Annotated in this window: 57 protein-coding genes and 1 tRNA gene (2 of these 58 only partly in view); 23 read left to right on the forward strand and 35 right to left on the reverse strand. The window is 60.6% G+C overall.

The features are described 5' to 3' along the window. The 4 genes from FHX15_RS05115 to FHX15_RS05130 form a co-directional block, all read right to left on the reverse strand. Positions 1-1108, reverse strand: partial view of a phosphopentomutase gene (locus FHX15_RS05115; protein WP_184394302.1) — the 5' portion only. 113 nt of this gene lie to the left of the window's left edge; the window shows 1108 of its 1221 coding nt (coding positions 1-1108); the start codon lies at positions 1106-1108; the stop codon falls past the left edge of the window. Between the two features lie 155 nt (positions 1109-1263). Continuing rightward, positions 1264-1845 carry a TadE/TadG family type IV pilus assembly protein gene (locus tag FHX15_RS05120; RefSeq protein WP_184394304.1) on the reverse strand — a complete coding sequence of 194 codons (582 nt, stop codon included), beginning with the start codon at positions 1843-1845 and terminating at the stop codon, positions 1264-1266. Then, positions 1845-2477, reverse strand: coding sequence for a TadE/TadG family type IV pilus assembly protein (locus FHX15_RS05125; protein ID WP_184394306.1), 633 nt, complete (start codon positions 2475-2477; stop codon positions 1845-1847). Before FHX15_RS05125 ends, FHX15_RS05120 begins: the two co-directional genes overlap by 1 nt. Positions 2478-2590: 113 nt before the next feature. Further along, positions 2591-2992, reverse strand: coding sequence for a pilus assembly protein N-terminal domain-containing protein (locus tag FHX15_RS05130; RefSeq protein WP_184394307.1), 402 nt, complete (start codon positions 2990-2992; stop codon positions 2591-2593). A gap of 391 nt (positions 2993-3383) precedes the next feature. Between FHX15_RS05130 and FHX15_RS05135 the strand changes: the two genes are divergently transcribed. The 10 genes from FHX15_RS05135 (at position 3384) to FHX15_RS05180 (ending at position 12950) form a co-directional block, all read left to right on the forward strand. Next, on the forward strand, positions 3384-3569 hold the full coding sequence (locus tag FHX15_RS05135; protein ID WP_184394309.1) for a Flp family type IVb pilin: 186 nt from the start codon (positions 3384-3386) through the stop codon (positions 3567-3569). A gap of 121 nt (positions 3570-3690) precedes the next feature. Next, the gene (locus FHX15_RS05140) at positions 3691-4203 is read left to right on the forward strand and encodes a prepilin peptidase (protein WP_184394311.1); all 513 of its coding nucleotides are present in this window, start codon (positions 3691-3693) and stop codon (positions 4201-4203) included. Positions 4204-4313: 110 nt separating this feature from the next. Beyond that, on the forward strand, positions 4314-5129 hold the full coding sequence (gene cpaB / locus FHX15_RS05145; RefSeq protein WP_184394312.1) for a Flp pilus assembly protein CpaB: 816 nt from the start codon (positions 4314-4316) through the stop codon (positions 5127-5129). Positions 5130-5134: 5 nt separating this feature from the next. Further along, positions 5135-6646, forward strand: a complete 1512-nt coding sequence (locus FHX15_RS05150) for a type II and III secretion system protein family protein (RefSeq protein WP_409526998.1) — start codon at positions 5135-5137, stop codon at positions 6644-6646. A gap of 44 nt (positions 6647-6690) precedes the next feature. Further along, on the forward strand, positions 6691-7386 hold the full coding sequence (locus FHX15_RS05155) for a CpaD family pilus assembly protein (protein WP_184394316.1): 696 nt from the start codon (positions 6691-6693) through the stop codon (positions 7384-7386). A 17-nt stretch (positions 7387-7403) separates the two neighbouring features. Then, positions 7404-8681 (forward strand): CpaE family protein, encoded by a 1278-nt coding sequence (locus tag FHX15_RS05160; protein WP_184394318.1) that lies wholly within the window; start codon positions 7404-7406, stop codon positions 8679-8681. Between the two features lie 23 nt (positions 8682-8704). Continuing rightward, positions 8705-10180, forward strand: coding sequence for a CpaF family protein (locus tag FHX15_RS05165; RefSeq protein WP_184394320.1), 1476 nt, complete (start codon positions 8705-8707; stop codon positions 10178-10180). A gap of 1 nt (position 10181) precedes the next feature. After that, the gene (locus FHX15_RS05170) at positions 10182-11189 is read left to right on the forward strand and encodes a type II secretion system F family protein (RefSeq protein ID WP_184394321.1); all 1008 of its coding nucleotides are present in this window, start codon (positions 10182-10184) and stop codon (positions 11187-11189) included. 12 nt (positions 11190-11201) lie between these two features. Continuing rightward, positions 11202-12185, forward strand: a complete 984-nt coding sequence (locus FHX15_RS05175; protein ID WP_184394323.1) for a type II secretion system F family protein — start codon at positions 11202-11204, stop codon at positions 12183-12185. 132 nt (positions 12186-12317) lie between these two features. Continuing rightward, positions 12318-12950 (forward strand): LysE family translocator, encoded by a 633-nt coding sequence (locus tag FHX15_RS05180; RefSeq protein ID WP_184394325.1) that lies wholly within the window; start codon positions 12318-12320, stop codon positions 12948-12950. A gap of 1 nt (position 12951) precedes the next feature. Here FHX15_RS05180 and FHX15_RS05185 read toward each other — a convergent pair whose 3' ends face one another. Continuing rightward, positions 12952-13782, reverse strand: coding sequence for a tetratricopeptide repeat protein (locus FHX15_RS05185; RefSeq protein ID WP_184394327.1), 831 nt, complete (start codon positions 13780-13782; stop codon positions 12952-12954). Between the two features lie 140 nt (positions 13783-13922). Here FHX15_RS05185 and FHX15_RS05190 point away from each other — a divergent pair, with 140 nt between their 5' ends. The 3 genes from FHX15_RS05190 (at position 13923) to FHX15_RS05200 (ending at position 16730) form a co-directional block, all read left to right on the forward strand. After that, positions 13923-15314 carry a leucyl aminopeptidase family protein gene (locus tag FHX15_RS05190; RefSeq protein WP_184394329.1) on the forward strand — a complete coding sequence of 464 codons (1392 nt, stop codon included), beginning with the start codon at positions 13923-13925 and terminating at the stop codon, positions 15312-15314. A gap of 188 nt (positions 15315-15502) precedes the next feature. Then, positions 15503-15853, forward strand: a complete 351-nt coding sequence (locus FHX15_RS05195) for a MarR family transcriptional regulator (protein WP_184394331.1) — start codon at positions 15503-15505, stop codon at positions 15851-15853. Between the two features lie 22 nt (positions 15854-15875). Further along, the gene (locus FHX15_RS05200) at positions 15876-16730 is read left to right on the forward strand and encodes an NlpC/P60 family protein (RefSeq protein ID WP_184394333.1); all 855 of its coding nucleotides are present in this window, start codon (positions 15876-15878) and stop codon (positions 16728-16730) included. Between the two features lie 15 nt (positions 16731-16745). Here FHX15_RS05200 and FHX15_RS05205 read toward each other — a convergent pair whose 3' ends face one another. From FHX15_RS05205 to FHX15_RS05260, 12 genes are all read right to left on the reverse strand, one after another. Beyond that, on the reverse strand, positions 16746-18137 hold the full coding sequence (locus tag FHX15_RS05205) for an amidase (RefSeq protein ID WP_184394335.1): 1392 nt from the start codon (positions 18135-18137) through the stop codon (positions 16746-16748). A 36-nt stretch (positions 18138-18173) separates the two neighbouring features. After that, positions 18174-19037, reverse strand: coding sequence for an ABC transporter permease (locus FHX15_RS05210; protein ID WP_184395330.1), 864 nt, complete (start codon positions 19035-19037; stop codon positions 18174-18176). Then, complete coding sequence (locus tag FHX15_RS05215) at positions 19037-19984, reverse strand: ABC transporter permease (protein ID WP_184394337.1); 948 nt, start codon at positions 19982-19984, stop codon at positions 19037-19039. Before FHX15_RS05215 ends, FHX15_RS05210 begins: the two co-directional genes overlap by 1 nt. A 42-nt stretch (positions 19985-20026) precedes the next feature. Next, a complete protein-coding gene (locus tag FHX15_RS05220) occupies positions 20027-21556 on the reverse strand; it encodes an ABC transporter substrate-binding protein (protein ID WP_184394339.1) in 1530 nt (509 codons plus the stop codon). Between the two features lie 146 nt (positions 21557-21702). Continuing rightward, positions 21703-22623 (reverse strand): LysR family transcriptional regulator, encoded by a 921-nt coding sequence (locus FHX15_RS05225; RefSeq protein WP_184394341.1) that lies wholly within the window; start codon positions 22621-22623, stop codon positions 21703-21705. Positions 22624-22667: 44 nt separating this feature from the next. After that, the gene (locus FHX15_RS05230; protein ID WP_184394343.1) at positions 22668-23663 is read right to left on the reverse strand and encodes a P1 family peptidase; all 996 of its coding nucleotides are present in this window, start codon (positions 23661-23663) and stop codon (positions 22668-22670) included. 124 nt (positions 23664-23787) lie between these two features. Beyond that, complete coding sequence (locus tag FHX15_RS05235) at positions 23788-23982, reverse strand: hypothetical protein (protein ID WP_184394344.1); 195 nt, start codon at positions 23980-23982, stop codon at positions 23788-23790. Between the two features lie 521 nt (positions 23983-24503). Then, on the reverse strand, positions 24504-27431 hold the full coding sequence (locus FHX15_RS05240) for an aminotransferase (protein ID WP_184394346.1): 2928 nt from the start codon (positions 27429-27431) through the stop codon (positions 24504-24506). A 112-nt stretch (positions 27432-27543) separates the two neighbouring features. Next, positions 27544-28428, reverse strand: a complete 885-nt coding sequence (gene purU / locus FHX15_RS05245) for a formyltetrahydrofolate deformylase (RefSeq protein ID WP_184394347.1) — start codon at positions 28426-28428, stop codon at positions 27544-27546. Positions 28429-28641: 213 nt separating this feature from the next. Continuing rightward, complete coding sequence (locus FHX15_RS05250; protein ID WP_184394349.1) at positions 28642-29658, reverse strand: acyltransferase; 1017 nt, start codon at positions 29656-29658, stop codon at positions 28642-28644. A gap of 42 nt (positions 29659-29700) precedes the next feature. Then, the gene (locus FHX15_RS05255; protein WP_184394351.1) at positions 29701-30972 is read right to left on the reverse strand and encodes a hypothetical protein; all 1272 of its coding nucleotides are present in this window, start codon (positions 30970-30972) and stop codon (positions 29701-29703) included. Position 30973: 1 nt separating this feature from the next. Then, complete coding sequence (locus FHX15_RS05260) at positions 30974-32029, reverse strand: glycoside hydrolase family 5 protein (RefSeq protein ID WP_184394353.1); 1056 nt, start codon at positions 32027-32029, stop codon at positions 30974-30976. Between the two features lie 132 nt (positions 32030-32161). On the opposite strand from FHX15_RS05260, the gene FHX15_RS05265 reads away from it, so the two are divergent. Next, positions 32162-33781, forward strand: a complete 1620-nt coding sequence (locus FHX15_RS05265; protein ID WP_184394355.1) for a GumC family protein — start codon at positions 32162-32164, stop codon at positions 33779-33781. Between the two features lie 70 nt (positions 33782-33851). Then, positions 33852-34178, forward strand: coding sequence for a hypothetical protein (locus FHX15_RS05270; RefSeq protein ID WP_184395332.1), 327 nt, complete (start codon positions 33852-33854; stop codon positions 34176-34178). A 36-nt stretch (positions 34179-34214) separates the two neighbouring features. On the opposite strand, the gene FHX15_RS05275 is transcribed toward FHX15_RS05270, so the two are convergent. The 13 genes from FHX15_RS05275 to FHX15_RS05335 form a co-directional block, all read right to left on the reverse strand. Beyond that, positions 34215-35339 carry a class I SAM-dependent methyltransferase gene (locus FHX15_RS05275; RefSeq protein WP_312861727.1) on the reverse strand — a complete coding sequence of 375 codons (1125 nt, stop codon included), beginning with the start codon at positions 35337-35339 and terminating at the stop codon, positions 34215-34217. Positions 35340-35368: 29 nt separating this feature from the next. Next, entirely contained in the window at positions 35369-36223 is an 855-nt protein-coding gene (locus tag FHX15_RS05280) for a phytanoyl-CoA dioxygenase family protein (RefSeq protein ID WP_184394359.1), read from the reverse strand. Continuing rightward, complete coding sequence (locus FHX15_RS05285; RefSeq protein ID WP_184394360.1) at positions 36220-36945, reverse strand: WbqC family protein; 726 nt, start codon at positions 36943-36945, stop codon at positions 36220-36222. The genes FHX15_RS05280 and FHX15_RS05285 overlap by 4 nt, the downstream gene beginning before the upstream one ends. 1 nt (position 36946) lies before the next feature. Continuing rightward, positions 36947-37489: a GNAT family N-acetyltransferase gene (locus tag FHX15_RS05290; protein WP_246778887.1), complete on the reverse strand. Its 543-nt coding sequence runs from the start codon at positions 37487-37489 to the stop codon at positions 36947-36949. Continuing rightward, positions 37486-38238, reverse strand: a complete 753-nt coding sequence (locus FHX15_RS05295) for a cephalosporin hydroxylase family protein (protein ID WP_184394362.1) — start codon at positions 38236-38238, stop codon at positions 37486-37488. The genes FHX15_RS05290 and FHX15_RS05295 overlap by 4 nt, the downstream gene beginning before the upstream one ends. Positions 38239-38267: 29 nt before the next feature. Then, positions 38268-39416 (reverse strand): DegT/DnrJ/EryC1/StrS aminotransferase family protein, encoded by a 1149-nt coding sequence (locus tag FHX15_RS05300; protein WP_184394363.1) that lies wholly within the window; start codon positions 39414-39416, stop codon positions 38268-38270. 110 nt (positions 39417-39526) lie between these two features. Continuing rightward, complete coding sequence (locus FHX15_RS05305; RefSeq protein WP_184394365.1) at positions 39527-40771, reverse strand: glycosyltransferase family 2 protein; 1245 nt, start codon at positions 40769-40771, stop codon at positions 39527-39529. Continuing rightward, entirely contained in the window at positions 40768-41310 is a 543-nt protein-coding gene (gene rfbC, locus FHX15_RS05310; RefSeq protein ID WP_184394367.1) for a dTDP-4-dehydrorhamnose 3,5-epimerase, read from the reverse strand. Before rfbC ends, FHX15_RS05305 begins: the two co-directional genes overlap by 4 nt. After that, positions 41307-42542 carry a class I SAM-dependent methyltransferase gene (locus FHX15_RS05315; protein WP_184394369.1) on the reverse strand — a complete coding sequence of 412 codons (1236 nt, stop codon included), beginning with the start codon at positions 42540-42542 and terminating at the stop codon, positions 41307-41309. Before FHX15_RS05315 ends, rfbC begins: the two co-directional genes overlap by 4 nt. Further along, positions 42539-43603, reverse strand: a complete 1065-nt coding sequence (gene rfbG, locus FHX15_RS05320; protein WP_184395335.1) for a CDP-glucose 4,6-dehydratase — start codon at positions 43601-43603, stop codon at positions 42539-42541. The genes FHX15_RS05315 and rfbG overlap by 4 nt, the downstream gene beginning before the upstream one ends. After that, on the reverse strand, positions 43594-44367 hold the full coding sequence (rfbF, locus tag FHX15_RS05325; RefSeq protein ID WP_184394370.1) for a glucose-1-phosphate cytidylyltransferase: 774 nt from the start codon (positions 44365-44367) through the stop codon (positions 43594-43596). The genes rfbG and rfbF overlap by 10 nt, the downstream gene beginning before the upstream one ends. A 316-nt stretch (positions 44368-44683) precedes the next feature. After that, a complete protein-coding gene (locus FHX15_RS05330; protein ID WP_184395376.1) occupies positions 44684-44908 on the reverse strand; it encodes a hypothetical protein in 225 nt (74 codons plus the stop codon). A gap of 39 nt (positions 44909-44947) precedes the next feature. Continuing rightward, positions 44948-45032, reverse strand: a tRNA-Leu gene (locus tag FHX15_RS05335). A 168-nt stretch (positions 45033-45200) separates the two neighbouring features. On the opposite strand from FHX15_RS05335, the gene FHX15_RS05340 reads away from it, so the two are divergent. Continuing rightward, positions 45201-45608, forward strand: a complete 408-nt coding sequence (locus FHX15_RS05340; protein WP_184394372.1) for a BA14K family protein — start codon at positions 45201-45203, stop codon at positions 45606-45608. Positions 45609-45611: 3 nt separating this feature from the next. On the opposite strand, the gene FHX15_RS05345 is transcribed toward FHX15_RS05340, so the two are convergent. Further along, a complete protein-coding gene (locus FHX15_RS05345; RefSeq protein ID WP_184394373.1) occupies positions 45612-45902 on the reverse strand; it encodes a SelT/SelW/SelH family protein in 291 nt (96 codons plus the stop codon). 186 nt (positions 45903-46088) lie between these two features. Here FHX15_RS05345 and FHX15_RS05350 point away from each other — a divergent pair, with 186 nt between their 5' ends. Further along, complete coding sequence (locus FHX15_RS05350) at positions 46089-47138, forward strand: GH25 family lysozyme (protein WP_184394375.1); 1050 nt, start codon at positions 46089-46091, stop codon at positions 47136-47138. A 71-nt stretch (positions 47139-47209) separates the two neighbouring features. Here the strand turns inward: FHX15_RS05350 and lepA are convergent, their stop codons facing one another. After that, on the reverse strand, positions 47210-49042 hold the full coding sequence (gene lepA / locus FHX15_RS05355; RefSeq protein WP_184394377.1) for a translation elongation factor 4: 1833 nt from the start codon (positions 49040-49042) through the stop codon (positions 47210-47212). 77 nt (positions 49043-49119) lie between these two features. Continuing rightward, positions 49120-49818: a thiaminase II gene (gene tenA / locus FHX15_RS05360; RefSeq protein WP_184394378.1), complete on the reverse strand. Its 699-nt coding sequence runs from the start codon at positions 49816-49818 to the stop codon at positions 49120-49122. Positions 49819-49946: 128 nt separating this feature from the next. Between tenA and FHX15_RS05365 the strand changes: the two genes are divergently transcribed. Both FHX15_RS05365 and FHX15_RS05370 read left to right on the forward strand, forming a co-directional pair. Then, positions 49947-50516 carry an XRE family transcriptional regulator gene (locus FHX15_RS05365; RefSeq protein ID WP_184394380.1) on the forward strand — a complete coding sequence of 190 codons (570 nt, stop codon included), beginning with the start codon at positions 49947-49949 and terminating at the stop codon, positions 50514-50516. A 29-nt stretch (positions 50517-50545) separates the two neighbouring features. Continuing rightward, positions 50546-51064 (forward strand): GNAT family N-acetyltransferase, encoded by a 519-nt coding sequence (locus FHX15_RS05370; RefSeq protein ID WP_184394382.1) that lies wholly within the window; start codon positions 50546-50548, stop codon positions 51062-51064. Here the strand turns inward: FHX15_RS05370 and FHX15_RS05375 are convergent. Beyond that, positions 51046-51672 carry an HAD family hydrolase gene (locus tag FHX15_RS05375; protein ID WP_184394384.1) on the reverse strand — a complete coding sequence of 209 codons (627 nt, stop codon included), beginning with the start codon at positions 51670-51672 and terminating at the stop codon, positions 51046-51048. The two genes, FHX15_RS05370 and FHX15_RS05375, sit on opposite strands and share 19 nt — an antisense overlap. Positions 51673-51824: 152 nt before the next feature. On the opposite strand from FHX15_RS05375, the gene FHX15_RS05380 reads away from it, so the two are divergent. The 3 genes from FHX15_RS05380 to FHX15_RS05390 all read left to right on the forward strand — a co-directional run bounded on the left by FHX15_RS05380 (position 51825) and on the right by FHX15_RS05390 (position 54399). Next, positions 51825-52850, forward strand: coding sequence for a histone deacetylase family protein (locus FHX15_RS05380; RefSeq protein WP_184394386.1), 1026 nt, complete (start codon positions 51825-51827; stop codon positions 52848-52850). Between the two features lie 10 nt (positions 52851-52860). Continuing rightward, positions 52861-53412 carry a recombination regulator RecX gene (gene recX, locus FHX15_RS05385; RefSeq protein ID WP_184394387.1) on the forward strand — a complete coding sequence of 184 codons (552 nt, stop codon included), beginning with the start codon at positions 52861-52863 and terminating at the stop codon, positions 53410-53412. A 93-nt stretch (positions 53413-53505) separates the two neighbouring features. Next, positions 53506-54399 (forward strand): DMT family transporter, encoded by an 894-nt coding sequence (locus FHX15_RS05390; protein WP_184394400.1) that lies wholly within the window; start codon positions 53506-53508, stop codon positions 54397-54399. Between the two features lie 4 nt (positions 54400-54403). On the opposite strand, the gene FHX15_RS05395 is transcribed toward FHX15_RS05390, so the two are convergent. Beyond that, positions 54404-54871 carry a group III truncated hemoglobin gene (locus tag FHX15_RS05395; RefSeq protein ID WP_184394402.1) on the reverse strand — a complete coding sequence of 156 codons (468 nt, stop codon included), beginning with the start codon at positions 54869-54871 and terminating at the stop codon, positions 54404-54406. Between the two features lie 173 nt (positions 54872-55044). Between FHX15_RS05395 and mbfA the strand changes: the two genes are divergently transcribed. Continuing rightward, positions 55045-55646, forward strand: partial view of an iron exporter MbfA gene (gene mbfA / locus FHX15_RS05400; protein WP_184394404.1) — the 5' portion only. The gene runs 382 nt beyond the window's last position; 602 of the gene's 984 nt are visible here — the first part of the coding sequence; its start codon is at positions 55045-55047; its stop codon lies off the right edge, out of view.

The following is a 55646-nucleotide window of genomic DNA, read 5'->3' on the forward strand; positions in this document are numbered from 1 at the left end:
GACCGTAGGCGATGACGGGCACGCGCTCGCGCGTATGGTCCGTACCGCGCCAGGTCGGATCGCAGCCGTGATCGGCCGTCAGAATTACGAGGTCGCCCTCCCGCAGCTTCTGATGCACTTCCGTCAGGCGCGCGTCGAAGGCTTCGAGCGCGGCGGCATAACCCGCCACGTCGCGACGATGGCCGTAGACCATGTCGAAATCGACGAAATTGGTGAAGACGAGGTCGCCGTCCTCAGCCTCGTCGATCGCGGTAAGGGAGGCATCCATCAGCGCGTCGTTGCCATTTGCCTTGATGACCCGTGAAACACCCTGATGGGCGAAGATATCGCCGATCTTGCCGACGGCGTGCACATTGCGGCCATGCTGAACGAGCCGGTCGAGCAGAGTGGGTTCCGGCGGCGGCACGGAAAAATCGCGGCGGTTGCCTGTTCTCTGAAAGGTTGCGGCGCTCTGCCCGATGAAAGGCCGGGCGATGACGCGGCCGATATTGTAGGGATCGAGCAGGCTGCGGGCGATCTGGCAAAATTTAAGCAGGCGGTCGAGGCCGAAATAGACCTCGTGCGCGGCAACCTGGAATACGGAATCCGAGGATGTATAGCAAATCGGCTTGCCGCTGCGCATGTGCTCCTCGCCGAAGCGGGAGATGATCTCCGTTCCCGAGGCATGGCAATTGCCGAGAATGCCGGGCACATCGGCTGCCCGGCAGAGCGCTTCGATCAGCTCCGGCGGAAAGGCATCGCCTTCGCTCGGAAAATAGCCCCAGTCGAAGGTAACGGGCGTTCCGGCGATTTCCCAATGGCCCGACGGCGTGTCCTTGCCGCGCGAGATTTCGTTGGCTGCGCCGTAGATGCCGTAGATCCTGTCCGGCAGGGGCATACTGGCCGGAAACTGGCCGGAAGCTGCCCGCGCAATATGCAAGAGTCCGAGCGTCGACATGTTCGGGAGCGAAAGCGGGCCGGAACGCAGACCGGCCCGGTCGGCAGCGCCGGCCGCGCAGAATTCGGCGATATGGCCGAGCGTATCGGCGCCCTCGTCACCATAGGCTGCCGCATCCGGCGCCCCGCCAACACCGAAGGAATCCAGAACGAAGAGAAAGGCACGCGCCATTTTTCACCCGCATGATCTGCTGCCGCCAGCCGTGGCCGGAACGACCCTATTGGCGCAGCCATATAATGACGGGAACCGCTTGGCAAATTCGAGGTGTGGAAGCGGGCATGTCGCGCAAAAGTACGCAGCTGTTTTTGCGATAAGGACTGCAGGTGTCAGCAGTCGCCGCAGGGAATATTGTCGTTTTGCCGTTGGCGATAGAAATATCTGCGGCTGATCGTGATGGTGCGCACGTTCGCCGGCATGAAGTCCGGCGCAAAAACGAACAGCGTATAGGGCGTGCTGAGTTCGCTGCGAATGAGGAAGCTGTTGGCCTTCTTCATGTCCGCCGGCACATCGGAAACCGTGCTGTTCTTCGCATAGGGCGCCGCACCGCTCGGCGCCCACGACCATAAAACCGTGGGGTTGGCGCTGGCATCGATCTGGATTGCCGTGACCTTCAGCGAGAGACTGGAACTGTTATAAGGCGCAAAGATCGCCGGCGCGGCTTTGGCGATATCTGCGAGCGAGCTTTTGGTGACGCTCTGCTGCTGTGAGATGATATCGGCGATCGTGCCGGCAGCGCGTGTCGTGCGCTTGCTGACGCTGAGCCCGATCGTGATCTCGAACGCGCCGAGATAGAGCATGATCAGAACCGGGAAGATGATGGCAAACTCGATGGCCCCCACCCCCTTCCGGTCGCGTGCAAAGCGCCGTGCCGTCGAAGCCAGCCATATGAGAAGTCCGCGGGGCGCCATTATGGATACTGTTCGTTCTGGAAAGCTGCCGTCGCGACGATCAAATATTCGCTCGGCATCGAACTGCCGACAGGGCGAAGGCCAGTGACATAGGGACGGACGAGGTCGACGGTGATGGGCCAGCGATAATAGGCGCGCACCATGTTGATCGAGCCGGGGCCGCCGGGCGTGAACTTGAAGTCCGAAATCTTCAGATCGGAATATTTGTCTGCAGATGTTCTCGGGATACTGGTCGGGATCGAGCCGAAGGCCGTAAAGCTCTGCACGTCAAGATAAAGCTTGCTTGGGGTTGCCGCCTCCGTTGCCGAGCAGCGCATGATGATCGAGATCTCGTCGCAGAAGGCCTGCCGGAACTGCGCCTGCGTCTTGTAGGTCGAGCGGGTGGAATCGATGAAGGTGATTTGCCCCGTCCGCATCTGGCGGCTCATCGTGTCGACGGCGTTCGAGACGAGTTCTTCGGCCGCAAAAGCGATGAACGTTTCCAGAATGGCGAATATGACGACGAAATAGGGGATGGCGAGTAGCGCGAATTCGATCGCCGCGGAGCCGTCGCGCGAGCGGGCCAGGGCGCGAAGTCTGGATAAACGGAGGGACGCACGCACCTTGCCCGTCTCCTGCTCACTGATCGCCATGATATGGCCCCGAAAATATTGTCAGGGCGCCACACTAAGGTGCGTTCGTTGATTTTCCGTTTCAGGCCGGAGCAGCTATTTTAACGAATGCGCGTGAATGTCCTCGATATCGTTTAGTTTGTGGAAGCGGCCCCGCCTTGCTGTGCATGCTGTTCGCAGTTGGGCGTGCAGGAAAGAACGGAGCGCTCCGTCTGGCGGTAGACGCGCACCGTATTGCCTTCATCGATAGAGACGAGAATGCGTTCGTCCAGAATGGCGTTGCCACTGCCATCGAGCAGCACGATGTTGGTCGTTCCGAAGCTCCGGCCCGTCAGTACGATCGTTTTGGAGTCGGCGACCGTCGCATCGGCAACTTTGGAATTACCGACGATGACCTTGCTGACGGGGCGGTCGAGCTTCAAAACGCGGGCGTGATCCATATAGACGCGCAGCATGTCTTCCTGGGCGAAGGCTGTGGATGCCGTAAGAGCCGCAATCGCCCAGGCAAAGAAAACGGTCTTGCCGTTCGATGGCATTTTGGCCCTCTTTCACGATCGCAATGCAAATTGCCGATAGAATGGAAAAAAATGGTGAACGAAGCTTTAAGCCTTTCGCGGCTTGTTCATGTTTGAGGCGTATCGGATCGTTTCGGGACGTGCCGATCGGGCGTGAAATCGTAAGGTCGCAGAAATCTGTGCCGTTTCCGGATGAGGGAAAGCTATTATGGCACAGTTCTTCCGGAAATTCGCTAGAAATGTAAGTAAAGCCGTAAGAAATTACTTACCTTGGCCGGCCCGGTTGTCTCATTTACATCCTGTTAACGGTTTTCCTTAAGTCGATGGAAACGGCCGTTCGGTACGTTGCAGCCATCCGATCAACGGCAACAGTTGGCGGACGTGCTGAACATCAACCGGAGTTAGGAGTAACATGACCAAGCTTTTTAGCCGTTTTCTGAAGGATGAATCCGGCGCGACCGCAATCGAATACGGCCTGATCGCCGCCCTCATTTCCGTAGCCCTCATCACCGGCGCGACGACCCTCGGCGGCAGAATTGGTACCACGTTCAACAACCTGGCCACCAAGATGAACAACGCCGTGACGGCTTCGCAGTAATATTGGCGCTGCCAGTCAGCGACAATATACTTGAACCGGATCTGATCCGGCGGATGGATTGATTGGGCTCACAGCTTCATGGCCGTGAGCCTTTTCACATCGCAGAAAGATCGGTGGAAACGTGATCGCAGCTGCAGTCTTTCTCATATTGCCGCTCTGCCTGGCCATAGCGGCATTTTCGGATCTGTTTACGATGACGATACCGAATCGCGTCTCGCTGATCCTCGTCTCTTCTTTCGTCGTCGTCGCGCCGCTTTCCGGCTTGGACTGGAATGTCATCGGCATGCATTTTGCGGGTGCAGCTATCGTCTTCTGCGCCTGCTTCGCGCTGTTTGCGGTCAACGTGATGGGCGGCGGAGATGCCAAGCTGTTGAGCGCCGCTGCACTCTGGTTCGGCTTCGACCAATCGCTTCTTTTCTTCATGGCAGATGTCGGACTGGTAGGCGGTGTCCTGACGCTGCTCATTCTGACGGTGAGGTCGCAATCGGACACCATTCTCGCGATCGGCCTGCCCATTCCCAATTCGCTCCTGCTTGCGAAGAAGATTCCCTATGGCATTGCCATTGCGATCGGCGGCTTCCTGGCCTTCCCGTCGTCGCCGCTCTTCATAACCGCGCTCGAAAGCCTGAAATAACGGCATTTTAATCGACCGTTAACTTAAAACGTAAGTGTTCCATTAACTATAATTATACCAATTCCTGAGCATTCTGCGGGGCGAACGCGTCGTGCCCTAAGGAATGATCAATGAAACCGGCCCGCCTTATTATTCTAGCTGTCGCCGTGGTGGCAGCCGGCCTCGCCGGTGTTCTCGCAATGAACATGGCCGGCAAAGGCGGCGTCGTAACGAAAGTCCAGTCCGTCATCGAAAAGGAGCCGACGGTCAACGTGCTGGTCTCCAGCGCCAATCTTCCCGTTGGCGCAAGGCTGGACGAGAAATCTGTTCACTGGATGGCCTGGCCGCAGAACGGCGTTGTCCAGGGGTTCATAACCGAGACCGATCGGCCGGACGCCATCAAGGACCTGCAGGGCGCCGTCGTGCGCCTCCCCGTCTTCGAGGGAGAGCCGATCCGTCCGGAAAAGGTCGCCGATTCCAACGCCCGTATCCTGTCTTCGCTGCTGCCTGCCGGCAAGCGCGCTGTCGCGACCGAAATCTCCGTTGCGACCGGCGCCGGCGGCTTCATTCTTCCCAATGACCGCGTCGACGTCATCATGGTGCGCAAGGGGCAGGGCACGGACAAATACATAACCGAAACCGTGCTCAGCAACGTTCGCGTCCTCGCCATCGACCAGCAGATCGAGGAGAAGGAAGACGGCAGCAAGGCAGCGGTAGGCACGACCGCAACCCTGGAGCTGACGCCTGATCAGACAAAGGTTCTGGCCGTTGCTCAGCAGATGGCCGATCGCCTTTCGCTCGCCCTGCGCTCGGTCGCCGATGCCCAGGAGCAGGATACCAGCGCAGCGGATTACCTGCTGAGTGGTGATAACGGCAGCGCAATCGTTCAGGTCATCAAGTCCGGCTCCATCGTCACGGATGCCACCGGCTCAGTGAAGCCGGAGTAAGGGAAATGCAGATGGGCAACTCCAAACAGCGCACCAGGCTTTTCCTGACCGGTTGCCTTTCTCTCGTCATGGCAGCGACTGGCGTTACACCCCTCTCCGTTCACGCGCCCTTCGGCGTGAAGCAGGCCAACGCCGGCTCTGAAAGCCTCATCCGCATTTCTCAAAGCGGTCCCGGCGCGCATCGCCGCCTGAAGCTCGGTCTCAACAAGGCTGTTGTCGTCGACCTGCCTGATGACGCGCACGATATCCTCGTCTCCGATCCGAGCATGGCCGATGCGGTGACCCGCACTTCGCGGCGCATCTATCTCTTCGGCAAGAAGGTAGGGCAGACCAATATCTTCGTTTTCGGCGCCAGCGGCGAGGAGGTCGTCAGTCTCGATATCGAGATCGAGCGCGATGTCTCCGGCCTCGAGACCAATCTGCGCCGTTTCATTCCCGACTCCGCCATCAAGGTCGAAATCGTCTCCGACAATATCGTTCTGACGGGCACCGTGCGTACGCCACAGGATGCGACACAGGCAGCCTCGCTTGCCGAAGCCTTCCTCAAAGGCGGCGAAGCCACGACGCGCACGGAGACGGCCTCCGGTACGGGGGGCGACAGCGCGGTTGCGCTATTTGCCGAAAACCGCCAGGTCTCTCAGGTCGTCAATCTCCTGCAGATCCAAGGCGAAGACCAAGTCACCCTGAAGGTCACGATCGCCGAGGTTCGCCGCGAGGTGCTGAAGCAACTCGGCTTCGACAATCTCGTCACCAACTCCTCGGGCATGACGGTCGCCCAGCTTGGCAGTCCATCGGCCGATACCGCCACATCCGTCGTCGGCGGCGGCCTCGCCGCACTCTTCAAGAACTCGATCGGCAAGTACGATATTTCGACCTACTTGAATGCGCTGGAGCAGGGCAAGGTCGTTCGCACGCTGGCCGAACCGACATTGACGGCGATCTCGGGCCAAGCTGCGACCTTCAATTCCGGCGGTCAGGTTCTTTATTCGACGACGGACAACAACGGCAACGTCACCGTCGTCCCCTATAACTACGGTATCAATCTGGCCTTCAAGCCGGTGGTCCTGTCTTCCGGCCGCATTGCCTTGCAGATCAAGACCAATGTTTCCGAACCGGCGCCGTCGGTATCGGGTGCCTCGCCGACCTATCAGCGCCGCTCGGCCGAAACTTCGGTCGAACTGCCCTCGGGCGGTTCGATCGCTCTTGCGGGCCTCATCCGCGACAACATCTCCCAGACGATGAATGGTACGCCCGGCGTCTCCAAGATCCCTCTTCTCGGCACGCTCTTCCGCCAGAAGGGCGTCGAACGCCAGGAAACGGAACTCGTCATCATCGCGACGCCCTACCTGGTGCGTCCGGTGGCGCGCAATCAGCTCAGTCGGCCGGATGACAATTTCAGCCCGACGAACGATGCGTCCGCCTTCTTTATGAACCGCGTCAACAAGGTCTACGGCAACAACCAGGCGCCGGTCGCCGACGCGCAGTTCCACGGTTCCATCGGATTTATCTACAAATGAGCGGGGCGCGGTCTGAACCGATGAAAAACAACAGAGGCCTGACAATGGGCCATGGGAATATGAAACGAGTCCGCCCCCTGCTTGTGGCCGCATCCATGGCCGTCGCAACCCTTTCCGGCTGCGCCGGGCCGCGCGATCAGCTGACGACCGGAGGCATTCCCGACGATTACAGGGAGCGCCATCCGGTCGTCGTGACCGAAGCCGAGCAAACCGTAGACATCCCCGTCGCCTCTACCGATCGCCGTCTGTCGATTGCCCAGCGCGAGATGATCCGTGGCTTCGCACAAAACTACCTGTCGCGGGCATCGGGTCCCGTCTACATCCTGTCTCCCGAAGGTTCGCCGAATGCGGGAGCCGCCCGCGTCCTGCGCAGCCAGGTCCGCGCCGAACTTGCCTCGCGCGGCATCGCCAGCAACAAGATCGTCAATACGTCCTATGCGGCAGCGGGTGTCTCGGACTCCGCGCCGCTGCGCTTGAGTTTTACCGGCACGACCGCGGTCACGACCCAGTGCGGCCAATGGCCGAAGGATATCTCGGCCGATTTCACCAACCAGAATTACTACAATTTCGGCTGCGCCTCGCAGAACAATCTGGCCGCCCAGGTGGCCAATCCGGAAGATTTCATAGCTCCGCGCGGCATGACTCCTATCGATGCGGAGCGGCGTAACGAGGCGATCAAGGAATATCGGACGACGACGTCCACGATCGAGGAGATCGATTCCGGCCAGACCGGTTTCTGATCAGGCGGAATGGAACGATGAGCACCGTCGACTACGAGATCAAGAACAGCAGCGAGCTTCGCAATGCCGAGGAAGCCGTGCGCATGGGCGAGCTGGAAAATATGCGGCCGCTGCCGCGCATCTCCGTTCATGCCTTCTGCGAAAGCGAAGCATTGCAGCGGGTGATGGAACGCTGCGCCAACGACCGCCGCATGTCAAAGGTCAGCCTGCGCATCACCAGCGGCGGCACGGCTGCTGCTGCGAATATGTTCTCGAGCGCACCGACGCCGAATCTGATCATTCTCGAAACCAGGACGAATCCTGCTAACCTGCTTGCAGAACTCGCGCCGCTCGCAGCCGTCTGCGACCCCTCGACCAAGGTCATCATCGTCGGCTATTACAACGATATCGGCCTTTATCGCGATCTGATCCGCAACGGTATTTCCGAATATATGGTCCAGCCCATCGCCATGCCCGACATCATGGGCGCGATGGCGGCGATCTTCGTCGATCCGGAAGCCGAGCCGCTCGGCCGCTCCATTGCCTTTATCGGCGCCAAGGGCGGGGTCGGAGCATCGACCATCGCCCACAATTGCGCCTTCGGCATCTCGAACCTGTTCTCGACAGAAACGATCCTGGCCGATCTCGACCTGCCCTATGGCACGGCGAACATCGATTTCGATCAGGATCCGGCCCAGGGCATAGCCGAGGCCGTCTTTGCGCCGGAGCGGCTTGACGAGGTCTTCCTCGACCGTCTGCTGACCAAATGCTCGGAGCATCTGTCCCTGCTGGCAGCCCCTTCGCTTCTCGATCGTGCCTATGATTTCGAGGGCCAGGCCTTTCAGCCTGTCATGGATGTGCTGCAGCGCAGCGCGCCCGTATCGGTGCTCGACGTGCCGCATGCCTGGTCGGACTGGACCCGCTCGGTCCTGTCGAACGCCGACGAAGTCGTGATCTGCGCAGTTCCCGATCTCGCCAACCTGCGCAACACCAAGAATATGCTGGATGCGCTTCGCAAGATGCGCCCGAACGACAAGGCGCCGCACCTCATTCTCAATCAGGTCGGCATGCCGAAACGGCCGGAAATTTCGATTTCCGATTTCTGCGAACCGCTGGAAGCCGAGCCGATCGCCATCATTCCCTTCGATAGCGGCCTCTTCGGAAACGCCGCCAATAGCGGGCGGATGATTGCCGAGGTCGATCCGAAGTCGCCCACATCGGAGACCTTTTCGCAGATCTCGCACATCGTCACCGGCCGCGTGGCGGTGAAGAAATCCAGAAAGGGCGGCCTCCTCGGCCTCCTGAAGCGCAAGTGAACCAGTAGAATTGGATCGGATCGATGTTCGGAAAACGCGGAAGTGATGGTTTCGGAAAGGCTGGTGCCGGCGGTGTCGCCGCTGCTCCGCCGCCGATGCCGGCTGCCGCCCCATCCGGCCCCGCGGTGCTTGTCGAGCCGTCGCGCGAGCCCGTCCGCCAGCAGGTGACGCCGCCGCCGTTGCAGACGCCGCAGCGCAGGCGCCCGGTCCGCACTGACGAGTATTATGACACCAAGGCGCAGGTCTTTTCCGCGCTGATCGATACGATCGACCTCTCGCAGCTTTCAAAGCTGGATGGCGAAAGCGCGCGCGAGGAAATACGCGATATCGTCAACGATATCATCACCATCAAGAATTTCGCCATGTCGATCTCCGAGCAGGAAGAGCTGCTCGAGGACATCTGCAACGACGTGCTGGGGTACGGTCCGCTCGAGCCGCTGCTGGCACGAGACGATATTGCCGATATCATGGTCAACGGCGCCGGCCAGACCTTTATCGAAGTCGGCGGCAAGACGATCGAATCCGAAATCCGCTTCCGCGACAATTCGCAGCTCCTGTCGATCTGCCAGCGCATCGTCAGCCAGGTCGGCCGCCGTGTCGACGAATCGAGCCCGATCTGCGACGCGCGTCTGCCCGACGGCTCGCGTGTCAACGTCATCGCGCCGCCGCTTTCAATCGATGGTCCCGCCCTCACCATCCGCAAGTTCAAGAAGGACAAGCTGACGCTCGATCAGCTGGTCCGCTTCGGCGCCATCACGCCTGAAGGCGCGACCATCCTGCAGATCATTGGCCGCGTCCGCTGCAACGTCATCATCTCGGGCGGTACGGGTTCGGGAAAGACCACGCTGTTGAACTGCCTGACGAACTATATCGACCGCGACGAGCGCGTCATCACCTGCGAGGACACGGCCGAACTGCAGCTCCAGCAGCCGCACGTCGTGCGTCTCGAAACTCGCCCGCCGAACATCGAAGGCGAGGGCGAGATCACGATGCGCGACCTCGTCAAGAACTGCCTGCGTATGCGCCCCGAACGCATCATCGTCGGCGAAGTGCGTGGACCTGAAGTCTTCGACCTCCTGCAGGCCATGAACACCGGCCACGACGGTTCCATGGGCACCATCCACGCCAACAACCCGCGCGAATGCCTCAGCCGTATCGAATCGATGATCGCCATGGGCGGCTTCAGCCTGCCGGCAAAGACGGTGCGCGAGATCATTTCCACCTCCGTCGACGTCATCATCCAGGCGCAACGACTGCGCGACGGCTCGCGTCGCATCACCCAGATCACCGAGGTGGTCGGCATGGAAGGCGACGTCATCATCACTCAGGACCTGATGCGTTACGAGATCGAAGGCGAGGACGCGAGCGGCCGCCTGGTTGGCCGCCATATGTCTGCCGGTATCGGCAAGCCGCATTTCTGGGATCGCGCCCGCTATTACAACGAAGAAAAACGCCTCGCCGCCGCGCTCGACGAGATGGAAGCGAAATCGAAGGATTGAGATGTTCGGCATCGCTCCGACAGTGCTGGCAATCGTCGTCCTCGCAGCCGTTGCGGCGGCCGCAGTGAGCTATGCCCTATTGTTCTCGCGGATCGAAAGCGACAAGAAATCGGCAAACCGCATCAATCGCGTCAAATCGGCCGAGGTCGATCGCGCCAACATCAAGGCCGCCCGCGACCGAGTGCAGGAATTGTCGAAGCGTCGCAAATCGGTGCAAGACAACCTGAAGGATCTCGAAAAGCGACAGCACGAAAAGGCTAAGAAGTCCTTGTCGCTGAGGTCGAGGCTGGTCCAGGCCGGGTTGCCGGTCACGCCAGCCCGCTTTTACCTTTTCAGCGCGCTCTTCGCTCTCGTGCTGCTGGTTGTACTCTTCATTGCCGGTGCATCGCCGCTGGTCATGCTCGGAGCCGCTGTCGTTTCCGGGTTGGGTCTGCCGCGCTGGGTGCTAGGCTTTCTGATTTCGCGTCGTCAGAATAAGTTTCTCGATGAGTTTCCGAATGCGCTCGACGTCATCGTCCGCTCCATCCGCTCCGGCTTGCCGTTGAACGATGCGATCCGGCTGATCGCCAACGAGGGGACCGAGCCCGTCAAGAGTGAGTTCCGCCGCGTCATCGAGGCACAGCAGGTGGGCTTGAGTATTCCCGATGCCTGCGCCCGGATGACCAACCAGATGCCGCTGCAGGAGGTAAATTTCTTCGCGATCGTTATCGCCATCCAGGCGCAGGCCGGCGGCAATCTATCGGAGGCGATCGGCAACCTTTCCAAGGTGCTGCGTGACCGCAAGAAGATGAAAGCCAAGGTCAAGGCCCTGTCGATGGAGGCCAAGGCCTCGGCCGTCATCATCGGCGCTCTGCCGTTCATCGTCGCTCTGCTCGTCTACCTGACGTCGCCGCAATATATGATGATCCTGTTCACTGATCCGCGGGGCCACTTCATCATGGGCTTTTCAGCTGTGTGGATGTCGATCGGCATATTCGTGATGCGCAACATGGTCAATTTCGACATATAGCGGGGAGGAGCCATGTCGGCGGAACTTGCAGCAAAAATCACCGATCCCGCGATGCTTGTGGCGGTTCTCGTCGCCATCGCCGTCTTCGCGACGTTCTATACGCTCGCCGTTCCTTTCTTCGAGCGCGGCGATCTCAACAAGCGCATGAAGGCGGTCTCTACCGAGCGCGAGCAGATCCGCGCGCGTGAACGTGCCCGCATGAATTCCGATACCGGGAGCAAGGCAACGCTCAGAAGCCAAAACAACCAGTCTGTCCGCCAGATCGTCGAACGCTTCAACCTGCGCAAGGCGCTTGTCGATGAAAACACCGTGAACAAGCTGCGTGCAGCCGGCTTGCGCTCTGAAAATGCGCTGAACACCTTTCTTGTTGCGCGTTTTCTCCTGCCCTTCGTCTTTCTGGCGGCTGCCGCCTTTTGGGTCTACGGTCTCGGCAATCTTGCCAGCAGAGGACCGGCCGTTCAATTCCTTGCGGTCATCGGTATCGCCTATCTCGGCTTCTACGCACCGAACATCTATATTTCCAATCGCATGAGTAAACGGCAGCACTCTATCAAGCGTGCCTGGCCCGACGCGCTGGATCTGATGCTCATCTGCGTGGAATCGGGTATTTCCATAGAGGCCGCCATGCGCCGTGTCTCCGAAGAGCTCGGCGAACAATCGCCGCCGCTCGCCGAAGAAATGGTGCTGACGACCGCTGAGCTGTCCTTCCTGCCAGACCGGCGCGTGGCGCTCGAAAACCTCGCGACCCGCACCCAGATCGATCTCGTCCGTTCGGTCATCCAGGCGCTCATTCAGGCAGACCGCTACGGCACGCCGGTTGCAACGGCCCTGCGCGTGCTTGCACAGGAAGGCCGTGACGAACGCATGAACGAAGCGGAAAAGAAGGCTGCTGCCCTGCCGCCGAAGCTGACCGTGCCGATGATCCTCTTCTTCCTGCCGGTCCTGATCGCCGTCATCCTTGGTCCTGCCGGCATCCAGGTCGCCGACCGGTTCTGACGCTTGCCGCTGTTGAGAAATCCGGTTAGCGTGCGCCCGCATAACTTGCGATGAGATGGAGCGCCATTAGACGCGCGGACATTCCTGCCGTTCGGGTGCCGGTTTTCCATCGCGTGAAAAGGGGGCTTTGCCATGTCTTCTCTCGGAGTCTTCATCAGTATTATCAGTACGTTGATGATCGGCGCCATGAGCCCGGGTCCGAGTTTTGTCGTCGTCTCGCGCATCGCCATTTCCCGTTCCCGCCTTGACGGGCTTGCCGCTGCGCTCGGCATGGGCATCGGCGGCGTGACCTTCGCTATTCTTGCTCTTGCCGGCCTGACGGCGCTGCTCTCGCAATTCGAGTGGCTTTATGTCGTGCTGAAGATCGCCGGCGGCGCCTATCTGATTTACATCGCCTTCGCCATCTGGAAGGGCGCTAGCGAGCCGCTTGCGCTCTCAGCCGCTGTCGCTGGCAAAAGCATGCCGGCACGCAGTTTTACCGCTGCTCTGCTGACACAGCTGAGCAATCCCAAGACGATCATCGTCTACGCCAGCATTTTTGCGGCACTCCTGCCTAAGAGCGTGCCGGTGGAGCTTTTGCTGGCGCTGCCCGTCGGAGTCTTCCTGGTCGAAGCGGGATGGTACACAATCGTGGCGCTCGCCTTTTCGGCCCAGCACCCGCGCAAAGTCTATCTCGCCGCCAAGGCCTGGATCGACAGGGCTGCGGGTGCGGTCATGGCCGGCCTCGGCCTACGTCTCATCCTGTCCGGTTTGAGCAGCAAATAAGTCAGTTGGTATTGCTGGCGGGAGATGTCGAGTCCTTCGCCGCAAGCTTCTGCCAGGAGTTTTGCTGGGACAGCATGCCGCGCAGATAGGCGACATTGGCATCGGCCTGTTGCGGCAAGAGTTCGCGCCGTGCGATCTGCTCAGCCTCGGGAAAACGGCCCTGCAGGCCGACCGCGAGGGCGAGGTTCTGGCGCACTCGGCTGTCGGCGGAAGGCTGGCCGGCCGCCGAGCGCAGATAGGTCTCCGCCGTGCGCAGGTCACCCGTCAGGAGATAGGACATGCCGAGATTGGAAAGGATCGACGGCTCGTTCGGCTGAACGTCGAGCGCATCGCGATATCGCTGGCGCGCATCGTTCGGCCGGCCCATCTGGTCGAGGATCGCGCCTTCCGCGGAGATCAGCCGCCAGTCCGGCCGATCGGGCGTCTGCGCTCTGCCGATCGTATCGAGCGCCTGTTGGAGCTGGCCTGCGGCGGCCTGCGCCTTGCCGTAGGCGGCAAGCACGTTGCGATCTTGAGGATTGGCGATGGCGACCTGCTGCATGACCGCAAGCGCCTGCGCATCGCGCCCGCTCATGCGCAGCAGATTGGCGTAATTGACACCGTTGACCGGATCGCGCGGGTTCTTCTCATAGGCCTGGCCGACGCGGCTGGTCGCAGCGCGCAATTCGTTCGTGTCCATCTGCTCGACCGGCTTGTCGAGTTTCGGGATCGAGCCGGTCGTCATCCGGTCCTTGGCCGTCGTCGAGCAGCCGGCAAGCGCGAGCATCACCACAGCCGTCGCCGTTGCCTGTAACATACGCTTCTTGAGAGGAGTGGAGGCCGAGACGGGCATTGCGCGATCCTGAATGAAATCGGCGCCTGACCTCAAAGCGGAACAGGGAAAGGTTTGACGCAATCTTCGCTCCAGCAATAGTCTGTTAACCCTAACAGACAGTTAAGAAGCGATTCTGCCCCCTGCCTCCAAGGACAATCATGGCCCCCTTCCAGTTCATCGAGAGATCGACTCCTTTCAACACCAAGGGTGGATCGACGCTGCCGATCTTCGCCGTCACACCCGCCCACATCGAAACCGGCACTATCGATCCGATCGCGCTCGATTGGGCTCGTAAAGCCGGCTACAAGGCGGAAAGCGGCTCGCTGCTTCTGATTCCGACCGCTGACGGCCACCTCGGCGGCGCGCTCTTCGGGCTGGGCACCAATCCGTCGGAACAGCCCTATATCACCGGCAAGCTCGCCCGTGCGCTTCCGGCCGGCGACTGGCATATCGAGACCGCGCCGCTGACGGCGAACCGCCTGACGCTCGGCTTCGGCCTCGGCAGCTATCGTTTCGATCGGTACAAATCCGAAAAATCTCCGGCTGCAACGCTGATGATCCCGCGCGATGCCGATGGCAGCGAGATCAAGCGTCAGCTCGCTGGCGTCTTCCTCGCCCGCGACCTCATCAACACGCCGACCAACGACATGGGTCCGGAGCAGCTCGAAGCTGCTTTCCGCAGCCTCGCCACCCATTACAAGGCCGAGATGTCCGTCATCATTGGTGACGACCTGCTCACGGAGAACTTCCCGCTGGTCCACACCGTCGGCCGCGCCAGCGCCGACGCGCCTCGTCTGCTGGAGCTGCGCTGGGGCAAGAAGGGTCACCGCAAGGTTACGCTGGTCGGCAAGGGCGTGTGCTTCGATACCGGCGGCCTCGACATCAAGCCCGCGTCCTCCATGCTGCTGATGAAGAAGGACATGGGCGGTGCCGCAAATGTCATGGGCCTGGCGCTCATGATCATGGATGCCAAACTGAAGGTCGATCTGCGCGTTATCATCCCCGTCGTCGAGAATTCCATTTCGTCGAATGCTTTCCGCCCTGGCGACATCTACAAGAGCCGCAAGGGACTGACGGTCCAGATTGACAATACCGATGCCGAAGGCCGCCTGATCCTGGCCGATGCGCTCGCCTATGCCGACGAGGACGAACCGGACCTGCTGATCGATATGGCGACCCTGACGGGCGCCGCCCGCGTTGCCCTCGGCCCCGATCTGCCGCCTTTCTTCACTGATGATGCGAACCTCGCGCATGACCTTATGGAGGCAAGTCTCGAGACGGACGACCCGCTCTGGCGTCTGCCGCTTTATGCCGGCTACGAAAAGGATATCCGCACCAAATTCGCCGATATCACCAACGCTCCGGCAGGTGGCATGGCGGGCGCCATCACTGCGGCGCTCTTCCTGAAGCGCTTCGTCGGCAAGGCGAAGAGCTGGGCGCATTTCGATATCTATGGCTGGGCGCCGAACGAGCGCGCCCATTCGCCTGGTGGTGGCGAGGCGCAGGCGATCCGCGCCCTCTACCACCATATCCGCCACAGCATCCGCTGAGCCGCCAAAGCATGTCGCGCAAAAGTGTGGAGCGGTTTGCGATAACGACGTGTGAAAACAAAGGCCTTCGCTGAGCCGATCGTTAAAATTTTATTCACCTTCCGAGGCGGCATTCTGTGCCGCCTCTTGCTTGCGCGGGTCAATTGCCGGAAAATGAAACGTTAGCGTAACGATTTTCCGGAGGGGCCGTGCCGATCGAACTGACCGCCTCGCAGGCGCTTGGCCTCTGGCACGGTGTGGCGCTCAATCAGGTTCGTCACGATGCGCGCGATTTGACGTTGCGCCAGATGGCGATCCTGCTGCATATCTATCTGGTGCCGCCGCCGCATACCGTGCGCGGCTTGGCAGCAACGCTGAACGTGACGAAGCCGGTCATCACCCGGGCGCTGGATACGATGGGCGACATGGGGCTCGTCGACCGCGTTCGCGACGATACCGACCGGCGAAACGTTATCATCAAGCGCACCGTTAACGGTGCGCTCTATCTCGAAAAGCTCGGCGACCTCGTTCGCGAGCAGGGCCGCAAGCTTCCGGTCTGAAAGCCCAACTAAGAGGAATGTCATGACCATGCTCGACCGCCGCCTGCATGCTTACCGCTCGGATCTCGCGGAAGCCGGCCTTGAAGGCAAGGTCGAGGCAAAGCGCTTCGTGAGCGGCAAGCCGGCCCGCATCTGCGTCCCGGTCGTTGCCTTGCGCCCACAGCCGGATCTGGCCCGCGGCATCGATACGGAACTGCTTTTCGGCGAGGACGTGAGGGTCTTGGATCGTGCGGACGGCTGGTGCTGGGTCAAGGCCGAATTCGACGGCTATGTCGGCTATCTGCCCGAGCACTCGATCTCTGAATCGGCACCCGCTCCGACCCATATCGTCGTTACGCAACGCACCTTCCTCTATCCCGAGCCGGAGCTTCGCAAGCCTTACAAGGCAGTGCTTTCGATGGGCAGCCGCGTCCATATATCGGGCGAGGCGGAAACGCGCGGCAACCACTATCTGGCGCTCGGTGACGGGACAGCGATCTTCTCGAAACATCTCCAGCCGCTTGGGTCGCTGGACGGTCAGGATTATGTCGATATCGCCTCTCGTTTTCTGGAAACGCCCTATCTTTGGGGCGGCCGCTCCGGCCTCGGCATCGATTGCTCCGGCCTCGTCCAGCTCGCGTTGCAGATGACCGGCAGAAGCGCTCCGCGCGATACCGATATGCAGGCGGAAGGCCTCGGCGACCCGATCGAGCGCTCGGATGTGCGCCGCGGCGACCTGGTCTTCTGGAAGGGGCACGTCGCCATTTTCGATAATTCCGAAACAATCATCCATGCCAATGGCCATACGATGACGGTCGCACGAGAGAATTTCGAGGCCGCTGTCGAGCGCATCGGCTGGCTCTACGAGCAGCCGACCGGCTATCGCCGCCCTTTTTGATGTTGCCTGCCGGCGTCAGGCGATTGGCGGTTTCGGCCAATTCTTCACGCCGCCCGTCCAGTCCTCGAATGCTTTCGAGAGCCTGAGCACCCGCATGTCGTCGAAGCGCGGCCCGACGATCTGCAGGCCGATCGGCATGCCCGATGTCGAGAAACCGCAATTGATGGACGACGCCGGCTGTTCCGACATGTTCCATGGCACCGTAAAGGCGATATGCTCGAAAGGCAGTTTCGGATCGTTAGTGGGCGAGGCCCATTCGGCCGGATAGGAAACGATCGGATTGGTCGGCGACAGCACAGCATCGACCTCGGCGAAAAGGCGGCCGCAGGTCTTGCGCATCTCGATCGTCTGGTTGAAGCCCTTGACGGCATCCACGCCGCTGATATCGGCCCCGCCCTTCGCCCATTCGTAGATATAGGGCAGGATGCTCTCCCGCCGCTCCTCGCTGAGCCCGGCAATATCGCCCCAGAAACGCGAACGCCAGAAATCATCGAGCCCGTCCAGCATGGCGCGCGTCAGCACCGGGCCGACAGGAACAACCATCGCTCCCGCCTTCTCGAAGAGCTTGGCCGCCTCCTCGACAGCGACCTTCACATCCTCATCCACCGCAAGACCGCAGCCCGCATCGAGCATCAGCCCGATCCGCATGCCGCTAATATCAATGTCGAGATCCATCCAGTTGAAATCATTCGGCAGCAGGCTGGTGCCGTCGCGCCAGTCGGGGCGGGACAGTGTTGCCATCGAATAAGCGGCATCCTCCACCGTGCGCGTCATTGGTCCCGCGCAGCGCCCGACATAGTAGGGATCGACCGGAATGCGCCCATGGCTTGGCTTGAAGCCGAAGACCCCCGTCCAGCCAGCCGGCAGGCGCACGGAGCCGCCAATATCGGTACCGATATGCAGCGGCCCGTAACCCGCCGCGGCCGCTGCCGAGGCGCCCGCGCTTGAACCGCCGGGGTTCTGCGTGATGTCCCAGGGATTGCGGCTGAGATGATGAAAGCTCGAAAGGCCCGACGAGAGCATGCCGAAATCGGGGCAGGTCGTCTTGGAAAAGATGATCGCGCCATCCTCGCGCAGCCGTGCCGCCGCCGGCGCATCGGCTTCGGCAGGCTTCAGCTCGACTGCCTTCGTGCCGAGCGGCACCGGCTGGCCCTTCGTAGCGATCAGTTCTTTCAGCGTGACGGGGATACCATCCAGGGGACCGAGCGTTTCGCCCTTTATCCAGCGCTCGGTCGAGGCCTTCGCCTGCTCACGTGCCGCCTGCGGTTCATAGAGATAAAGCGCCGCGATCGAAGGTTCCCAAGCCTCGATATGTTTTTCGAGAGCAAGCCAGTATTCGAGCGGCGAGAGGCTTTTGTCGGTGAAGCGTCGCCTGATCTCGCGGATGGTGAAATTGGTATCTAGCATGGTCTGGTCTTTCGGGCGTTTTGTCTTGGGAGGGCATCAGCGGCTCGCTTCGCGCGGATCGAAAAGGTCGCGCAACCCGTCACCCAGCATGTTGAAACCGAAGACGGTGAGCGCGATGGCAAGGCCCGGCAGGATCGCCAGCCAGGGGGCAAGGGAGAGGAAAGTCTGGGCGTCGGCGAGCATCCGCCCCCAGGTCGGCGCCGGTGGCGCCATGCCGAGGCCGAGGAAGGAGAGGCCGGCTTCCGTCAGGATCGCGAGGCCAAGCTGGATCGCCGCATGCACGATGATCTGGCTTATGATGTTCGGCAGCACATGCCGCACCGAAATCGTGAAACGGCTGTTGCCGATCGCCTTCGCGGCAAGAACATAATCGCGGCTCCAGGCCTGCAGGGAAGTGGCGAGCGTCACGCGGGCAAAGACAGGTATCATGAAGACGGCGATTGCCGTGATCGCCGTAAAACGCCCCGGCCCGAGAAAGGCGCCGAGGAGCATTGCAGACAGGATCGGCGGCAGTGCGAAGATGACATCGCAGGCGCGCATCAAAAGCGCCTCATAGGGGCCGCGGATGGCAGCCGCACAAATCCCGGCAATGGAACCGAGTGTGCCGCCTATGGCGACCGCGCTGACAGCGATCGACAGCGAATTCCAGCACCCGACCATTAGCATGGAGAGTACGTCTCGGCCGAACTGGTCCGTGCCGAGAAGGCCGAAGGTAAAGGGCGGCTGCAGCTTGTGAACGATCTGCATCTTTGCCGGCGGCAGCGGCGTCCAGAAGAGCGACAACAGGCCAATGGCGGCCAAGAGGCCGATAACGATGGTGCCGGCGAGGAGATTCTTTCGCCGGCTAAGCCTGAAGCTTCGGCGCCGTGGCAAGATGGCGGAGGAGACGATGGGGGCCATCATGCCGCCTTTCGCATGCGCGGGTCGATCGCGAGATAGGAGAGATCGACGATGAAATTCATAACGATGACAAGGCCCGCGAAGAACAGCACGACATCCTGCATCACGATGATGTCACGCTGCGACAAGGCCTGAAAGGCAAGCCTGCCGAGCCCGGGCAGGTTGAAGACGTTTTCGACCAGAACTGCGCCGGCAACGAGAAAGGTGAATTGCAGCCCGAGAATGGTCAGGATTGGCACCAGCGCATTCGGCACGATATGCCGCCAGAGCACCGTGTTGCGCGACAGCCCCTTGGCGACGGCGGTGCGGGCGAAATCCTCATGCATCGTGTCGAGCACCGCAGACCGTGCCACGCGTGTGAGAACGCCGGCCTGTGGCAATGCCAGCGCCACAGCCGGCATCAGCAGCGCCTGCAGCGCGGGCAGAAGCCCAACGTTCCAACCTGGAAAGCCGCCCGCCGGCATCAGCCCGAGCGTGGTGGAAAACAGGATGATAAGCAGCAATGCGACCCAGAAGGCCGGTACGGCGATGCTGATTTGTGAAAAGACCATAGCGGCCGCATCGACGAAGCCGCCGCGCCGCGCCGCCGCCAGCACGCCAAGCGGCAGTGCAACCAGCACCGACAGGATGATAGCGATGAGAGCGAGCGGCAGCGTCACCGCCAGCCGCTCGACGATCAGCCCGGCGACCGGAACGCCATAAGTATAGGACCGTCCGAGATTGCCGGAGAAGACACCGGCAAGCCATTGGACGTAACGAAGGATGAGCGGCTGGTCGAGACCAAGCTCATGCCGTAGCGCCGCCAATGTCTCGGGGCTGGCCGAGGTGCCGAGCATGATCGACGCCGGATCGCCCGGCAGCAAATCCATGACGGCAAAGATCACCAGCGATACGACGAGAAGGGTAATGACTAGGCCGGCGAGGCGGCGGGAAAGCAGTGCGATCATATCGTCTTCATCACCCTGTCAGCCGCCGCCCGCATCCGATGTTTACTCTTTCCAGGAAACGTTGCCGAGAACGTTGGAGGGGATCGGTTCGTTCTCCCACAGGCCCTTCAGCTTCTTGTCCCAGACGCCGAGCTTGGGCATGACGAAGAGGTAGAGCGCCGGGACGTCCTCGGCGAGGATCTTCTGCGCGTCGCCGTAGATCTTGGCCTGTTCGGTCGGATCGGCGGTCTCCTGCACCTTCTTCATGAGGTCGTTGAAGGCGGGATTCTTATAGTTGAAGTAGTAGGGATCGCGCGAATAGATGTCGATGTCCATCGGCTCGGCATGGGCGACGATCGTCATGTCGTAATCGCGGCCGGTCAGGACGTCCTTCACCCATTTTGCCGGGAATTCCGTAGGCTCGATATTCATCGTCACGCCGATCTCGGCAAACATCGCCTGCATCACCTGCGCACTGCGCGGCGCGTAGGCCATCTGCGGCGATTTGATCGTGAAGGTAAAGCCATTGGGATAGCCGGCTTCGGCAAGCAGTGCCTTTGCCTTCTCGACATTGTAGGGCAGGACGCCGGTCATGTCCTGATAGCCTGGATCGTTCGGCGTATAGTGACTGCCGATTGCCGTGCCGAGGCCGGACCAGGCACCATCGATGACGGTCTGGCGGTCGATCGCCATCATCAGCGCCTGGCGCACGCGTTTATCGTCGAAGGGTTTGCGGGCGTTGTTCATGCCGGCCACGACCTTGAGCTCGGTATTGCCGATCTTGGTCGCGAGACGCGCATCGCCGTCGAAGGAGCTCATCAGCTCCGGTGCGGCAAATTCCGGAAAGGCGTCGAGATCGCCGGACTTCAGTGCGGCGGCCTGTGCCTGGGGATCGCTGATGAAGCGGAAGGTGACCTTATCGAGCTTTGCCGCGCTCTCCTTATTCCAGTAGTCGGCGTTCTTCACCAGTTCGACGTGGTCGCCCTTGGCCCAGGTGGAGAACTTGAACGGTCCGGTGCCGACAGGCGTCGTCTTGTCGTCGGCGGCAGATTTCGGCCCGACCATGACGGAGGCCGGCCAGCCGAGCCAATAGATCAGGCTGCCGGTCGGACTGGAAAGATGCAGCACCAGCGTTTCGGCATCCGGCGTGTCGATCGATGCGATCGATGCGAAGAAGCGCTTCTGCGGATTGACGGAATCCTTGCCGCGGGCACGGTCGAGGGCGAATTTCGCGGCGGCGGAATCGAAGGCCTCGCCGTCGTGGAATTTGACGCCGGTCTGCAGCTTGAACGTATAGGTCAGGCCATCAGGGGAAATGTCCCAGCTCCTGGCAAGCTGCGGCTGCACCTTGCCGGTCTCGTCGAGGCTGACCAGCCCTTCGAAAACATTCTGCCATGTCACTTGGCCGATCGCGACAGGAGCGGCGATCGTCGGGTCGAGGCCGGCAGGCTCGACGCTCATGCCAAGATTGAGCGTGGTTTTGGCGGCTTCGGCGGGCGTCAGCGCCAGCATCATGATGCCGGCGGAAAGCGCCACGCCCATGGAAAGACGCCGCATGAGACGCGCCGACGGCGCGAGCGAGACCTTGATCATCCTGTTCCCCTGTCTCCGCTGCTTGGCGGATCCCTTTTACGAGTAGAGTGACACCACGGCAGTGCACACACAATGACGATTTTGTGTGCTCGGTGTAGCCGAAAAGGCTACACAACAATTCCTGGCCCAATGCAAGTCCGTGAAGGCTACTCTTTACCGCCAGCCTTGCGGTGCGCTCGCTCGCGCATGAAGCGTTCGATGAAATCGACAAGTTTTGTCGCGGCAAAGGAAAGCTGGCGATCGGGCGCCACACAGAGATCGATATGGGTGCGGATCCCCGTCTTACCTGCAAGGGGAATGGCTGCGAGTTGTCCGGCCTCGATCTCCCGGCGAACGGTCAACGCCGGCAGCAGCGTCACCGCCGCGCCGCTCAATACCAGTTCCTTGAGCATCTCCAGCGAACTCGTCACAAAAACCGGATCGAGGCTGAGCCCTTCCTTCTCGAAGAGTGCGTCGAAGGCCTGGCGAAAGCCGAAGGATTGATCGGGCAGGGCCAGCGCATAGCCGGCCAATTCCTGAAGCGGAATATCTGGACGGGCCGCCGCCGGGTGGGCCGGCGAAGCGATGAGATCGTAGACGATTTCCGAGCGCAGCCGCACTTTGGTGCCGGACATCGGCGGTGCGAACAGGGTTACGGCAATATCGGCCTCTGCGCTGTTGACGGCCTCGATGGCGGCCCGTGCGCTGGTGATCGTCACGGCAAAGCGAAGCTTCGGATATTTCAGGCTGAATTCGGCGAGCGCCGGCGCAAGCAGATTGGCAACGGTCGCACCATTCGCATAGATGTTGACGCGGCCGCGCTGCAGTCCCTTCAGATCCTCGATAAGCTGCTGCACATGGTCGAGTTCGCGCAGCGTTCGCCCGGCGCGCGCCGCCAGAAGCTCGCCGGCAGCCGTCAGCTTTACGCCGCGGGCGCTGCGTTCCACCAGGGGCGCGCCGAAATGGTATTCGAGATTCTCGATCTGCCGGCTGATCGCAGTCGGAGCAACATTCAGGTTTTCGGCCGCCTGGCGCATGGAGTTGGTCCGCACCAGCTCATCGAAATACATCAGCGCCCGAATTTGCATTTACTCATTCTCCGCCGTAAGGCCATTTCATTCAGCCTAAGCAATCAGTGCTTGACAGGATAGCGGTCGCGCCACGCCATAAGTGCCCCCGGCACCGGCAGAGCGGTGGCCTCGTAGACGCCGCGTGCGATTGCACGCGCCATCACAATTCCGGCGAGATGGCATAATTCCATCAGGCTTGCCATGTCATCACGCTTCTCTTTGGCAGTAGAAGCCGCAAAAATCGTATCGCCGTCGAGCGGCATGTGGGCGGGAAGCACCGCGCGCGCCAACCCGTCATGGGCAGCTATGGAAAGCCGATGTGCCTCCGCCTTGCTGAGCGATGCGTCGGTGACAACAGCGCCGATCGTCGTGGCTGTCGTCTTGACCCCCTTCAGCCGCAGCCGATGATCAATGTTCTCGGGCATGCCGAGCCCGCCGAACTCTGCACCCTGTTCGAAGGGCGCGGCCCAGAAATGCGGACCTTCTCCGATTGTCGCAGAGCCGACGGCATTGACGGCGACAATCGCTGCGATGCGATGTCCTGAACTGCTGACCGCGGTTGCCGAGCCGAGCCCACCTTTGAAGGTCGCGGTCGTCGCACCCGCACCTGCGCCAATTGTGCCTAGCTCAAATACACCTTTGCGGGCCGCTTTGACGGCATCATATCCCATCTCGCGATAAGGCGAATGCACGCCCCAGTCCTTATCGCCGCCGTTCAGCAGGTCCATCAGGATCGCCTGCGGCACGATCGGGATGCGCACCGGGCCGACCTGGAATCCGCGCCCCATCTCCCGCAGCCCCGCCTGCACGCCGCCTGCCGCATCGAGACCGAAGGCCGATCCGCCCGACAGCACGAAGGCGTCGACGGCATCGACCACCATGGAAGGATCGAGCAGCGCTGTATCGCGCCCGCCCGGCGCGCCGCCGAGCACGCTGCCGGAAGCGATCGCCGGCTCATCGAAGACGATGACCGTGACGCCGGAGCCGAGCGAAAGGTCAGTCGCATGGCCGACGGAGATGCCGTCTATATCGGTGAGAAGATTGAGAAGATCGGACAAGCGCGGATTCCTGTCGTGAAAAGAAGCGCGCCGATAGGAAGTCAAATAGGTCTAAAAAACAAGACCGGCCCGTTTTGCCGGGCCGGTCGGAAAACCTCTGGCAGCATGGAAGCCGCGTGCCGTGTCAGGCATGGAGGGGTTTCGGATGACGACGAGTCATCAGATCGTGAATGGCGACTTTTACCTCGGCGGGCGAGCTAAAATGCTGCTCGTCGAGGTCATGGACGTGGAATTTGACGGCGATGAATTTCAGCCGGTCTTCATCCGGAATGACGATCCCGACCGGGATGCCTGCATATTCGATAACTTCTTTTTTCATTACATAGAACTCCTGCCGCGCGGATGCGCCGGCTATGGCGAATTGACTTGTCTGGTACCGTTGAAAGGGGGACGAATGTCACATTCGACAGTTCGGGCGGGAGAGGGCGCTCGGACGGTCATTGCCAAGCACAGATCGCCCAGGCAGCACGGCGAGAATTTCGAAATCGATCATGTCTCGTTCCTTGCGTTGGCGTCGCGCTTACGAGGTCCCGGAAGATGTCGGGGCCGGTGAAAGACCATTTCTATAATCTACATACTTAGTAGAGAATAGCCGATGGTCTGTAAGAAACATATTCCGAAACGTGTCAAAATATCGGCGATCCGAAAAATTTCATTCCATCACACCTTCATTTACAGAAAGAATTCTATCACGCTTTCGTGCAACTCGTGTGACAGTTTGACGGTCTCATCATCGCCGAGGCAGACATAGGAAGTCTGTTTGATTCCGGCAATGGGTCATGTGGTTAAAAATCGAAAAGTCGCGAAAAGACCGAATTGCTTAACGGCCAAATTCCCCCTCTACCAGCCTTCCCGCAGGACCTTTTCCAGCATGTCGACGAAGAAATCGGCGCTTTGTTCTGTTAGGCAGAGTGGCGGCTTGATCTTCAGCACATTCAGGTGATCGCCCGTCGGCTGCATGATTATGCCGAGTTCCAGAAGGCGATCGCAGATCGCTCCCGTCTCCTCGGTCGCCGGCTCCAGCGTCACTCTGTCGCGCACGAATTCGAGGCCGAGATAAAGGCCGATGCCATGGACGGCGCCCACGATCGGGTAGCTGTCGATCAGTGCCGCCAGCCGCCCCTTCAGATGGTCGCCTACCGCGCGGGCATTGTCCTGCAGGCGCTCCTCGGCCATCACGTTGAGAACCGTCATGCCGGCAACGCAACTGACCGGGCTGCCTCCGGCCGAGGAGAAGAAATAGCCTTCCTGCTCCAGCGAGGCGGCGATCTCTTTCGTCGTGATGACGGCGCCGAGCGGGTGGCCGTTGCCCATGCCCTTGGCGATGGTGACGATATCGGGCACGACGCCTTGCTGCTCGAAACCCCAGAAATAATGGCCGAGCCGCCCGTAGCCCACCTGCACCTCGTCGGCGATGCAGAGGCCGCCGCGTTCCCGCACCTGCCGGTAGACCTCCGTCAGATAGCCGTCGGGCAGCGGAATGCCGCCGGCATTGCCATAGACCGATTCGGCGATGAAGCCGGCGAGCCCCTCGCCCTTGGCATCGATCGCCTCCAGCACCGGCATTACGGTGCCGAGATAATCTGCAGTCGACTCCGGCCCGCGGAACTGGCCGCGGTAGGTGTTAGGCGAAATGACGGCGTGAACCCAGCCTGGCCTTGTCGTCAGCGCCTGCGGATTGTCGGCGATCGAGGTGGAGACGGCGTCGCTTGCCACTGACCAGCCGTGATAGCCTTCCAGCAGGCAGAGCATGTTGCGTTTGCCGCTATGCGCCCAAGCAAGCCGCAGCGCCAGATCGTTGGCTTCCGAGCCGCTGTTGACGAGGAACACGGCATCCAGGCCATCAGGCGCCAGCGATGCAAGGCTCTCGGAAAACTCCGCGACGGCCGCATAGTGGAAGCGTGAATTGGTGTTCAGCGTCAGCCATTGCTGGCTGATCGCTTCGGCCATGCGCGGATGGCCGTGGCCGAGGATCGTGACATTGTTGACCATGTCGAGATAAGCGCGCGCCTCGACATCGAAGAGGTGCTCCTTCCAGCCGCGCTCGATCTGCGGCGGGCGCGCGTAATAGTGCTTTTGCGGACTGGCGAAATGCGCCTGCCGCATCTCAAGAAGTGCTGCCGTTTCGGGCTTCGGCGCATCGGCGCCCGGTCCGAGCAGCGCCGCAGGCGAGGGGCAGAGCGCGGACCATGCCGCGGCTTGTCCCGGTGTCGCAAAGAGTGGCGGCTCGAAACCCGTGATGCTGCAAAGCTGCAGGCGCAATCCGCCGAGTGACGACGTCTCGCCGGAGACCGTCCCGAGCTCTTGACCGGCAGCAACCTCGCTGCCGTCGTCGACTGACAGTTCGATGCCGTCGAGATGCAGCTTTATCTCGGGGCCCGTCAGGACCAGATGTTGGTCATACCAGGTGATCCGGCCGCCAAAGGGTGCGGCAACGGTGCTGCCCGCGGCAAGGCAGATATCCATATGCAGGGTATAGGTCGCCTGGGCTTTTGCATGGTGCAGACCGGTGCGGGACAGGCGATATTCGCCGTAGCGCGTTGCTGCTGCTCCCGTTTCCGCCGCCGCGCGGGCAAGAAGCCGCCAATCCATGTCGGTCGCCCGCCAGTTGCCATCGGAAAAATGCGGGCTCTGCACGCCGAGATCGACATAGGCGATGGATGCCCGCTCGATTTCCGGTAGGAGTGGCTGCCAGTCCGCCATATCGACACCCGCAATATCGAGACCAGCCGTTTTGAGAATGGCCGCTTCCATCAGTTCGAACGGCACGGACATCGCCGTATCGAAGATGCGCCGTTCGCCTTCCAGATTGCCTCGGACGTATTCGTTGTCAGGATCGATCGCGATCTGCTGTTCGCTGCTGGCAACGAGGATGACGGCGCGCGCGACGATGAGCGGCCAGAGTGCCTTCAGTTCCTCCTCGATCAGCGGATAAATCTCGTGATAGGCCTTCACCGCGGGCAGGATGTAAAAGGGATCGTTATCGGCCTGATGCAGCAGCGACGCGCAGGTCACGGCTAGATCGCCGACCAGCCAGCCGCGGATGATGTCGCCAAAATCGATCACTCCGTCGGGGAGAGGCCGCCCATGCGCGTCCGGCCGGCTGACGACATTGTCGCCGGTCACATCGTGATGAACCGCCTGGAGCCGCAGCGACGGCGCAAGCGGCTGGATTCGGCGCACGGCCATGACCATCGTCTTGGCGATCCTGTCGCGAGCGGCGCTGTCGGTTATGGAGGAAAGCAGCTGCACGGCCACAGGCCCGGCCCGGCGCAGGTCCCATTGCAGGCTGCGGTCGAGCCCGGGATGGGTAAAATCGGCAAGCGCCTCGGCCAGCCGCGCGCAGAGCGCGCCGAGCGCCGCGACCGAGGCGGGCGCCAGATAGGCGCGGTGCGTCAGGCCTTCGCCTTCGAGATATTCCAGCAAACGGACTTGATAATCCTGCTCACGTACGCTGACGGGAACGATCTCCTGCCCATCGGTGGAAGTCATCACGTTTGGGACACGCGGCGCACCTGCCTTGGCGCGCAAATGATGGATCGCCGCATTCTGCGCTTCAAGCTCTTCGGCCGCGTAGGCGGCATGGCAGATCTTCAGCACATAACGGCCGCTTTCCGTGTCGAGCCGGTAGTTGCGGTCCTGCTGGCTGCCGAGCTCCGACAGCGTGCCGGAAAGCCCGTAATGGGAAAGCAGAATATCCGCGGCTTCGGAAGCGGTAACATCGGGGCGCGGCAGCGCCATGCGGTCCACAAGCGCTTCGTCGGTCATGGCACCCCTCCGCGGCATGATTCGATTACCTAATGAAACAGATAATCAAGCACTTGCCGACAAGCAACGGAAGATTGTGCCAGCCGCGGATTTGAGGGAGTGAGCCTTTAGTTCAACCCATACGTTCGGAGGCGTAGCTTCCGGGGCTTGCGGGGAAGACGATCGTCCGATTGCCGTTGAGGAAGACGCGGCGATGGATATGCGCATGAATCGCGCGCGCCAGCACTTGGCTTTCTACATCGCGGCCGATCGAGACATAGTCATCAGCCGACTGCGCATGGGTGATGCGGGCCGTGTCCTGTTCGATGATCGGGCCTTCGTCGAGATCGGCGGTGACATAATGGGCGGTCGCTCCGATCAGCTTCACGCCGCGCTCATAGGCCTGCTTGTAGGGATTGGCACCCTTGAAGGACGGCAGGAAGGAATGATGGATGTTGATGATGCGGCCGGACATCTTTCGGCACATCGCATCCGACAGCACCTGCATGTAGCGGGCGAGAACGATGAGTTCCGTGCCGGTCTGCTCGACGAGATCCATCAGCTGGGCTTCGGCCTGCGGCTTGTTGTCCTTCGTCACCTTGATGTGGTGGAAGGGAATGTCGTGGTTCACGACGACCTTCTGGTAATCGAAGTGGTTGGAGACGACGCCGACGATGTCGATCGGCAGTGCCCCGATCTTCCAGCGATAGAGCAGGTCGTTGAGACAGTGGCCGAAACGGGAGACCATCAAGAGCACTTTCAGGCGCTCGCTCCCGTCATGCACTTCGGCATCCATGCCGAACTTCTCGTAGATCGGCTTGAAGCCTTCCTTGATCTCCGCAAGGGTGGCGCCTTCTTCGGAGATGAAGCTGACACGCATGAAGAACTTGCCGGTATCGAGGTCGTCGAACTGCGAACTGTCGATGATGTTGCAACCCTTTTCGGCGAGATAGGTCGAAATCGCCGCCACGACGCCGCGCGTCGACTTGCAGGTTACCGTCAATACATAGTCCGTCATGTCCTCTTCCCTCTATGCTGCCGCCGGCCGTGCTTAGATCAAAGCCGCTGCCACGAACAGGTCGGCACGCTTTCATTTCTGCAATAAATTACAGGCCGAACTTTCACGGCTACGGCATTTGCTTTCATGACGCCAAGCTTATGACAGGCCGTGCAGGATTCCGTTCTGCCTGCGCCGTTCGAAATCCCGTCCTCGCCTTCTGATGTTTTGAGATTAGGTGGCCGGCTGGCCGGCGACCCGGACTTTCCTGCGCGGCGTGATGATTTCGTGAATGATCGCTCCCACGACCGAGGAGAGCACGAGGCAAAGGATCACGAAGATAACAGGATGCTGAAGTGCGCCGACCGGGAAATGGTTGCCGATGATCCGCAGGAACGCGAGAGTGAAGGCGTGCGTGATGTAGATTTCGTAGGAGGCGTCGCCGAGATAGTTGAGCCAGCCGACAAAGGGCAGCTTCGAGAAGTCGATCGAAATGGCGCTGTAGACGATGAAGATCGCCGGTATGCCCCAGCCATAATAACGGTCCTGGGGCCGCACCAGATCCTCATTGATGAAGAGGAAGGCGAAGCCGACGGCCAGTAGGACCCAGGCCCAGCGCTGCGGTAGTAGGACCTTCTGGCCGTAGAGCCAGCCGAGCGCCACGCCGGCCAGGAATTCCAGAATGATCGGTTCGCCGTAGAATTTCGTGGCCGTCGTTTCCGGCAGCAGGTGGCAGACGATCAGGATGGCTGCGAAGGCAGCGAATAAGGAGGGCAGGCGATAATCCTCGCGGATCGGCAACAGCAGCGCAAAGACGAAATAGAAGAACATCTCATAGTTCAGTGTCCAGCCAGGCACGATGACAGGCGCGATCATCGTCGGATCGACCGGGTTGGTCCACGGCATGAAAAGCAGCGAGGCCATCAGATGCGGCAGATCGAAAGCGGTGGACCTGAGAAGCGATGGCGCGATGAGTGCGACAGCCGCCGAAAACAGCGTCGCCAGCCAATAGAGCGGCACGATCCTCTTGACGCGCTTGCGGGCGAAATCGACCGGCGTCATGGCGCGTCCGCTGGTAGTCAGCCACATCACGAAGCCGCTGAGCACGAAAAAGATATCGACGCCGGTTTCGCCATAGATGAAAGATGTCGCGTCGATCGCGGGATTGACCTTGGCAAGCTGCAGGATCGCGTGGAAGTAGACGACCATCAGCGCCGCGATGGCACGCAGATATTGCAGCTGGACAAGCATCCGATGTCTTGCTCCCACAGGCTCCCGCGGATTGCCGCTTCGTCAACTCAGTACATTTGCCGGACGACCCTGCCGGATGCGTGGCGTGTCGCGGAAACGCATGAACCCGATGACAAGCCAGAGGAGGCCGGCGATCTTCATCGAGAAGATTGCCGTTCCCCCGATCATCATATTCAGAAAAATGAAAAGAGAAAGTGAATGGGCGCAGCGCTTCTGCGCTGGGCTGGTGCCTGCGGGAAACAGACAGACGAAGAGCCAGAAGGCGATGACGCCGAAGATCGTTGCGCCATAGACGAGATAGACATAGCCGCTGTCGGCAAATTCGGCGACTTTATCAACGGATAGGCCGAGGATCGCCAACGGATCGAGATCCATCAGTTTCTTCATGGTCAGATTGATGCGCCCGGTAAAATTGTCGCCGATCGCATTGGGGTCCTTCATGTAGACGAGGAACCCGGCGCAGACGATGAACGGCATCAGCGCCAGATTGAAGGCCTTGGGGATTTTCGGGAAGACGAAATAGCCGCCGATACAGCAAATTGAGAAGATGAGCATCGTGCGGGTATCGTTGGTGGTCAGGATCAGAAGTGCAGTTGCGATCGCCAGCCCCCGGTCGGTCCGCGTCAGCCTGTCCCACATAGAAATCAGGTAGATCGCGATCACGCCGCAGAAATTGGCAAGTGACACCTGCTCGAGGAAGATAGATGAGGATCGGTGGTCGATGATGCCAAAGGAGAATCGGCCGGGAAACCCAAGTGCATTCTGAAACAGGCCGGTCGTGTTGAAGCTGAGCGGCAGCAGCCCGCGCGTGTTGGCGAAATAGTCGGATGGGTGCACGATACTGACATAGAACGGCACGCTGATGATCTCGAAGATCAAAAAAAGCAACACCATGAAACAGGCCACCCGGAAGATCAGCTTCAGCGTCCGTTCGTTGCACCAGCCACCCAGTCCCGTGAAGCAGAAGATGATCAGCACGTTGCGGAAATGATCGATGAAGGCCATGCGGTTGAGCACGCTCACATAGATCGTAACAATCAGCGTGAAGAGCATGAACAGGAAGGCTGGAAGGTCTTCCTCATAAATGCCCTTGTGCAGGATGTAGATGATCGCGCTCGCCATAATCAGGCCTTCGCTGGCCGCCACATGCGTCATCGAAAGCGGCATGACGTTGTGGTTTATGAAGGCCAGGATGCCATTGTAGAGAACCGAGAGCAGCCCGAGCGTCAGGATTGGGTAATCGAGACGCAAAGCCGGGCTTGCAGCATCGGTAGCGGTTTCGAATTTCGCTCCGGTCTCTCCGATTGCTATCACGTCAGGTCCCCGCAGGTTTTACCGCAAGACAGACGGGCGCATGTCTGACGACCGTCTGATCGAGCAGGCGCATTTGCGGGCGCTCGGGCCTATCACGCGGCTGTACGTTGAACGGTTCGTTGGCCGGCCACCATTCGCCTGCCGCCCAATAGGAGAAGCCGATCCATGCATCACTGTTGTCGGACATGGTGGAGAGCATCGTCTTCAGCCCCTCAAGGCAATCCGCATTCCCAGAGGCGCCGAACTCCCCGAGAAAGCCGCGTTTGCCGTTCGTCTTAAGCCACTTGGTCACATTGGCGATGGCATCGGTGGCGGCCTTTGCGGCTTCGCATGTACCGTGCGTGCCTGATGAATCCGCATCGAGATACTGATGGAATTCATAGGCATAGAAATCGAGCGGATCGTGCACGCCGAGCATGACGGTACCGTTCGCGCCGCCGACCACGTCCGTTTCCCAAGTCGCCGCTCCGCTCCAGGCCGTGCCGGGAACGAGGATGAGATTGCGGGCGCCGACCGCGCGAATGCCGCGGATCGCGGCATTGGCGGCTTTCAGCCAATCGGTGGCTGGAATGTCGTGCGGCTCGTTCATCAATCCGAAGAGCACGCCGTCCCGATTGGCAAATTCCAGGGAAAGGCGGGCCCAGAAATCGGCAAAAGCTGCATTCGTCACGGGCCGCTTGCCGATCTGATCCTTGTCGTAGTAGCCGAAATTATGCGGATCGAGCAGCACGCTCATCTTGTGCTTGCGAACCAGCGCGACCGTATCCTTCAAGCGCTGAAGCTCGTCATCGTCGAGCCGTGTCCCAAGCCTCGGCTGCAGCCGCTCCCAGCGAAAGGGCAGGCGGATGATCGTCATCCCTTTCCGGGCGAAATAGCTGATCGTTTCCTCGGTCGGATAAGTGTAGTTCGTGCCGTAGACGCCGCTGCGCTCGCCATATTCTGCGCCGGAGAGATTAACCCCATAATAGCAGAGCGGCGCGCCGACGGCATGGACGGCGGACGAAATGGCGGTGACGGCGGCAAGCAGCAGCCTTTGCAGCAGTCTTTTCCGGTTCATTGGCCGTCCTTGCAGGCGCGAGGCAGGTTGCCACGTCGGCTTCGATGGCGGCATCTTAACGGTCCGTTAGCTAAGAATTTCTAAAGTTGCCGCGTCCCGGCCATGCTTTCTCGCCGGGCGGATGCGGTGTTTATGAATCAGAATGACAGGAACAGGGTGAGCCGCCTGCCTGCCTGGCGCAGTTATGAGTCGTCTCAGCCTGCGCCTGACAGCACCCGTGTGCGAAGCCCGATCATTCGGCCGACCGATTTCGTCCCTCCCCCGCCGCCTGAACCCGAGCCTGTTCCGGTCCGCCCGGCGCTGCGGGAAAGCCGTCCCGCCGAGCAGGCTCCGCCGCGTGGCATCGTTCTCCCCGTCGTGCCAGCGCAGCCCACACCCGCCGTCGCGGAGGCGCCGGTTGCCGCCGGACCGCTTCTCGACATCCGGTCCGCGGTCGCTGCCGTCTGGAGCAGGCGCGTCATCGTCGCCGGCCTTTGTGCGCTCGGCGCGGTCGCAGGCGCGGTCATCGCGCCCCGCATTCCGCAGAAATTCACCGCCGTTGCCGCGCTCTATTTCGACCCGCGCCAGATCGGCCTTGCCGACGGCGGCGCGCAGAGCACAGCACCCTCACCGGAGATGATTTCGACGCTGATCGACAGCCAGGTGCAGATCCTCACCTCGGGCAATGTGCTGCGCCGCGTGGCCGACGCCATGAAGCTCGATCAGGATCCGGAATTTACGGCAGGCAGGATGGATGGCGCCGCGGTCATCGGTACGCTTCAGAAAGCCCTGCTGATCACCCGCGAGAACAATACCTATGTCGTCTCGCTTGCGGCGACGACCCATGATCCGGAAAAATCGGCTAGGCTTGCCAACCAGGTGGTCACCTCCTTCATGCAGGAGGAAAGCAGCGCCTCCAACGGCCTTTACGAAAGCACGTCATCGACGCTCGACAGCCGTCTGAATGACCTGCGCCAGAAGGTGCAGGATGCCGAGCAGGCGGTCGAAACCTTCCGCGCCGACAATGACATGGCCGCGACGGAAGGGAACCTCATCTCGGATCAGCGCCTTGCCTCGCTGAACACTCTGCTCGTCACCGCTCAGGAAAAGACCATTCAAGCCAAGGCTCGCGCCGATGCCGCAGCAAACCTGCGTGTCGAAGATGTCGTTGCCGGCAGTCAGACGGACGGGGCTGGCGGCACGTCGCCGCTCGTCAGCCTGCGGCAGCAATATGCCGCGCAGGCGGCGGTCGTTGGCAGCCTGCAGAGTCAGATGGGTGCCCGCCATCCGCGCCTCCAGTCTGCCCGCTCTTCGCTGAGCAGCATCGGCGCGGAAATCAAGGATGAGCTGCAACGGGTGGCGACCTCGGCAAGGGCGGACTACGAACAGGCCAAGAAGGCTGAAGATGACATTGCCAAGGAGCTGGCGGTGCAAAAGGCACTGCAGGCCACCACTTCGGACAAGCAGGTGCAGCTCAACGAATTGCAGCGCAAGGCGACAGCCGCCCGCGAACTCTACGAGGCTGTGCTGAAGCGCTCTGGCCAGACCAATGAGGAGCAGAGCCTCACACAGAGCAATATTCGCGTTGTCTCGCCCGCCGATGTTCCGGTAAAGCCGGACGGGCCGAGCAAGAAAATCATCGTGGTCGCAGGCATCATCGGCGGCCTGCTTGCCGGATTTGCTGCAGGCGCAGGCTTTGCTATCCTCGCAAGCCTCTTCTCTCACCCCGTCATTAGAAGTTATTTCCGCAAGCCTGCCCGCACGCCAGCTTGATGGCGGCCTCCAATCTTCCTACATCCTAGGGACGGGTATGGAACGGACGATGCCGATGAACGAGATTGTGATGCGGTTTGCCGCGGTTCTCCTGCTGTCGCTCGGCGCAGTCGCTTCGGCCGCGCCCACCTTTGCCATCGACTGGCAGAATTCCGGCAAGCAGGCCGTGCAGCCGCTCTATCCCTACAAGGATCTTCCGGGCGTGAAGGCGCAACCGGACAAGAAGGTGGAGGAGTCCTACGACTGTCACACCGAAACCGTGCAGATCCGCCGCCGCTACGACGAAATCTTCCGCTCCGGCGGCATGCCGACCTTGATGTATGTCTGCGAACGTGACGGCGTCGTATCGATGGATAGCCGCGTGCCGCTGCGCGGCCATTATCAGCCGGTGCGGTGAAAGCCGGAGGCGGAAGACGCCACCGGCTTCATGGCGCTACGGATCCAGCCAGACCAGTTCCAGTCCCGGCTTGTGCAGGTATGGCATGTTGCCGATTGCAGCGCGCGCTTTCAGCGGGTTGAGGCCGATGAACAGGGCCTCTGCGTCTTCGGCGATTGCCGTCGGCGCGGTGACCGGGTGGCCGAAATGCGTCGCGTTCTGCATGTTCGGATTCTGATCTAGAAAGCCCGTCATCTCAATGTCTTTGCCGATACGGCTGAAGATCCAGCTTCCGTAAAAGCCTGCGCCGTAGATTGCCGCCTTCCGTCCGCGGAAGATAGCAGCCTGCTTTGCCAGCCCACTGGCCGAAGCCCGCCAGAAATCGCAGATTTCCAGCCCGCGATCGACAGCCTGGCGAACGAGAGCCGCATCCTGTTCTTCCTTAACTGGCGTCTCGCTGCGCACGGCGACGACGAAGAAAGCGCCGGGGAAGGACGTCGTGTCGAGTACCGAAACTTCGAAACCCCCGGCGGCAAGGACCCAACGCAGCGAGGCTTCGCTGAAATGATTGACATGGTCCGCCACCGTCATGTCGCCCGGATTGGCCGAAACATCAGGCATCGACAGCAGAAGCGTGCCGTTCGGCTTCAGCAGTTTGCGGATGCCACTGATGAAACCGACGGGATCGGCCACGTGCTCGATGACGAAATGGCTCATGGCCGCGTCAAAACGGCCTGCCCATTGTTCCGGCGCCTCGTAGGCGGCCTGCGCCTCGGGCGCGATCCAGCCTTCCCATGCCGGTGCATAGTCGGCGGAAACATCGAAGGCATGAGGCTCGATATCGGGTCGGGCGGCAACCACTTTGCGCAGTGTCGTGGCCTTGGCGGCGCCGTAGTCCAGAAGCTTGGCACCCTGAGGAAGATCGAGCAGATTACGGGAAAGCTCTGCCTGATGATCTGTACGATAGATCACGGCGCCATCTGGCTTGACCGCAAAGATCTGGTCGTGGTCCTCGCTGCTCAACGAAATACGATAGCCGGTGTCATAGAAGGCTTTGATGTCCGGGATCTCATCGCATTGCGCGTGGCCGCACCCGTGGCAGATATAAACGCGGGTTGGGATGTCGAGCAGGGTCATAATGGAGGTAAGGGCAGGCGCCGGCGCTTCGTAGGCCGGCGACACAATCTCCCTGCTGCAAACGCGGCAGGGCGTCATTCGGCTGCCTCGCGCTGTACGGAAAGCTCCGGAAGCACATCGGCGAACTTCACGCCGGCAGCAAACGAGCCCTTCCAGCCGATTCGGATGCCGACCGGCTCGAGGTAGTTGAAGTAGCGGAACTGGATGCTCCAGCGCGGCGTGGTCGAGACGTTGTGGCCCGACTGGTGCAGCGTCAGGAAGTCCATCAGCACGAGATCGCCGGGGTTCGTCAGCGGCGCGACGTGCTTATAGCGGGCAAGCCGCTCTTCGGCACGGTCGAGATGCAGGGCGTAAGCGCCCGCCTTGCCGGCACCGGCATCGTCTTCATAGACTGGAACGAGGCCTTCGGCATGCGAACCGTGAGCGATCTGTACGGGGCCCATGTCTTGCGTAACCGGCAGGAGAGGCGTCCAGAAGACTATGCCGTCCACACTACGCAGCTGACCGGGAAACTCCTGATGCCACTGAGCACGGAATTTCTCTTCGCCAGGGTTGTCGATGCGGATTCCGTAACCGCCGGCAGCGATGCCGGGAATGCTGTCCGGACGCAGCGCCTTGAAGGCTTCATCGTTGATGACATTGGTGACAAGGCGCATGAAGGCCGGAATCTGCTTGACGGCGTCATAGACTTCGCCGCCCCATGCGCGGTTCTTGGCGATCAGCATCGGATAGGCAATGGTCATCGCCCCATGGGTCGTTTCGGTCGGTGCATCGACCCCGTATTTCCTGCAGATCACTTCAAGGATCTGGCGGATGCCTTCCTGGATTGGCGCGATATCGGCGGCGGGATCGTAGAAGCCGCGCATAACGAGATAGCCGTTGCTGTCGAATTCAGCGCGCAGGCTGTCGGTGGTCTTTGCGTTGGTCATGATGTTACCGTTTCCTCCTTCAGAAAATCTTGCCACGCCACGGTGGCCGGGATGAGACAGTTGCGCGCCTCCGGGCCCATTCGGGCAATCAGATCGAGTACAGAAACGTAAGGCGTGACCGCGCCGACTGGCTGAGGCCAGGGCGTGCGGCTGTAGTTTATATACTCCACCTGGACACCGGCCCGCTCGAAGGCCGCGTGGTCGAGGTAGTTCGCCGCGCCGTGACCCGTTAGATAGCGGGTGCCGCCCGCCTTCAGCACGATGTCGAGCACCCGTTGCCACGATGTACCTTCGACGCCCATCTCGCTCGTCTTCTCGATCGTCCGGCTCGCACCGATGCCAAGATAGCGGGCTGGTTCTTCGACACTGGCGATCAGCAGATCCAGCAGCGAGGAATGGCGATAGACGCTGTCGAAGATCGAAAGCGCGGCATCGATAAACGGTGCGCCGAGCAGCGACTGGCGCAGCAGCGCGCGATGGCTTGCCTTCCAGTCTTCGCCCGCCGCCGTGAGCTGCGAAATCATCTGAAAGCTCCCCTTGCCGGCAAGCGGGATCGTCATCCAGCAGCGGTCGTTGCCGCGCAGAAGCTGGATGCGATTGGTGAAGCTGCCCTTCGAGAACTGCGTGTCGTCGAGATAGATATAGCTGTCGGCGAGCATAAGCTGCTCGAAGAAGCCCGGCCACGGAAACAGCATCGGTTGGGTAATAACGACCGCGGTCATGTCACTTTTCCTCCAGCCGCCTCTCGAACAGTGCTACGTCACGTGTCAAGCCATCGGCGTCGGTGAAATGCGCCTTGAGGACGCCTACTTCGCGATAGCCGAGCGACAGATGCAGCCCGATCGAGGCGCTGTTGTCGACATCGATTTCGGCCATCAATTTCCGAAGACGCAGATTTTGATAGGCATGGAGGCCGAGCTCGGTAAGAGCCGCACGTCCTAGTCCAAAACCGCGAGCGCCTTCCGCCAATACGATGCCGCCGTATCCGGTCGCATTTCGGTGATGGACCTGTGTTATTTGTACATAGCCCACAGGCTTGCCACTCGCTTGGTCCTCTATGATGAGGAAGGCCCCGCCTTTCTCGTTTCGCCGGCGTTCGATCCAGGCGTCGAGCGCCGCATCGTCGGTAGCATCCGGCACCGTCAAGAGAAGCGACTGAAGGGCGCAGTCGCGGCGAAGCGAGAAAAGCAGGCGACGATCGCCATCAGCAATCGGGCGTAGTCTGATCGAAGCCCGATGCGCAACATGGCGAAGGTCATCCATCATTTGCGGACACACTTGATATATCCTCCCGGCGAGCTCGAAAGCACCAGCTTGCCGTTCAGCATCTCGTCCGTTTCAAAACGGTCGGTTTCCTTGAGATAGGCGTTGAGCGCCGCGTAGGGCTCGTCCCCCGGATACCAGATCTTCGAACGCTTCGTCGGCGTCTGTGACATATCTCCACGACCGAGCAGCGTATCGGCGACGACGATATATTGACCTTCGGTGACGAGCGGGCCGTAGCAGCGCAACTCGTCGAGCACGTGGTCGCGGCTATGGTCGCTGTCGAGGACGACCATAACGGAAGCGCCGGCTGGGATTTCGGTCTTGACCTTGGCGAGAGTCTCGGCCGTGGTCGACGGTCCCTCGATCAGCGTGATCAACGGCGAAAGCGGGTGCTGCTCGATCGAATCGCGGTTATGGGCGCGGATGTCGATATCGACGCCGATCACCTTGCCCTTGCCGATTACCTTCAGCAGCGACGCCATGAAGATCATCGAACCGCCGCGCGCCACGCCAGTTTCGATGATAACGTCGGGCTTGGTGTTCCAGATCACTTCCTGGGTGGCCATGATGTCAGCCGGCATCTGGATGATCGGCACGCCCATCCACGACCAGAGATAGGCGTAGTCATACTTGTCGAGCGCTACCAGCGTGTTGAGCGCCTGCTGAAAGGCTTCCTCGTCCTTGCCGAGCGCAAGCGACATTTCGCGCTTGTGCGCTTCGAATTCGAGGCGGTCGTCCTTGGTGGTCATAACTCTGAAACCTTCTGTCTATTCTGCGCTCAGGCCGACTGGCGGAGGTGAACGGCGCTATTGTCCTGATGGCCGCGTACAACCGAGATCAGCGTGTCCGCCACGCGCTCGATGTCTGCTTCGCTCATGTCGTGGTAGCTTGGCAGGTTGATTGCCCGCTCCGGAATGCTCCATGCGTTGATATTGGCCGGCTTTTCCGCAAACATCGAAAGGCTGGACAGCGGGTGGAAGAAGACGCGCGCATCGATATCGGCGGCTTCGAAGGCCTGTTGCAGCACTTCGCGGCTGATGCCGGTGGCGGGGTGGAACACGGCAGTCGGCATCCACGCGCCGTTGATCGTGCCGGTATATTCGGGGTTCATGCTGATGCCGTTGAGCGTCGAGAGACGCACCATATAGGCGGCTAGGATCTCCCGCTTGCGGGAAACCAGCTCCTCGATACGCTCCAATTGGGCGCAGCCGATCGCCGCCTGAATGTTCGACATCTTGTATTTGAAGCCGATCGCATCCGGCCAGAACTGCTTTTTTTGGCCGCGGGCACGGCCGTGGTTGCTGAGCGTCAGCACCTTTTCATAGAGGTCGGCATCGCTGGTCACGAACATCCCGCCTTCGCCCGTCGTCAGCGTCTTGGTGCCGTGGAAGGAGAAGGTGCCGAAAATGCCCATCGAGCCGGCGCGGCGCCCGTGCCAGACCGAACCGATCGCCTCGGCTGCATCTTCGATGACAGGGATCCCGGTACGGCGGCTGATGTCAAGCAGCGCATCCATATCGCAGAGATTGCCATAGATATGGGTGGCGATGATGGCGCGCGTGCGTGGCGTGATGTGGCTTTCGACCTCGCGGGGATCGATGCACCATGTGTCGGGCAAAACGTCGACGAACACCGGCTCGGCGCCCAGATGCTTGATCGGCGCCACGGTCGCGATCCAGTTCGTGTCGGCCAGGATCACCTCGTCGCCGGCGCCGATGCCGAGCGCGGCAAGGCCCATATGCATGGCGCCGGTGCAACTCGAGGTCGCGATCGCATGGCTGGTGCCGAGATAGGTCGCGAATTCCCGCTCGAAGCGGATGATATAGTCGTAGCAGCGCGCACCCCAGCCGTTCGCCGCAGCATCGGCTGCATAGCTCGTCTCAAGCTCGGTGATCGACGGTTTGGTGTAGAATATCCTGTTGGTCATGCCTTAATTCTTTGTGATGGGGCCTGAGACTCACGAAATCGGGGCACACGGAACTCTGTAAAAACTAGGGGGTGAAACTGGCGCGAGGCTTTGCAGCGCCGGACGCAACTTCAGATGAGCACATGCTGCGTCAGGTCGGTTTCGATGAAGATGAGGTTCGGTTTGTAGCCGAGCTTCAGGAAGTTCTCGCGCCGTGGCATGTCGGCGGCGAAGATCGCCGTCTTCTCCAGAAGCGCCGGCTCATGCGACCGCGGGTCGGTGACAATCTCGATCTCCGGCAGCAAGCCCATGTTCCGCAGCATCTCGCCGATCGATTTCGGATCAGCCATGCCACTGAGGATGAGCCGGCTGATGCCGGCGGTTGCGTTGACCTGATAGGTGAGCGTCTGGATCGCCACCATCATCGGGAGGCTGTGGCGAAGCTGAACGACTTCGGGATGTTCGCCGAGGCCGCCGAGGGCCATGCGGGTGTAGAGTTCGTATGCCTTGATGAAGTCCTTGCGTGCCACCCAGAAACGGATGGCGACCGACATGCGGTTCAGCATGAAGATCTTGCACATTTCGTCGTAGATCGCGCGCGCTTCGCGGCTGGTGTTCAGCTTCCCGCGTTTGGCGGCGATATAAAGAAAGTATTCGAGACCACCACGATACTTGTCCCAGGCGGTCATGACATCGTCATTGCCGGCCTGCTGGCGCACCGAGGCGATCTTGGAAACCGCTACCGAGCGATAGAAGGGCTGCTTGAGGAAAGTGACGGCGCCCTGATCGACGAAATGTGCGAGGTAGGAAAAAGCCCAGAAGCAGAAGTCGCGCGGCACCCAGGCGGAGCGCAGCACCGAGGAGCGATAGATGCCGATCTCGGGGAAGATGTGTCCGTTAAAGATGAACTGGAAAAGTTCTATGAAATTCTGCTGCGCGAACTTCGTGTTTTCGGCGATATCGTAGAATTGCGAGAGGTCCCGGTCGTGAACTTCGTCGTAGAGATACCAGGGCGCATGGCAGGCGACGACATCGGGATTGGCGTCCAGATAGGTCATTGCCGCTTCGACGCCTTCCGGCATCAGGAAGTCGTCATCGGCAAGATAGATCGAATATTCGCCGACCGCGTGATGGAAGGCGCAGGCAAGGTTCGGTCCCGAGCCGCCGTTGACGGCGCGGCGGTGATAATGGATCGGCAGCCCCTCGGCGATGAATTCCTGGACAACCTCCGTCGTGTTGTCGGTCGAGGCGTTGTCGGAGATGACGATCTCGTAGGGGAAGCTGAAATTATAAGTCGCGCAATGCTCCAGCGCGTTTCTGAGATAGGCTTCGCGATTGTAGGTCGGAATGCAGATGCTGAGTTTGATGCCGCTCAAAGGCCTGTCTCCTGGCTGTAGCTTGCAAGCGTGGCGTCGCGCTCGCTGATGACACCAGGCGTGAACGGCCAGGCGATGGAAAAGGCGGGGTCGTCCCAGCGGACGCCGCGGGCAAGCTCCGGCACATAGACTTCCGACATCTGGTAGAAAAGCTCGCAATCGTCCTCGAGCGTCAGGAAACCGTGTGCGCAGCCGGCGGGTATGTAGAACGCGTTGTGGCTGGCCGCGTCGAGTTCGACCGAGGCCCATTTCAGATAGGTCGGCGAATCCCGTCGCAGGTCGAGCGCCACGTCGAAAACCCTGCCGCGCGTGGCGCGCACCAGCTTGATCTCCGGCCGCGGCGCGGCCTGATAGTGCATGCCGCGCAGTGTCCCGCGCTGGTGGTTCTGCGAGACGTTGCATTGCGGGTAAACAGGCACGAGACCGTGGTCGGCAAAGCTCTTGGCGTCGAAGGTCCGCGCGAACAGTCCCCGCTCGTCGGAACGCGCGTCCACTTCCACGACAAAAGCACCCGAAACCGCGGTCGGGACGAATTTCATCCGATCACCGTCAGTTCCGGCACGGCGACGGCGAAGCGTCCGCCCCAGGCGCCGACCCTGCTATTGGCCGCGACGACTTCGTTCTTGATGTTCCACGGCAGGATCAGAACGTAGTCCGGCCGCGTCTCGTCCATCTTTTCCGGCGCGTAGATCGGCAGCTTGCTGCCCGGCAGGAAGTGGCCCTGCTTGTGCGGATTGCGGTCGACGACATAGTCGATGAGGTCCGTGCTGACTCCGCAGAAATTCAGGAGCGTATTACCCTTGGCGGCAGCGCCGTAAGCGGCGACCGTCTTGCCGTTTCGTTTGGCTTCGGTGAGGAAGGCGAGCAATCCATCCTTGATCGGCGCCACACGGCTCTGGAAAGCCTCGTAGGTCTCGACCTTGTCGAAGCCAGCTGCTGCCTCGTCGGCGCGCACCTTGGCAACGCCTGGGCCGGTCGGATGAGCACCAGACGTCGCGCGGCAGGCAAGCACGCGCAGGCTGCCGCCATGCGTCGGCAGCTCCTCCACGTCGAACACCGTGAGGCCGTGTGCCGCGAAAACCTTCTCGACGGCCAGCAGTGACAGATAATAGAAATGCTCGTGATAAACAGTGTCGAACTGGATGTTCTCCATCAGCCGCAGCAGATGCGGGAATTCGACGCTGACGACGCCATCCGTCTTCAGAACGGCAGAGAGTCCGCCCGCAAAGTCATTGATGTCAGGAACATGCGCCAGCACGTTGTTGCCGATGACGATGTCGGCGGCCAGACCGCGGGAGACGAGATCGGCAGCCGTTTCCTTGCCGAAGAAGCGCGCTTCCGTCGGCACGCCGATCTTTCGAGCGACCTCAGCGACGTTCTCGGCCGGTTCGATGCCGAGCACCGGCACGCCGGCCTCGACGAAATGCTTCAGCAGATAGCCGTCGTTGCTGGCCACCTCGATAACCTGCGATTTTTCGTTGAGGCCGAAGCGCTTACGGGCCATGACGGTGAACTGACGGGCATGCTCTACCCAGCTGTCGCTGTAGGAAGAGAAATAGGCATAATGGCTGAAAATATCTTCCGGCGGCACGAAGGCGTCGGCCTGCACCAACCAGCAATCGGAGCAGACGAAGGCACGCAGCGGATAGGACGGCTCCGGCTGCTTGAGTTGCTCTTCCGTCAGGTAGGCATTGGCGAGCGGCGTCGAGCCGAGATCGACGAAACGATGTTTCAAGGGAGCGCCGCAGAACCGGCAATTATGCGCTGTCATGATATTGCTTCCTCATAGGCCGAGATCTGGTCGAGCGAGAAGGCGCGCATGTCGGCTCCTTCCCAGTTTGCCCTGTACCAGGCGGCTGTCCAGTCGATGGTCTGCTGCAGGGTGAGGCGCGGTCGCCAGCCGATGGCCGAAAGCGCCAAATCCGAACTCAATGTCAGGGCAGGAGCTTCCGGCAGATGCGTTCCCGGTGCCTGCTTCCAGACGTCGTTGACGCCATGGGCGAGGCCAAGCGCCTCGGCAAGTTCGGCGACGGTTGCGAAACTCTGCGGATCCGGTCCGAAATTCAGCGCCTCGGGCAATTCCTTTTCATCTGAAAGCGTCAGCGCCTCGGCGAAAGCGAGGTAGCCGCTGAGCGGCTCCAGCACATGCTGCCAGGGCCGGATCGCTTGCGGGTAGCGGAGCAGGATCGGCTGATTGCTCTCGAACGCGCGAATGAAATCCGGGATAAGCCGGTCTTTCGACCAGTCGCCGCCGCCGATGACATTGCCGGCGCGCACGGTCGCAACGTTGATGTCGCGTCCCCTAAAGAAGCTGTCGCGATAGCTCTGAACGACGAGTTCGGTGCAGGCCTTGGAATTGGAATAGGGGTCCTTGCCGCCGAGTGTATCGCTTTCGATAAAGGGAATGCCGCTGCCGTTATTGGCGTAGACCTTGTCGGAGGTGATGACGAGAATTGTCCTGACAGAAGGTGTATCGCGCACCGCATCCAGAACGTTTGCAGTTCCCATCACATTGGTCGCGAAGGTCTCGGTCGGATTTTCATAGGAGCGCCGCACCAGGGCCTGCGCTGCCATGTGGATGATGATTTCGGGCTCGAAATCGATGAGACGTTGTCTAAACGATGCTGCATCCCTGATATCGGCGATGTGGTGGCCCTGCCCATCCCAGGGCGAAAGCCGTGCGTAAAGGGAGGGACTGGTCTCGGGTTCGAGCGAGACCGCCGCCACCTCCGCGCCGAGCTTTTCCAGCCACAGCGAAAGCCAGGATCCTTTGAACCCTGTGTGTCCCGTCAGGAACACGCGCCTGCCATTCCAGAAGTCTGTCAGGCCCATATTTTCCACGGTGCTTTTCCGGAGCTCCAGAGTTCCTCAAGCTGGTGGCGCTCGCGAAGCGTATCCATCGGCTGCCAGAAGCCGTCGTGACGGAAGGCTGCCAGTTGCTTGTTGGATGTCAGCCATTGCATCGGACCTGCTTCCCAGATCGTATCGTCGCCTTCGATGAGGTCGATGACGGAAGGGTGCAGCACGAAGAAGCCGCCATTGATACGCTGGCCGTCACCCTTCGGCTTTTCGATGAAGGCGGTCACGACGTCATTTTCGATATTCGTCGCGCCGAAACGGCCAGGAGGCGTCACGGCGCACATCGTCGCTTTCAGGCCGTGGCTGCGATGGAAGGCGATTTCCGAGGTAATGTCGATATTGGCGACACCGTCGCCATAGGTCATGCAGAAGGGTTCGTCCGGGTTCAGATGCTCGCGGATGCGCCGGATACGGCCGCCCGTCATCGAGTTCATGCCGGTATCGACGATGGTCACCTTCCAGCTGGGTTTTGAACCCTTATGATATTCGATCGCGTTGGTGGCGAGGTCGACGGTGATGTCGCTGTGATGCAGGAACAGGTTTACAAAATATTCCTTGAGCATGTAGCCCTTGTAGCCAGCGCAGATGATGAAATCATTCAGGCCGTGATGGGCGTAGATGTTCATGATGTGCCAAAGGATCGGCTTTTCGCCGATCTCGACCAGCGGCTTGGGCCGCACACTGGTCTCTTCGGCAAGGCGCGAACCCAGACCACCTGCCAGAATTACGACTTTCATCCCAAGCGAACTCCAAAGCGTCTGATAACATTCATTGCCGCCGGCAGGCGCCTGGGAAATACGCCCGGTATGCGGGCAACGATCTCCAAGAAGCGGAACGGCAGTCATCGTGATGCCGGTATCGGATTTCGTTCTTGTGCGAGGCTTGCCTTAGCCAGGTCGAAAATAACCGACAGCCGGAGGTCTTTCTCCGCCCGGCTGAGTGGCTTTCCGATAGTCGCTTGGAATTACTAGTTATTTTGCAACGCCCAGAATCAGCGTTGCATGCCTATGATTTTTGAGGGGTAAGAAAGCGGTCCGCAGAAGCGAGGCGCATTCAAAGAATGCGGTCGATCTTGTGCTGGATATGCAGATTGGGCATCAAACCGGCAGTATGCGCGGCACGATAAGCATTGCGCGCAGCATCGAATGTTACGCCCCACATAATGGCGCTCAGAAGGAAAGCGATGATGTAGACCTGAATCCGCATGGGGCCATCGAAATGGAGTATGTTGGCTTTAATGTGGCAATCTTGCAGCGGAGCCTCTCCGGCCAGCTTCATGACAAAAGTTATTTTAAAACAAGCTGTTTCGAAAGGAAATGGTGCCCAGAAGAGGACTCGAACCTCCACGCCTCGCGGCACAGGTACCTGAAACCTGCGCGTCTACCAATTCCGCCATCTGGGCGACGGAGAGCCATGTAAGGGGGTGGCTCTTTGCTGTCAACAGGGTTTTTGAAGTTTTCCTGACAGTCGGTGAAAAAGCTTCATGAGGCCGCTTATCGGCAGCACGCCCCTGTGGATGGCGCGGCCTCTTTTTCCGACCTATATAAGCGATATCGGAAAGGAACGCGTCATGTTCGACCTTCGCTCTGCTCTTCTTTTCGGTCTGCTTGCCGCGGTGCCTGTGGCAGAGGCCGGTGCCGCCTCGCCGTCGCTTGGGCCAGTCAACACGCAATCGACGATTTGCGACTATCGTGGCTGCTTTGGCTTCGGTCCGCAGCAATGGCATCGCCCGGCCTATGTCCAGCCGAACTATCGTCCACCGAATGCGGTCGGCCCGAAATATTATCAGCCGCCCGGCACACCGCCGCCGAGACTGACCTACGACCCGCCGCCGCTGCAGCGGGTGCAGCCTTCGGCCGATGATCTCAGCCGCCATCAGCAATGGTGCCGGAACGAATATCGGTCCTACAATCCGCGCACGGATCGTTTCCTGACCTATGAAGGCATCTACAAGACCTGCAACTCGCCTTATAACTGACGGTCAGCTTTCCGAGGCACGGTCGGTATGGCCGAGATCGCGGTCTGGCTCAATGATGTCGCGTACGCGCTGTTTGAGTTCCTTTGGCCCCGGAAATCCGCTGTCGCGCTTACGCTCCCAGATCAGATCGCCATTGACGCGGATCTCGAAATTGCCGCCGGTGCCGGGAACGAGCGCGACCTCGCCAAGGCTGTCCGTGAAGGTCTGCAGCAGTTCCTGCGCCATCCAGGCTGCGCGCAGCAGCCAGTTGCACTGGGTGCAGTAGAGGATCGTCACGCGGGCTTTCTCGGTCATGGAAGTCTCCTTTTTTTGCCGACGAATCTAGAAGCTTGAAAAAGGCGCTGCAATGCGCCTGTCCCGAATCAGAAGGCAGAAAGTTCGGATTCAGTCTTTTTTGATAATTTTCCGTTAGCTATTCTGGACTGGTGTCTTCGCGGAGTAGCCGAAGCACCCTGGTTCTTGTTTTGCATACGGGTGCTCATGCGTTCATCGGCTGTCCCAGCGATCCTCGTCGCCTGCCTCGCTCTGGCGGGCTGCTCGTCGGCTTCCGGTCCGGAAAGTCTTGCCGCCGGCGTCACACCGAAACCCTCTAAGGAGATCACGGCTTCCGTCACCCCGCCGCCGGCAGCCGTGCCGCAGGCCACGGTCGCCGCAGCCGGGGCGGATGATACGACCTCGCAGGCAAGCCTTGCCTGGGAAGCGCCCGTGCCGGAGCCTCGCGCCTTCTCGGCAGTGACGCCTTCGGCCACATCACAGCCTGGAATGCCGGTTCCGAGCGAGCGCCCGCTCGAACTCGCCATGGCAGCGGCACCCGCCATCGAACCGCCGACGCGCGGCCGTTCGCGCGTTTATGGCTATGGCTTCCGCGATGCCAAGCCCATCAATTTCGGCAGGATTTCCCCGCGCAAGCTCGCCGTTCACGGCGTCGACGTTTCGCGCTGGCAAGGTGACATCGATTGGGAAACGCTTAGAACCCGCGGCGCAAACTTCGCCTTCATCAAGGCAACAGATGGCGGTGATCATCTGGATCCGATGTTCAAGACCAACTGGCGGGGCGCCAAGGAGGCCGGCATCAAGCGCGGTGCCTATCACTTCTTCTACTGGTGCCGCACGGCGGGCGAACAGGCAGACTGGTTCATCCGCAACGTCCCGCGCGATCCCGACGCCTTGCCGCCGGTCATCGACGTGGAATGGAACGGCGAATCGAGCTGCAAAGTCAAGCTCTCTCGTGCCCGCGTGCTGGAAAAGATGCAGGTCTTCATGGACAAGATCGAGCGGCACTATGGCAAGCGCCCGATCATCTACACGGCTCCCGATTTCTACGCCGACAATCTCGAAGGCGCCTTCCCCAACTATCACTTCTGGCTGCGCGCGGTCGCCGAACATCCTTCGAAGGTCTATCCGGGCCGTCAATGGCTCTTCTGGCAATATTCCGGCTCAGGCCTCTCGCACGGCGTTGAAGGCCGCATCGACCTCAATGCTTTCCGGGGCAGCGAAGAAGAATGGCACCGCTGGGTAGCGGGACTCTGAGGTGTAAAAGGCTGGCGAATCGAGCCAGCCTTTTAGTTCATGGTGTGCGCTGAAGTTCCGGATCGTCCGGTTTACTCGTCGCCCATCTTGAGCGCCGCGATAAACGCTTCCTGCGGGATCTCCACCTTGCCGAACTGGCGCATGCGCTTCTTGCCTTCCTTCTGCTTTTCCAGAAGTTTGCGCTTGCGGGTGGCGTCGCCGCCGTAGCATTTGGCCGTCACGTCCTTGCGAAGGGCCGAGATGGTTTCGCGAGCAATGACGTTGCTGCCGATCGCAGCCTGGATCGGGATCTTAAACATGTGTTTCGGGATCAGCTCCTTCAGCCGCTCGCACATGTCGCGGCCGCGCTTTTCGGCGGCAGCGCGATGCACCAGCATCGAGAGCGCATCGACCGGCTCGCCATTGACGAGGATCGACATCTTCACGAGATTGCCTTCGCGATAGCCTTCGAGGTGATAGTCGAAGGACGCATAGCCCTTCGAGATCGATTTCAGCCGGTCGTAGAAGTCAAAGACGACTTCGTTGAGCGGCAGCTCATAGGTCACCATGGCGCGCGTGCCGACATAGGTCAGCTCGGTCTGGATGCCGCGCCGGTCCTGGCAGAGTTTGAGGATGCCGCCGAGATAATCGTCCGGCGTCATGATCGTCGCCTTGATCCACGGCTCGCGAATTTCGGCGATCTTGACGACATCGGGCATGTCGGCCGGATTGTGCAGCTCGCGCTCGCTGCCGTCGGTCATCGTCAGCTGATAGACGACCGAAGGGGCGGTCGCGATCAGATCGAGGTCGAACTCGCGCTCCAGGCGCTCCTGGATGATTTCGAGATGGAGCAGGCCGAGGAAGCCGCAGCGGAAGCCGAAGCCGAGAGCGGCCGACGATTCCATCTCAAAGGAGAAGGAGGCGTCGTTGAGGCGCAGCTTGCCCATTGCAGCGCGCAGGTCTTCGAAATCGGCAGCGTCCACCGGAAACAGGCCGCAGAAAACGACCGGCTGCGCCGGCTTGAAGCCCGGCAGCGCCTGGGCCGTCGGGCGCTTGTCTTCGGTGATTGTATCGCCGACGCGCGTATCGGCCACTTCCTTGATCGAGGCGGTGATGAAGCCGATCTCGCCCGGGCCAAGGCTGTCGACATTGACCATCTTCGGCGTCAGCACGCCGACACGTTCCACCTGATACTTGGCATCCGTGCCCATCATCCGGATCGTCTGGCCCTTGGAGAGCACGCCGTCGATAACGCGCACCAGAACCATGACGCCGAGATAGGTGTCGTACCAGCTGTCGACGAGCAGTGCCTTCAGCGGCGCCTTTTCGCCGCCCGGGCTCTTCGGCGCCGGCAGCTTGTGGACGATCGCTTCCAAGACGTCGGGAATGCCGAGGCCGGTCTTGGCTGAGATCAGCACGGCCTCGGAAGCATCGATGCCGATGACCTCCTCGATCTGTTCCTTGATGCGGTCGGGCTCGGCCGCCGGGAGGTCGATCTTGTTGAGAACGGTGACGAGCTCGTGGTTGTTGTCGATCGCCTGATAAACGTTGGCGAGCGTCTGTGCTTCCACGCCCTGCGACGCGTCGACGACGAGCAGCGAACCTTCGCAGGCCGAAAGAGACCGGGAGACCTCATAGGCGAAGTCGACGTGACCGGGTGTATCGATGAGGTTCAGCACATAGGTCTCGCCGTCCTTTGCCTTGTAATGCAGGCGAACGGTCTGCGCCTTGATGGTGATGCCGCGCTCGCGCTCGATATCCATATTGTCCAGCACCTGCTCGGACATTTCGCGCTCGGCAAGGCCGCCGGTCGTCTGGATGAGGCGGTCCGCAAGCGTCGATTTGCCGTGGTCGATATGGGCCACGATCGAAAAGTTGCGGATATGGGATAGCGGAGTCGTCGAATTGGTGCTCATGCGCGCCATATAGCAGCGCGCACTTCGCCCGCAAAGCGGTAATTATACCGGGGTTTACCCTATTTTTTAGCCTGTGGCGTGTCGGCTCAGACCGGCCAGGTCTCCAGCCGCCAGGCCGAATCCCAGAACATCCATTCATATTGGGAGGCGCGCACGAAGGCGTCCATCATCTGCTGGCGCTCCCCCGGCGAGGCGGCACGCGCGGCGATATCCGTCAAGGCAATCACTTCGCGCGCACCGGCGGCAAATTGCGGATCGCCATAGGTGTTGATCCAGGCCTGGAACACATTGCCCTCGATTGCCGGCCTGCTCTTGATGCCTTCGCCGACATACCAATAGATCCAGAAGCACGGCAGGATGGCCGAAAGCGCCACCGCATAGGAGCTGTGATAGGCCGTCGCCAGCAGGAAATTCGTATAGGCGAAGCAGGATGGCGAGGGCTCGGCGGCCGTCACATCGGCGCTGGAAATGCCGAACTGCGTCAGGAAACCGGCATGCAGGCCCTGCTCGACGGTGATCGCCTTCTGTGCCGAACCAAGGAAACGCAGCACCTGCGCATTGTCAGGCGCCTTGGCGGCGACAATCGCCAGGCAGCGGGCATAGTGCTTCAGATAGATCGCGTCCTGCAGGATGTAGTGACGAAAAACCTCCGGTGGCAGCGTGCCATCCGAAAGCCGCTCCAGCAGCGGCAGTCGCTCGATCTCCGCCATGATAGGCTCGATGCGATCCCAGGCGGCAGCCGTGAAGCTTCCCGCCGTCTCGGTGATTTGCGCAATACTGTCCATGCTGCTCTCCGATCTTGAATGCCGCTGCCATATATCGACGGCGCTATGGTGAAAGCAAGGCGGCTCACGGCGCTTGATTCCATCATTGGATTATGTATTTCTCTTATAGTGGAATCAGGGATCGAGAGATGGAACAAGAACTCGAACTGGCGATCGGCATCCGCATCCGCACGTTGCGGCTGCAAAAAGGCCTCACGCTGGATGATCTCGCCGCGGCCTCCGGTGTGAGCCGCGCCATGATCTCCCGCATCGAGCGCGCTGAGGCGAGCCCGACTGCTTCGCTTCTGGCGAGGGTCTGCGCCGCACTCGGTCTGTCGCTGTCGGAGTTTTTCGCCGAGGAAGGGCAGCAGGCATCGCCCCTGTCACGTCGTCAGGACCAGCAGGTCTGGCGCGATCCCGAAACCGGTTATATGCGCCGCGCCGTTTCGCCGCCAGGTACGGCCTCGGATATCGATATCGTCGATGTCGAGTTTCCTGCCGGCGCGCGCGTCAGCTTCCCGCCACATGCAGCGAGCCGCGGCATGACGCAACATGTCTGGCTCTTCGACGGTGAGCTGGAAATGACCGTCGGCGAAACCGTTCACCGCCTCAAACCCGGCGATTGCCTGTTCATGCCGGTTGGCGACGGCCATGCCTTTCACAATCCAGGTCGCGTGCCGGCACGCTATTGCGTCGTGCTGGATCACCGCGGCCACTAATTCATCTGCTCATTTTCGAGGAAGCCATCATGTCGACCATCCGCCTTCTTTCGGCCGCCGAAGCCCACGCTGCCATTCCCGCTCTTTGCGAGGTGCTTGCCGATTGCGTCAACGGCGGCGCCTCGGTCGGCTTCATGCAGCCCTATACGTCTGCCGATGCCGAACCCTACTGGCGTAGCGTCGCCGAGGCCGTGGCTTATGACGCCACGCTGCTGTTCGTAGCCGAAGTCGATGGCAAAATTGTCGGCACCGTACAGGTCGGCGCTGCCCAGATGCCGAACCAGCCGCATCGCGGGGATCTGAAGAAGCTGCTCGTTCACCGCTCCGCCCGCGGCCATGGCCTGGCGCGCCTGCTGATGGAGATGGCCGAGCAGGAAGCAGCCCGTCGCGGCAAGACGATCCTCGTCTTGGATACGGCGACCGGCAGCGATGCCGAAGCCATCTACCCGCGGCTCGGCTGGGAGCGTGTCGGAGTCATCCCCGATTATGCACTGTGGCCGGAAGGGGGGCTTTGCGACACCACCTTCTTCTACAAGCGGGTCGCCTGAACATTCTGCGTAAAGGCTGCGATGGCATCTGCAAGCGCTGAAGCCGGCGTCCAATGCAATGCCTTCCAACCGAATTGCATGGCGGCCGCAATATTCTCCTCAGCATCATCGATAAAGCCGATCTCATGCGGTGCGACACCGACGCCATCGGTGACGAGACGGAAAAAATCGCTTTCGGGCTTTCGCGCGCCAAGCGCTGCGGAATAGAAGATGCCGTCGAAAAGCGCGCCGAGTTCGAGCACGTCGCGCAGATAGGCAGCGCGCCTGTGCTCTTGATTGGTGGCAAGATAAAGAAGCGTACCTTCATCCTTCAGACGGGCGAGGTCGGCGAGCAGCTGCCGGTCCAGGCGGGAATCATTTTCAAACCAGTAGTCGAGCAGTTTCTGGGCGGTGAGATGCGGGGCGATGCGGTCGAGAACCTCCGTCAGGCGGGGTTCGATTGGCTCCTGTCCCGTGACGATCCCGATCCAATAAGGCCTGAAGAATTCCTGTTGGAGCAAGGAGGACGCCAAGTTGAGGTCGCGTTCAAGGTAGGTAAAGAGCGGCAGACCGTCCGTCGGTCGCCCGTGAACCAGCACACCATCGACATCGACCATCAGGATTTTCATGGGTTTAATCTCGTAAGGAAAGGGATGCATTCTGAAATCGGCTTGAACGTGGCGTCATCGGCACCAGCGATCAAGGCGCGTTCAGCGCTTTTTTCTTCCGACGGGCGTGTGTATGGCTTGAGTCCAGGAAGCTGATTTTGCGGAGGACACCCGTGCGCGTCATCTATTCAGAAGACCACAAGCTGCGTGATGCGAAGACCGAGCTGCATCCCGGTCAGCTCGTGACGCCCTTCGAGGCGCCGTTCCGTGCGGAATGGATTCTCGCCGCGGTGAAGGAAGCGGGCTTTTCGGATGTTGTTGCGCCGGAAGCGCATGGCCTCAAAACGGCGCGCAAGGTACATGATCCGGCCTATCTCGAGTTCCTGGCGACGGTCTGGGATCGCTGGGTGGCGGCGGGATACAAGGGGGAAGCGATCGCCAACTCCTTTCCTGTTCGCCGCACCAGCCAGCGCGTGCCGGAAAATATCGTCGGTGCGATGGGCCATTACGCTAATGCGGCGGATACCTCCATCACCAAGGGGTCCTATGAGGCAGCTGTCGCCTCCATGCGCTGCGCGATCACGGCCGCAGACTGGCTGAATGCCGGCAACCGTTTTGCCTTCGCGCTCTGCCGCCCGCCCGGCCATCATGCCGGCATCGATCTCTTCGGCGGCTATTGTTTCATCAACAATTCAGGCGTTGCGGCCCAGCGCCTGCTGGATCATGGCGCGAAGAAGGTCGCCGTGCTTGATGTCGATTTCCATCACGGCAACGGCACGCAGGATCTCTTCTATCGCCGCGGCGATGTCTTCACCGCCTCACTGCACGGCGATCCCATCCACGCCTTTCCCTATTTCCTCGGCCACGCCGATGAACAGGGCGAAGGGCGGGGCGAGGGCGCCAACCGCAATTATCCGATGGCCCGCGGCACCAGTTTCGAAGTTTGGTCGGCGGCCCTTGCCGATGCACTCTTGCAGATCAGGGCCTTCGGCGCCGAAGCGATTGTCGTCGCCCTCGGCGTCGATACGTTCGAGCGCGATCCGATCTCCTTTTTCAACCTGAAATCGGAGGATTTCCTCCGCATAGGTGAAATGATCTCCGCTGCCGGCCTGCCGGTCGTCACCTGCATGGAAGGTGGTTACGGCGTGCCGGAAATCGGCCTCAACGTCGCCAATGTGCTGATGGGGCTGGAAATCTGATCTATTGCCAATGACCGACGAGACTATTCCATCCGATATTCCGACGCCCCGCATGCTGAACTGGGCGCGCAACTCCACCATCTATCGCCTGGAGCGACGGATGATGACGGAAAAGCAGCTTTTCGATGCCATCACCCGGAAGGCGAAGGAGAAGTTCGAAGGTATCAGCGCTGCCCAGCTGAAGGCCGTTGCCGATTTCGCCGTTAGGTTCGCCTATGACAACAAGGGGATCGACGATAGCGCCTATGCCGAGATCAGCACGCGTTCCGCCCTGCGCAGCGGCAAGTCGAAGCGCGCCATTGCCCAAAAGCTTGCGATCAAGGGTGTTTCCAGCGATAGGGTGGAGGCTGCGCTTGAAGGGGCTGACGATCTCTATGCCGCGGCGATCTTCGCCCGCAAACGCGCCTTCGGCCCCTTCCGCCGCGTCGAACTCGACGAAAAGCGCAAAGCGAAGGAGCTCTCCGCCTTTGCCCGCAACGGCTTCAGCTTCGAAATCGGCAAGAGGGTCTTCGAGATGAGCTTCGAAGATGCCGAAGAGGTCATCCTCGCCGGCCGTCTCTGATCTCGCATCAAGGCTTTTGCTGCCCCGATCAGAAGTTTGAATTTGTCGCTCGCGAGCCGCCTTCGTATGAAGAGCCCGGAATCGGAGGCATCGATGGAAGACAGAACGAACGCTAGAGCGGGGACATTGGCCGCGCAGGCGTCAACAGCATTCGACAGCGTGGCGGCTGGCGGGCTGATGTGCCTGATGTCCATGTCGTCAATCCAGTTCGGCGCGGCACTTTCCTCCTCCGCCATCGCCACCTATGGATCGGCCGGCGCTAGCTGGCTGCGCCTTGCCTTTGCGGCCATCATTCTGGCCATCGTCGTGCGCCCGCGCATGTCAAGCTACAGTCGCACCCAATGGGCGAGCGCTCTGGCTCTCGGCGCGACGACCGCACTGATGACCATGAGCTTCTTTTCGGCGATCGAGCGCATTCCGCTTGGTCTTGCCGTAGCGATCGATTTTCTCGGTCCACTTACCGTGGCAACCATCGGCTATGGGTTCGGCAGGCGTCTTGTCTGGCCGCTGGTTGCCGCGCTTGGTGTCCTCGCCCTCGCACATGATGGCGAAGGCTGGGTTGGCGATCCCTTGGGGGTTCTCTTCGCATTTGGGGCAGGAACCGGCTGGGCGGTTTATATCGTCCTGACGAAGAGGATCGGTGCGAGCTTTAAAGGGTTGGAAGGGCTTGCCATGTCGCTCATGATCGCCGCTCAGGTAGCGACTCCCTTCGGCTTTGCCGGCGCCGTGCCGAAGCTGGATGCTTTCGGTCTAATCGAGATGGCGGGCCTTGCCATTCTGGTGCCGCTGCTGCCCTACGCATTGGAGCTGATCGCCTTGCGTCGCATGCCGACTGCATCCTTCGGCATCCTCATGAGTCTCGAGCCGGCCATTGGCGCCCTCGCGGGCTTTGTCATCCTGGCACAGCCGATGACGCTCCTGCAGATGGCCGGAACGGCTCTGGTCGTTGCCGCAAGCGCCGGCGCGACTTTTTCCGCCAGGCAGTGAAGGATCAGCCCATCTTCCTGGCGGGATCGTCAAGTGCTGGATTGTAGAAAAGCGACAGCGTCAGGCTCTTGGCAATCCGCTCCGCCGTTGCCATGAACCAGTCCCTGGCTTCCGGTGTCGGTGCCAGATCGCTGAGTGTTGCGGAAAACAGTGCGAGCCATTTCGGGAAAAGCTCCGGCGTCATGTTCGCCACGCCGAGATGCGCCTGCACCGGCTTGCCGCCATAGGCGCCGCTGCGGAAGGCAACGGCCGACCAGAAGCTCTTCATTTTGTCCATATGTTCAGGCCAGCGGCCGGAAAGTCGCGCATCGAAGACAGGTCCGAGTTCGGGATGCGCAAGCACCCGCCCGTAGAAAGTCTCGACCAGCTTCGAAATGAAGGCCTCGTCCACGCCGATCTCTTTCATCTCGGCTTCGGCCCTTTCGCGGATCGCGGCAACATGCGCGGCCCGCCCCTGTATCTCACTCTTCATCTTTAACCCCGACGCCGCTTGCAGCTCGCGGCCCTCATATAGGTTGACGCGCCGCCTCAGCAAAGTGCGATCGGTCGATCGCGTCATTCTGTCAATCCCGCAGGGCTTTGATCTTGACCCACGCAGCCTGCCTCTTTAAGTTTAGAATAATTCTAAGTTATTGGAGACTGCTGATGTTGGCCCGGTTTTTCAGATCACCGAAACGTTCTTTCCGTTCTCTGTCCGAGCAGGAAATTCTGGCGCTCGCCATTGCCTCGGAAGAAGATGATGCCCGCATTTATCTCGCCTATGCCGAACATCTGCGTCAGGAGTTTCCGGCTTCCGCCAAGGTGTTCGAAGACATGGCCGAAGTGGAGGACACCCACCGAAAGTCGCTGATCGAAATGCATCGCCAGCGCTTCGGTGAGCGCATCCCGCTGATCCGCCGCGAGCATGTCGAAGGCTTTTACGAGCGCAAACCGGACTGGCTGCGCGCCAACCTCTCCCTCGACGCGATCAGGCAGGAAGCCGAGGCGATGGAGGAGCAGGCCTACCGCTTCTACGTCGAGGCGATCAAGCAGACCTCCGACGCCTCCACCCGCCAATTGCTCGGCGATCTCGCGCTCGCCGAGCAGGGCCATGAGGATATCGCCCGCATGCTTGGCGACCGGCATACGCCCGAAGACGTAAAGAAAGAAGAGGATGAGACGGCGCGGCGCCAGTTCGTGCTGACCTATGTGCAGCCGGGCCTTGCCGGGCTGATGGACGGATCTGTCTCGACGCTTGCGCCGATCTT

The sequence above is a fragment of the Rhizobium sp. BK650 genome, from assembly GCF_014195325.1.
Classification (GTDB): domain Bacteria; phylum Pseudomonadota; class Alphaproteobacteria; order Rhizobiales; family Rhizobiaceae; genus Rhizobium.

Excerpts from the sequence above, each read along its gene's own strand:
- FHX15_RS05345 (WP_184394373.1), bottom strand. The coding sequence starts at position 45,902 with ATGACCGAGAAAGCCCGCGTGACGATCCTCTACTGCACCCAGTGCAAC.
- FHX15_RS05270 (WP_184395332.1), top strand. The coding sequence starts at position 33,852 with ATGCGGTTTGCCGCGGTTCTCCTGCTGTCGCTCGGCGCAGTCGCTTCG.
- FHX15_RS05340 (WP_184394372.1), top strand. The coding sequence starts at position 45,201 with ATGTTCGACCTTCGCTCTGCTCTTCTTTTCGGTCTGCTTGCCGCGGTG.
- FHX15_RS05240 (WP_184394346.1), bottom strand. The coding sequence starts at position 27,431 with ATGACCGACGAAGCGCTTGTGGACCGCATGGCGCTGCCGCGCCCCGAT.
- FHX15_RS05350 (WP_184394375.1), top strand. The coding sequence starts at position 46,089 with ATGCGTTCATCGGCTGTCCCAGCGATCCTCGTCGCCTGCCTCGCTCTG.
- tenA (WP_184394378.1), bottom strand. The coding sequence starts at position 49,818 with ATGGACAGTATTGCGCAAATCACCGAGACGGCGGGAAGCTTCACGGCT.
- FHX15_RS05170 (WP_184394321.1), top strand. The coding sequence starts at position 10,182 with ATGTTCGGCATCGCTCCGACAGTGCTGGCAATCGTCGTCCTCGCAGCC.
- FHX15_RS05250 (WP_184394349.1), bottom strand. The coding sequence starts at position 29,658 with ATGCTTGTCCAGCTGCAATATCTGCGTGCCATCGCGGCGCTGATGGTC.
- FHX15_RS05375 (WP_184394384.1), bottom strand. The coding sequence starts at position 51,672 with ATGAAAATCCTGATGGTCGATGTCGATGGTGTGCTGGTTCACGGGCGA.
- FHX15_RS05180 (WP_184394325.1), top strand. The coding sequence starts at position 12,318 with ATGTCTTCTCTCGGAGTCTTCATCAGTATTATCAGTACGTTGATGATC.
- FHX15_RS05150 (WP_409526998.1), top strand. The coding sequence starts at position 5,135 with ATGCAGATGGGCAACTCCAAACAGCGCACCAGGCTTTTCCTGACCGGT.
- rfbF (WP_184394370.1), bottom strand. The coding sequence starts at position 44,367 with ATGAAAGTCGTAATTCTGGCAGGTGGTCTGGGTTCGCGCCTTGCCGAA.
- FHX15_RS05290 (WP_246778887.1), bottom strand. The coding sequence starts at position 37,489 with ATGATGGATGACCTTCGCCATGTTGCGCATCGGGCTTCGATCAGACTA.
- FHX15_RS05365 (WP_184394380.1), top strand. The coding sequence starts at position 49,947 with ATGGAACAAGAACTCGAACTGGCGATCGGCATCCGCATCCGCACGTTG.
- FHX15_RS05235 (WP_184394344.1), bottom strand. The coding sequence starts at position 23,982 with ATGAAAAAAGAAGTTATCGAATATGCAGGCATCCCGGTCGGGATCGTC.
- FHX15_RS05130 (WP_184394307.1), bottom strand. The coding sequence starts at position 2,992 with ATGCCATCGAACGGCAAGACCGTTTTCTTTGCCTGGGCGATTGCGGCT.
- FHX15_RS05285 (WP_184394360.1), bottom strand. The coding sequence starts at position 36,945 with ATGACCGCGGTCGTTATTACCCAACCGATGCTGTTTCCGTGGCCGGGC.
- FHX15_RS05165 (WP_184394320.1), top strand. The coding sequence starts at position 8,705 with ATGTTCGGAAAACGCGGAAGTGATGGTTTCGGAAAGGCTGGTGCCGGC.
- cpaB (WP_184394312.1), top strand. The coding sequence starts at position 4,314 with ATGAAACCGGCCCGCCTTATTATTCTAGCTGTCGCCGTGGTGGCAGCC.
- FHX15_RS05295 (WP_184394362.1), bottom strand. The coding sequence starts at position 38,238 with ATGACCACCAAGGACGACCGCCTCGAATTCGAAGCGCACAAGCGCGAA.
- FHX15_RS05160 (WP_184394318.1), top strand. The coding sequence starts at position 7,404 with ATGAGCACCGTCGACTACGAGATCAAGAACAGCAGCGAGCTTCGCAAT.
- rfbC (WP_184394367.1), bottom strand. The coding sequence starts at position 41,310 with ATGAAATTCGTCCCGACCGCGGTTTCGGGTGCTTTTGTCGTGGAAGTG.
- FHX15_RS05225 (WP_184394341.1), bottom strand. The coding sequence starts at position 22,623 with ATGCAAATTCGGGCGCTGATGTATTTCGATGAGCTGGTGCGGACCAAC.
- FHX15_RS05155 (WP_184394316.1), top strand. The coding sequence starts at position 6,691 with ATGGGCCATGGGAATATGAAACGAGTCCGCCCCCTGCTTGTGGCCGCA.
- FHX15_RS05220 (WP_184394339.1), bottom strand. The coding sequence starts at position 21,556 with ATGATCAAGGTCTCGCTCGCGCCGTCGGCGCGTCTCATGCGGCGTCTT.
- FHX15_RS05330 (WP_184395376.1), bottom strand. The coding sequence starts at position 44,908 with ATGAAGCTGGCCGGAGAGGCTCCGCTGCAAGATTGCCACATTAAAGCC.
- FHX15_RS05390 (WP_184394400.1), top strand. The coding sequence starts at position 53,506 with ATGGAAGACAGAACGAACGCTAGAGCGGGGACATTGGCCGCGCAGGCG.
- FHX15_RS05190 (WP_184394329.1), top strand. The coding sequence starts at position 13,923 with ATGGCCCCCTTCCAGTTCATCGAGAGATCGACTCCTTTCAACACCAAG.
- FHX15_RS05205 (WP_184394335.1), bottom strand. The coding sequence starts at position 18,137 with ATGCTAGATACCAATTTCACCATCCGCGAGATCAGGCGACGCTTCACC.
- FHX15_RS05210 (WP_184395330.1), bottom strand. The coding sequence starts at position 19,037 with ATGGCCCCCATCGTCTCCTCCGCCATCTTGCCACGGCGCCGAAGCTTC.
- FHX15_RS05120 (WP_184394304.1), bottom strand. The coding sequence starts at position 1,845 with ATGGCGCCCCGCGGACTTCTCATATGGCTGGCTTCGACGGCACGGCGC.
- FHX15_RS05135 (WP_184394309.1), top strand. The coding sequence starts at position 3,384 with ATGACCAAGCTTTTTAGCCGTTTTCTGAAGGATGAATCCGGCGCGACC.
- recX (WP_184394387.1), top strand. The coding sequence starts at position 52,861 with ATGACCGACGAGACTATTCCATCCGATATTCCGACGCCCCGCATGCTG.
- FHX15_RS05175 (WP_184394323.1), top strand. The coding sequence starts at position 11,202 with ATGTCGGCGGAACTTGCAGCAAAAATCACCGATCCCGCGATGCTTGTG.
- FHX15_RS05265 (WP_184394355.1), top strand. The coding sequence starts at position 32,162 with ATGAATCAGAATGACAGGAACAGGGTGAGCCGCCTGCCTGCCTGGCGC.
- rfbG (WP_184395335.1), bottom strand. The coding sequence starts at position 43,603 with ATGGGCCTGACAGACTTCTGGAATGGCAGGCGCGTGTTCCTGACGGGA.
- FHX15_RS05300 (WP_184394363.1), bottom strand. The coding sequence starts at position 39,416 with ATGACCAACAGGATATTCTACACCAAACCGTCGATCACCGAGCTTGAG.
- purU (WP_184394347.1), bottom strand. The coding sequence starts at position 28,428 with ATGACGGACTATGTATTGACGGTAACCTGCAAGTCGACGCGCGGCGTC.
- FHX15_RS05260 (WP_184394353.1), bottom strand. The coding sequence starts at position 32,029 with ATGAACCGGAAAAGACTGCTGCAAAGGCTGCTGCTTGCCGCCGTCACC.
- FHX15_RS05315 (WP_184394369.1), bottom strand. The coding sequence starts at position 42,542 with ATGACAGCGCATAATTGCCGGTTCTGCGGCGCTCCCTTGAAACATCGT.
- lepA (WP_184394377.1), bottom strand. The coding sequence starts at position 49,042 with ATGGCGCGCATGAGCACCAATTCGACGACTCCGCTATCCCATATCCGC.
- FHX15_RS05200 (WP_184394333.1), top strand. The coding sequence starts at position 15,876 with ATGACCATGCTCGACCGCCGCCTGCATGCTTACCGCTCGGATCTCGCG.
- FHX15_RS05185 (WP_184394327.1), bottom strand. The coding sequence starts at position 13,782 with ATGCCCGTCTCGGCCTCCACTCCTCTCAAGAAGCGTATGTTACAGGCA.
- FHX15_RS05280 (WP_184394359.1), bottom strand. The coding sequence starts at position 36,223 with ATGACCAACGCAAAGACCACCGACAGCCTGCGCGCTGAATTCGACAGC.
- FHX15_RS05215 (WP_184394337.1), bottom strand. The coding sequence starts at position 19,984 with ATGATCGCACTGCTTTCCCGCCGCCTCGCCGGCCTAGTCATTACCCTT.
- FHX15_RS05125 (WP_184394306.1), bottom strand. The coding sequence starts at position 2,477 with ATGGCGATCAGTGAGCAGGAGACGGGCAAGGTGCGTGCGTCCCTCCGT.
- FHX15_RS05370 (WP_184394382.1), top strand. The coding sequence starts at position 50,546 with ATGTCGACCATCCGCCTTCTTTCGGCCGCCGAAGCCCACGCTGCCATT.
- FHX15_RS05395 (WP_184394402.1), bottom strand. The coding sequence starts at position 54,871 with ATGAAGAGTGAGATACAGGGGCGGGCCGCGCATGTTGCCGCGATCCGC.